The sequence below is a fragment of the Rufibacter ruber genome (genome assembly GCF_001647275.1).
GTDB lineage: Bacteria > Bacteroidota > Bacteroidia > Cytophagales > Hymenobacteraceae > Nibribacter > Nibribacter ruber_C.
The window spans coordinates 1-49528 of record NZ_LRMM01000035.1 but is presented as its reverse complement, the minus strand read 5'-3'; the positions used below and the strand labels follow the sequence as shown (position 1 = coordinate 49528).

42 protein-coding genes, 1 tRNA gene and 1 pseudogene are annotated in these 49528 nt (G+C 52.2%); 31 read left to right on the top strand and 13 right to left on the bottom strand.

Translation table 11 applies throughout. From position 1 onward, the window contains the following. Nucleotides 1-83: 83 nt before the first annotated feature. The 6 genes from A8O25_RS13895 to A8O25_RS13870 form a co-directional block, all read right to left on the bottom strand. Nucleotides 84-455 carry a lipoprotein TP_1001-related protein gene (locus tag A8O25_RS13895; protein WP_066835873.1) on the bottom strand — a complete coding sequence of 124 codons (372 nt, stop codon included), beginning with the start codon at nucleotides 453-455 and terminating at the stop codon, nucleotides 84-86. 907 nt (nucleotides 456-1362) lie between these two features. Next, nucleotides 1363-2013 carry a response regulator transcription factor gene (locus tag A8O25_RS13890; RefSeq protein ID WP_066835871.1) on the bottom strand — a complete coding sequence of 217 codons (651 nt, stop codon included), beginning with the start codon at nucleotides 2011-2013 and terminating at the stop codon, nucleotides 1363-1365. Between the two features lie 5 nt (nucleotides 2014-2018). Next, nucleotides 2019-2804 carry a sensor histidine kinase gene (locus A8O25_RS13885; RefSeq protein WP_082893641.1) on the bottom strand — a complete coding sequence of 262 codons (786 nt, stop codon included), beginning with the start codon at nucleotides 2802-2804 and terminating at the stop codon, nucleotides 2019-2021. 4 nt (nucleotides 2805-2808) lie between these two features. Further along, a complete protein-coding gene (locus A8O25_RS13880) occupies nucleotides 2809-3480 on the bottom strand; it encodes a hypothetical protein (RefSeq protein ID WP_066835864.1) in 672 nt (223 codons plus the stop codon). A gap of 53 nt (nucleotides 3481-3533) precedes the next feature. Then, on the bottom strand, nucleotides 3534-3950 hold the full coding sequence (locus tag A8O25_RS13875; RefSeq protein ID WP_066835863.1) for a hypothetical protein: 417 nt from the start codon (nucleotides 3948-3950) through the stop codon (nucleotides 3534-3536). 701 nt (nucleotides 3951-4651) lie between these two features. Then, nucleotides 4652-5425, bottom strand: coding sequence for a hypothetical protein (locus tag A8O25_RS13870; protein ID WP_153042753.1), 774 nt, complete (start codon nucleotides 5423-5425; stop codon nucleotides 4652-4654). Nucleotides 5426-5465: 40 nt separating this feature from the next. On the opposite strand from A8O25_RS13870, the gene A8O25_RS13865 reads away from it, so the two are divergent. Next, nucleotides 5466-6527, top strand: a complete 1062-nt coding sequence (locus A8O25_RS13865) for a hypothetical protein (RefSeq protein ID WP_153042752.1) — start codon at nucleotides 5466-5468, stop codon at nucleotides 6525-6527. Nucleotides 6528-6651: 124 nt separating this feature from the next. Here A8O25_RS13865 and A8O25_RS13860 read toward each other — a convergent pair whose 3' ends face one another. Continuing rightward, nucleotides 6652-7041, bottom strand: a complete 390-nt coding sequence (locus A8O25_RS13860) for a hypothetical protein (RefSeq protein WP_066835859.1) — start codon at nucleotides 7039-7041, stop codon at nucleotides 6652-6654. A gap of 671 nt (nucleotides 7042-7712) precedes the next feature. Between A8O25_RS13860 and A8O25_RS13855 the strand changes: the two genes are divergently transcribed. The 6 genes from A8O25_RS13855 to A8O25_RS13835 all read left to right on the top strand — a co-directional run bounded on the left by A8O25_RS13855 (nucleotide 7713) and on the right by A8O25_RS13835 (nucleotide 15064). Beyond that, nucleotides 7713-9080: a sigma-54-dependent transcriptional regulator gene (locus A8O25_RS13855; protein ID WP_066835889.1), complete on the top strand. Its 1368-nt coding sequence runs from the start codon at nucleotides 7713-7715 to the stop codon at nucleotides 9078-9080. Between the two features lie 1001 nt (nucleotides 9081-10081). Then, nucleotides 10082-10435, top strand: coding sequence for a DUF7674 family protein (locus A8O25_RS13850; RefSeq protein WP_066835857.1), 354 nt, complete (start codon nucleotides 10082-10084; stop codon nucleotides 10433-10435). Between the two features lie 27 nt (nucleotides 10436-10462). Next, nucleotides 10463-10543 (top strand): K(+)-transporting ATPase subunit F, encoded by an 81-nt coding sequence (gene kdpF, locus A8O25_RS24365; RefSeq protein ID WP_074987983.1) that lies wholly within the window; start codon nucleotides 10463-10465, stop codon nucleotides 10541-10543. Nucleotides 10544-10591: 48 nt separating this feature from the next. Beyond that, entirely contained in the window at nucleotides 10592-12307 is a 1716-nt protein-coding gene (kdpA, locus tag A8O25_RS13845) for a potassium-transporting ATPase subunit KdpA (protein ID WP_066835855.1), read from the top strand. Nucleotides 12308-12419: 112 nt separating this feature from the next. Further along, a complete protein-coding gene (kdpB, locus tag A8O25_RS13840) occupies nucleotides 12420-14477 on the top strand; it encodes a potassium-transporting ATPase subunit KdpB (protein ID WP_206598692.1) in 2058 nt (685 codons plus the stop codon). A 23-nt stretch (nucleotides 14478-14500) separates the two neighbouring features. Beyond that, entirely contained in the window at nucleotides 14501-15064 is a 564-nt protein-coding gene (locus tag A8O25_RS13835; protein WP_066835851.1) for a K(+)-transporting ATPase subunit C, read from the top strand. A 25-nt stretch (nucleotides 15065-15089) separates the two neighbouring features. On the opposite strand, the gene A8O25_RS23250 is transcribed toward A8O25_RS13835, so the two are convergent. Then, on the bottom strand, nucleotides 15090-15260 hold the full coding sequence (locus A8O25_RS23250; protein WP_161947750.1) for a hypothetical protein: 171 nt from the start codon (nucleotides 15258-15260) through the stop codon (nucleotides 15090-15092). Nucleotides 15261-15490: 230 nt separating this feature from the next. Between A8O25_RS23250 and A8O25_RS13830 the strand changes: the two genes are divergently transcribed. The 3 genes from A8O25_RS13830 to A8O25_RS13820 all read left to right on the top strand — a co-directional run bounded on the left by A8O25_RS13830 (nucleotide 15491) and on the right by A8O25_RS13820 (nucleotide 20308). Next, complete coding sequence (locus A8O25_RS13830; protein WP_241499030.1) at nucleotides 15491-16639, top strand: porin; 1149 nt, start codon at nucleotides 15491-15493, stop codon at nucleotides 16637-16639. 160 nt (nucleotides 16640-16799) lie between these two features. Continuing rightward, the gene (locus A8O25_RS13825) at nucleotides 16800-17936 is read left to right on the top strand and encodes a histidine kinase (protein WP_066835846.1); all 1137 of its coding nucleotides are present in this window, start codon (nucleotides 16800-16802) and stop codon (nucleotides 17934-17936) included. Between the two features lie 551 nt (nucleotides 17937-18487). Further along, nucleotides 18488-20308, top strand: coding sequence for a HAMP domain-containing histidine kinase (locus A8O25_RS13820; protein ID WP_066835844.1), 1821 nt, complete (start codon nucleotides 18488-18490; stop codon nucleotides 20306-20308). On the opposite strand, the gene A8O25_RS22705 is transcribed toward A8O25_RS13820, so the two are convergent. Both A8O25_RS22705 and A8O25_RS13810 read right to left on the bottom strand, forming a co-directional pair. Next, nucleotides 20292-20744, bottom strand: coding sequence for a TlpA family protein disulfide reductase (locus A8O25_RS22705; protein ID WP_241499029.1), 453 nt, complete (start codon nucleotides 20742-20744; stop codon nucleotides 20292-20294). The genes A8O25_RS13820 and A8O25_RS22705 overlap by 17 nt on opposite strands. Nucleotides 20745-21247: 503 nt before the next feature. After that, nucleotides 21248-21321: transfer RNA gene (locus tag A8O25_RS13810), tRNA-Met, on the bottom strand. 131 nt (nucleotides 21322-21452) lie between these two features. Between A8O25_RS13810 and A8O25_RS13805 the strand changes: the two genes are divergently transcribed. The 9 genes and pseudogenes from A8O25_RS13805 to bshB1 all read left to right on the top strand — a co-directional run bounded on the left by A8O25_RS13805 (nucleotide 21453) and on the right by bshB1 (nucleotide 30245). Continuing rightward, on the top strand, nucleotides 21453-21848 hold the full coding sequence (locus A8O25_RS13805; RefSeq protein ID WP_066835843.1) for an START-like domain-containing protein: 396 nt from the start codon (nucleotides 21453-21455) through the stop codon (nucleotides 21846-21848). 98 nt (nucleotides 21849-21946) lie between these two features. Beyond that, a complete protein-coding gene (locus A8O25_RS13800) occupies nucleotides 21947-23362 on the top strand; it encodes an LptF/LptG family permease (RefSeq protein ID WP_066835842.1) in 1416 nt (471 codons plus the stop codon). A 113-nt stretch (nucleotides 23363-23475) separates the two neighbouring features. Continuing rightward, nucleotides 23476-23751 (top strand): 30S ribosomal protein S15, encoded by a 276-nt coding sequence (rpsO, locus tag A8O25_RS13795; RefSeq protein WP_066835841.1) that lies wholly within the window; start codon nucleotides 23476-23478, stop codon nucleotides 23749-23751. A 137-nt stretch (nucleotides 23752-23888) separates the two neighbouring features. Then, on the top strand, nucleotides 23889-26039 hold the full coding sequence (gene pnp / locus A8O25_RS13790; RefSeq protein ID WP_066835840.1) for a polyribonucleotide nucleotidyltransferase: 2151 nt from the start codon (nucleotides 23889-23891) through the stop codon (nucleotides 26037-26039). Nucleotides 26040-26238: 199 nt separating this feature from the next. Further along, a complete protein-coding gene (locus tag A8O25_RS13785; RefSeq protein ID WP_048920485.1) occupies nucleotides 26239-27102 on the top strand; it encodes a sigma-70 family RNA polymerase sigma factor in 864 nt (287 codons plus the stop codon). Nucleotides 27103-27125: 23 nt separating this feature from the next. Further along, nucleotides 27126-27401 carry a hypothetical protein gene (locus tag A8O25_RS22990; protein WP_153042751.1) on the top strand — a complete coding sequence of 92 codons (276 nt, stop codon included), beginning with the start codon at nucleotides 27126-27128 and terminating at the stop codon, nucleotides 27399-27401. 3 nt (nucleotides 27402-27404) lie between these two features. Beyond that, a complete protein-coding gene (gene trxB, locus A8O25_RS13780; RefSeq protein ID WP_066835839.1) occupies nucleotides 27405-28349 on the top strand; it encodes a thioredoxin-disulfide reductase in 945 nt (314 codons plus the stop codon). Nucleotides 28350-28513: 164 nt separating this feature from the next. Further along, on the top strand, nucleotides 28514-29509 hold the full coding sequence (locus A8O25_RS13775) for a peptidoglycan DD-metalloendopeptidase family protein (protein WP_241499028.1): 996 nt from the start codon (nucleotides 28514-28516) through the stop codon (nucleotides 29507-29509). An 8-nt stretch (nucleotides 29510-29517) separates the two neighbouring features. After that, nucleotides 29518-30245 (top strand): annotated as a pseudogene (gene bshB1 / locus A8O25_RS13770) (bacillithiol biosynthesis deacetylase BshB1). 529 nt (nucleotides 30246-30774) lie between these two features. Here bshB1 and accC read toward each other — a convergent pair. Next, nucleotides 30775-32280, bottom strand: coding sequence for an acetyl-CoA carboxylase biotin carboxylase subunit (gene accC / locus A8O25_RS13765; protein ID WP_066835877.1), 1506 nt, complete (start codon nucleotides 32278-32280; stop codon nucleotides 30775-30777). A gap of 211 nt (nucleotides 32281-32491) precedes the next feature. On the opposite strand from accC, the gene A8O25_RS13760 reads away from it, so the two are divergent. Together A8O25_RS13760 and A8O25_RS13755 are read left to right on the top strand one after the other, a co-directional pair. Continuing rightward, nucleotides 32492-33730 carry an aminotransferase class I/II-fold pyridoxal phosphate-dependent enzyme gene (locus A8O25_RS13760; protein ID WP_066835837.1) on the top strand — a complete coding sequence of 413 codons (1239 nt, stop codon included), beginning with the start codon at nucleotides 32492-32494 and terminating at the stop codon, nucleotides 33728-33730. Nucleotides 33731-33841: 111 nt separating this feature from the next. Further along, nucleotides 33842-34033, top strand: coding sequence for a histone H1 (locus A8O25_RS13755; RefSeq protein WP_066835836.1), 192 nt, complete (start codon nucleotides 33842-33844; stop codon nucleotides 34031-34033). A 202-nt stretch (nucleotides 34034-34235) separates the two neighbouring features. Here A8O25_RS13755 and tyrS read toward each other — a convergent pair whose 3' ends face one another. Continuing rightward, nucleotides 34236-35540, bottom strand: coding sequence for a tyrosine--tRNA ligase (tyrS, locus tag A8O25_RS13750; protein WP_066835835.1), 1305 nt, complete (start codon nucleotides 35538-35540; stop codon nucleotides 34236-34238). Nucleotides 35541-35765: 225 nt separating this feature from the next. Then, nucleotides 35766-37055: a MutS-related protein gene (locus A8O25_RS13745; RefSeq protein ID WP_066835833.1), complete on the bottom strand. Its 1290-nt coding sequence runs from the start codon at nucleotides 37053-37055 to the stop codon at nucleotides 35766-35768. A 226-nt stretch (nucleotides 37056-37281) separates the two neighbouring features. Here A8O25_RS13745 and holA point away from each other — a divergent pair, with 226 nt between their 5' ends. The 10 genes from holA (at nucleotide 37282) to trmB (ending at nucleotide 49093) form a co-directional block, all read left to right on the top strand. Then, nucleotides 37282-38334, top strand: coding sequence for a DNA polymerase III subunit delta (holA, locus tag A8O25_RS13740; RefSeq protein ID WP_066835831.1), 1053 nt, complete (start codon nucleotides 37282-37284; stop codon nucleotides 38332-38334). Nucleotides 38335-38427: 93 nt separating this feature from the next. Then, a complete protein-coding gene (locus A8O25_RS13735; protein WP_074987982.1) occupies nucleotides 38428-38793 on the top strand; it encodes a DUF4844 domain-containing protein in 366 nt (121 codons plus the stop codon). Between the two features lie 280 nt (nucleotides 38794-39073). Continuing rightward, a complete protein-coding gene (locus tag A8O25_RS13730; RefSeq protein ID WP_066835829.1) occupies nucleotides 39074-42115 on the top strand; it encodes a tetratricopeptide repeat protein in 3042 nt (1013 codons plus the stop codon). Next, the gene (locus A8O25_RS13725) at nucleotides 42112-43788 is read left to right on the top strand and encodes a TonB-dependent receptor (protein WP_066835827.1); all 1677 of its coding nucleotides are present in this window, start codon (nucleotides 42112-42114) and stop codon (nucleotides 43786-43788) included. Before A8O25_RS13730 ends, A8O25_RS13725 begins: the two co-directional genes overlap by 4 nt. A 156-nt stretch (nucleotides 43789-43944) precedes the next feature. Next, a complete protein-coding gene (locus A8O25_RS13720) occupies nucleotides 43945-45162 on the top strand; it encodes an HU domain-containing protein (protein ID WP_066835826.1) in 1218 nt (405 codons plus the stop codon). Nucleotide 45163: 1 nt separating this feature from the next. Beyond that, nucleotides 45164-45868, top strand: coding sequence for a MotA/TolQ/ExbB proton channel family protein (locus tag A8O25_RS13715; protein ID WP_066835824.1), 705 nt, complete (start codon nucleotides 45164-45166; stop codon nucleotides 45866-45868). Beyond that, on the top strand, nucleotides 45868-46269 hold the full coding sequence (locus A8O25_RS13710; RefSeq protein ID WP_066835822.1) for an ExbD/TolR family protein: 402 nt from the start codon (nucleotides 45868-45870) through the stop codon (nucleotides 46267-46269). Before A8O25_RS13715 ends, A8O25_RS13710 begins: the two co-directional genes overlap by 1 nt. 8 nt (nucleotides 46270-46277) lie before the next feature. After that, the gene (locus tag A8O25_RS13705) at nucleotides 46278-47129 is read left to right on the top strand and encodes a hypothetical protein (protein ID WP_153042750.1); all 852 of its coding nucleotides are present in this window, start codon (nucleotides 46278-46280) and stop codon (nucleotides 47127-47129) included. A gap of 11 nt (nucleotides 47130-47140) precedes the next feature. Then, nucleotides 47141-48433, top strand: coding sequence for a bifunctional folylpolyglutamate synthase/dihydrofolate synthase (locus tag A8O25_RS13700; protein WP_066835818.1), 1293 nt, complete (start codon nucleotides 47141-47143; stop codon nucleotides 48431-48433). Nucleotides 48434-48436: 3 nt separating this feature from the next. Continuing rightward, a complete protein-coding gene (gene trmB, locus A8O25_RS13695) occupies nucleotides 48437-49093 on the top strand; it encodes a tRNA (guanosine(46)-N7)-methyltransferase TrmB (protein WP_066835816.1) in 657 nt (218 codons plus the stop codon). Nucleotides 49094-49528 lie beyond the last annotated feature (435 nt).

The window sequence follows — 49528 nt, the reverse complement described above, 5'->3', positions numbered from 1 at the left end:
TTTCGGCCTGTTTTGGGAAAACCAGGCCGAAAACGCATGTAAGGAGCAACAATTGGTTCGCTGTTTGGTTCCTGCCCTTTCTTTCAACCCAATTGATTATGCGATCTGGATGAGGCCATAACCCCTTCTAAGGGCAGGAGGCACAGCTGCTGCGGTGAAATACCGCGGTTGGTCCAGAGGCAATCCGTCTTTCCCAGAAATACCTTGTGCAGGGGTTCCCCCGTGTTGATAAAAGCCCGCACATATTTGCCTGAGCCCGTGTACAGCACCAGATAGTCTCCTTTTTCCACTTCAACCTCTGGTAACGAAGGGAAAGGAAAGTAAGCGCTGTGCGCAGAGGAAACGTGAAATGCCAAATTTTTCAGGTTCCCGGCTGTGAGCGCCTGCAGAAAAATGTATTCACTGTTGGGGTGTTGACCATCTCCTTCGTGTATTCTGATCAGGTTCAATTTCATGGGGTAGAGCTGTTAAACGGTAAGTCACGGGTTCTCACTGAAGGGGAATTCTGTTTTCGGGCTGTTTTTAAGAAAGTAAGCCGAAAACAGAACTGCCAAGCCCACACGTGCCAAGTGCTGTTCTTGTCTGTAGGTTTTTCTCTCTCCGGGGCGGGTTAAAAGAAGACGCCTGGGGCTGTGGCAGTACTTGTTAGATTTTGCAATATATGAGAGTCGGTGTCATATTCATTTCCAGTAATAAAGCTTAGGTAAAAGGCCCCTGGTGGTATCTTGGGTTGGTTTAGAAGACCCGCCTATTGCGAGAAGTCTCCTGGCCAACGGGAGGTGTAGTGTTAAATGTAATTTGAAGATAGAATCTGTGATTTGTTTGAGAGATAGTAGATACAACCAGGGGCCTGTAAGGACCGGATTTGCTGTTCAGGAGCAAATGCCAGGACTTGTTCAATATGGCAGCGTACCTAGTGCCAGATATTGACGGGAAGGGAGTTTATTTTCTTGGGGCCATTCAGGCAGAAATATTTTAATGGGTTTTAGTATAATTTCAACGCTGGTGCACTTTCAGCTTTCGGCTAAAAGAAAGAGGGTCATTCTTCACAGGAACTTTCAGAGAGAGAAGTTGCTGTGTCTGTTTGATGTGGTAAAGGTACCGCAAGCAGTGGCAACGAGCTATTAACTGAGGGTGTGAAAAATCACATAAGGTGTGTGTGAATTTTCCAGAGAGGGGGAAACGTACGCTTTGACAAGCTGTGATTGGGAGAGGAGAAGAGGTTTCTGTTTCCGGGCTGTTTTTTGAAAATCAGGCCGAAAACAGAGAGAAAAGGGGTTATAGCTTAGGGCACTTGCGCACTCGTTTCCACCACCGTTAGATGAACGTACTCTTTGCTAAGTTAGACGTTGAAGCAAAAAGTTAAACTACCTTGAAATAGCCTTTCTTGATGGCGTACATGGCCAGCCCCACCCTTGAGGCAACCTCCAGCTTTTTGAACAGCGTTTCCCGTAAAGCCTCTACCGCTCTGGGGGTTACGTTCAGGAGCGGTGCAAAGGATTTGTACGGGAGTTCAGTGCACGCCAGTTTCAGAAATCCTATTTCCCGTTCAGAGAGCTCCGGTTCAGACGGGGTATTTGAGGTAAGCCCCTGTTTCAGGATCTCAGTGACGCTGTTGGAGTAGTAGCTCCCGTTGCCCTCCAGCGCCTCCAGGGCCATGCGCAGCTCTGACGTATCTGCATTCTTCAGGACGTACCCATCTACGCCGCACTTGAGCATCCTGAGTACGGTCTCCTCCTCGTTGCTCATGGAGAGCGCCAGAATTTTCATGTCCGGGTAGTGCTCCTGGAGCCAGCGGGCGGTTTCAAAACCATCCATCACGGGCATGCTGATATCCAGCACTGCAATAGACGGCAGGTTGTCTGGGGAGAGCTTCTGAATGAAGTCTTTGCCGTTTTCGGCCTCCAGCGTTATGGAATAGCCACTGAATCCGTTGATGATTTCGGCCATTCCTTTCCGGAAGAGTTGGTGGTCATCTACCAGGGCCACTTTGGTGGTTTGGGGAGCGTGCATGCGTTCTATTCTAAAGGTAAGTCTATTTGTACCAGCGTGCCGGAGCCTGTTTGGCCCGTAATGGAAAAGGAAGCGCCAATCAGGCCCGCCCTGAAATTCATGTTCTGAAGCCCGGTGCCGTTGAGAGGCGGCTCAGGAGAACCCTCCGTGTTTTTTGCCAGACCTCTTCCATCATCCAGCACGCGCAAGGTCATTTGCCGGGGGGTGAATTCCAGCTGGGCCGAGATGCAAGAGGCGTCTGCGTGTTTGAGGCTGTTGTTCAGGGCTTCCTGGGCAATCCTGAAAAGGATGAGCTTCTTCTCGGGGAGCAGCCCGGCCTCCTGGCCAATTACGTCAAACGAAGTCTCAACGGCCCCCGTCTTTTTGATTAGATCTAGCTGGGTTTTAAGAAGGGTGGCCAACGGCTGCTGCGACGCATATTTGCTGTTGAGGCGCTTGGAGAGGTCCCGTAAATCACTGAGAGCCTGGTCTACCAGTTCTTTGCTGGTGGTGATTTTCTGCCGGTGGTGGTCCTGCAGGGCGTTCTCCAGCGAATTCATGTTGAGCCGGGCCAGGGAGAGGATCTGCCCCACGTTGTCATGGATTTCCTGCGCAATAGAATGGAAGGTCTGCTCCTGCATCTCCAGCTGCGCCTTCAGAATCTCTTTCTGGTAGGTTTCCGCTAAACCCTTTACCTCGTCCTGGTATTCCAGCCTTCTCTTCTGGTAATAGAAGACCATGAACGCAATAAACAAAGCCAGCAGCACAAACAGGGCGGTGCCTACGGCTACAATTAAAACTACATCGGGCATGCCGTTACAAAGGTATGGGGTACGGTTTTAGCGGGGTGGCCACCTTAGGGGGCTCTCTCTTCACCAGGAAAGATATCAAGAAAGTGAGATTCAATAAAATCCCGAGGAAGACATTGATCAAATAAATAGGACGTGCCCAACTATAGGACTGATGGATGAGGTAATACATGAGCCCGTCTACAAACACGTTGCCCAGGGAATAGAACAGCAGACCCGTACTGATCCAGAACATGGGTTCCCGTTCCAGCCTAGAGACTTTTACCCCAATAAAGACTTCTCTGTAGTAGAAGAGTACCCAGGCCACCACCAGCACATTCTTCAGGACACGGGCGTAAGAGTTGTATTCCAGAATTGTCTGCACCGTTAGGAAGAAGATCAACACCGCCACCACATACACGGGCAACGTGAGAAGAATAGCCCTGCGGATTCTTTTCCCGCTTAGGGCCACGTAGAAAACCCCGGAAAGAAACAGGTACTGCAGCGGGATGAGCAGATGATAGAGAAAGGAATTGTTGATTTTTTGAAACATCAGGTGCGCGGCATAGGCCTCTACCAACAGCGTGATGGCCAGGCAGAGACCCAAGATCTTCTGCGGGGTGTCCAGGTGCTTGAACCGGAGGCTCCATACCACAACGCTCAGGGCTAAGAAAGCAAAATAGATATAAACAGACCACATAAAAAACTGTCTGGCGCACGGTCAACAGACCCGTGCCGCCAGAGGAGAAGGGGTTAAAGAGTAGACAGGAACTCGTCATTGGAGCAGTTTGACATAGGAGGGCAGGCGCAGCAGTCATCTGCGTACACGGCCTCTTCTGAGGTGTCTGGGATACCGTCTGCCGTGATGGGTGCCATAAAGAGCTCATGCTCCCCGTTTTCTTTAATCCCGTAGTACACCCTGATAAAGTTGCTTTGCGGGCTCTCCTGAAGCATTTCCAGAATAGAGGCTACCGTGAAATTGGCTGCCCGCAGCATGGTGTTCTCCTGAGGCGGCTGTAAGGCGGCCAAGTAATCATAATAGCGGTCACATCTGGCCTTGAGTTCCGCTACCGGGACCTGCTGTCCCTCTGACTCATTATGGGTAGGCTGCGTGAACTGGCAAAGTGGGGACTGTGTCTCTGTGGCGCTGGCCGTTAATAATTTGGGCATGGGTTTAGATAGATTGGGATTAGTATGCTTTACAGAAGAAAAGAATCTATAGTATTCTTTCAGGTGGCGTTTTTTTAAGGAAAATAGAATAAAGAAATACAGTGAACAGCTTTGCGCCGAATGAAGTTGACAACCACCTTCCTTAGGGTTGTGTGAAGATAGGAAGCCGAATTATTTTTTTACATGATTTGTGAAAAATCACATACTAAACGTGAGGGCTTTGGCAGGTGAACGCAATACGTTAATTCGTTGCCGCACGTCCCCCTTCAAAGCCATGGGGCGGTGGGGATAGCCTGCAGAGAAATTCCCGTTTTCGGCCTATTTCCGGAAACAGCGAAAGGGAATCTGCTGAGAATATACCAAACCATCAATCGCAGACTGCCGGCACAACAGCTAATCAAAGGCCTTCTTTCCCGCTAGTGTTTTCCAGGGATGAAGAAAGAGAAGGTGTTGGGAAATACGCAGTTCATTAGAGGGAGAAGCTATCATGAGGGCGTGCTTAGAGCATGAAGCGGTTTAGCGTTTTCCCTTCCTCAAACGTGCTGGACTGTGTCTGGCCTTGTCATGGTGCCAACGTCTTTTGGGGCTACTTTCCCAAAAACCTACGTTTTCTTATCCTGAAGATATAAACAGACGCGTGATCTCCTGCAAAAATCAATATTCAACCCAACACTTATGCTGTCTTTCGGTACAAGCTTGTTCTAGCTACATGGCGCAAACTCCACGGTCAGCACATCGGCCTTTTTCCATTGCACCCAACCTTCTAGGGGTTCATAATCAGCTAGGTCGCCCTGGCAGTCTTTGGAGGACTTGATTTGGATGCTGTCGTTTTTGATGGCGGTTACCTCAAACACCTGGTTTTTGCTCTGGGGGGCGTGGGGCAGCAGGTTGCAGTCTTTGAGCCGGATGTTCTGATTTTTGAGATATTTTTCCCAGGTGGAGAAGGTGTACTTAACGTCGGCCTTGGCCACTTTCCGTTTCTCTTTGTTTAGGTAGATGATCAGGTACTCCGGGTCAGTGCTGGGGGCTTCGGCGTCAAAGTCAAACTGGGCGACATCTGCCTCGGGCACCAGGCCGCGGGCCACCACCTTCCGGGGCAGATCTGTGGTGTAGAAGGTGTTGTCTTCGTTATAGACCAAGTTGGTATAGGGGGCGTCATCCAGATAATAAATGTCCAGGCGGTCGTTGAGGTCCAGCTGAATGGAAACCACGCCTGCGCCGCGCATTTTATCCTCGGTGAACGAACTGAAGGTGTCGGTTTGGTACAGAAGCGGCTCTGTGGCGGCGCAGCTGGTCATGGGTTTTGAGGTGGTAGGAGGAGAGGTAGCGGCTGGTTGGTCTTGGGTGCTGGCTGCTTCCTGGGGGGCCTGGCTTGCCGTCTCCTGGCTTTCCTGGCTGGTGCAGGCAGCGGTGAACGTGAGGCCAGCCGCCACCAGGAATATCTTTACCGCCGGTTTGGAGTATATAGAGTTCATCAGGGGGAACTGCCTGTTTCTGAAACCATTGCTACCGCCTATGAAACGTCTTGTCATCTTGGGTTTGACTGTACTGTTTTTCATTCTGTTCTTAGATAAATGTACCAGCATGAATGTTCTTTCTACATTTAAAGAATCTGGACTGAAAGATTTACCCAATTTAAAGGATGGTGTCCGTTCAAAAAACTATGAAATCAAACGCATAAGCAAAGAAGCCTACGCCAACATCACCTATGATCCCGTGGGCAACTATTTTCTCATCATAGATAATTTTACCATCAGGAAACTAGACGCGGCCGGTAACGATGTCTTCCAGCTGGAAAACTCCCAGATGTACCTGCCGCGGTTCACCTCATACGTGTTTGACAGCACCGGGGTCTACGATTTCTCATCGCAGAAAATAGAGAAGCAGCTTTTTAACCGAGTCCTGAACCTGGATCAGAGCCTGGACAAGGAGGAGTGGCAGAAAACCTTTGATGACCTGTACCAACATGCCGATGTGGTTCTCTTTGGCGGCTACACTGATCTCTACCATGAAGATGACCCTATCTTTCTGCGGATAAACGGGGAATGGGTTCTTTTGATAACCACCCCGCAGGAAACGCGCCTGCAGGAGATAGAATACCGCGCTGGAATCCGGTTTGAGGGCTACCCCGCCAAGCACAACCACCTCTCCCTGCTCAAAGACACCCAAACGCAAGCGTATTCAGATTTTGAGGGCACCAGCGACCGCTACCTGCAGACATACCAAGATATTACTCTGAAGGAGAAACAGGTAGCGTATCTCACTAACCGGAACATCAAGATATTGTCTTATGAGAAGCAGCGCGTTTATTCAGAGTTAGCTTATACGCCCATTCCCATTGCCTGGACTTGCGAGGTGGGAAACAGTCTTACAATTGGTGGAGAGGAACTCAAATTCAGGTGCGGGGGAATCAAGAAGTTGGGCCTGTTCAATGACGTAGACACGTTTCTCTGCTGGTACTCGGTGCCCCGGGAATTTCTGCCGCGCACGCACGTCAGCTTCCTGAAATACAGCTTCCCCTCAAATGAACAAGCCAGTGAGAATAATGGGTTGTATCTGGTGCGGAAAGTGGGGTAGTTTAAAAGGAGGATAGGAATTTTAAGGAGATTTAGATTGTCTTTCTTTAAACTGTATTTATATATATATATCAAAGAGGTGACCAGAATAAAAGCGTCTAATTTAAGTTTTGAAATTAAGGAAATTAGCGTTTAAACAGTGGTATCCCTCTCTCATCATATTTAAGATGCCACGTGTTCTTGTGAGAGAGATAGGTGGTATTATCATCTACATCTAATAGTTTGGTTTGATGACTGCGGAAATTATTTTTAGAAAGGGAGCGGTAAAAGGTGTCATCAAACATATATAACTGCCGAAGCGGGTTGGGTGCCGTGTCATAGTCCCCGAATATATTTGTGTAAATGGAGGCAATTTTGCCGTTGCTGCGGTAATTTCTGGTTTCTATCTCAGAAAGGTTCCCCTGGGCGTCAAAGGTGAACTTCTTAGTATTTTCTTTGCGGTAATTGCCTGAAGAAAAGACCACATATTGGGTTAAGCTGTCTAATTGACCTTTACCACTGTAGAAATACCTCACAGAATCTATACGGTCTATGTCTTGTACCCACAGTACTTTATAATCTGGTTGGTTTGCCTTGTTAAGTTTTATTAGAGTTTCAGTTTCTCTTACAGTAAGTTCAGGGTGGCGGCTTAAGCTTGTCAGTCTAACGGTGTTGCCATGGTATACTATCGTATCATAAATGCCAGACTCATAGGGGTCGCATACACTTAATTGGCATCTGATCTTCCAGCCGCGCCGGGTTACCCTACCGCTATTATCATGTTGGAGAGTGTAAGAATGATAAATTTGGTCCTGACCATCTCCATTAGAAGATACCATAAAACTTCTTTCATAGCTGTCAATAATTGGGGAAGGGGCTACCTCCTCTTCCTTATCGCAACTGAACAGCATAAATGGAAGTAATCTGAACAGGTAGAGTTTTAATTTCATAAGACAGCGGATTAATCAATACTATATAAAGGGCAAGTTAAGAAATTAATATATAGAATTTTACTGCCATTTTGCCGAGACGCATCAAATAAACTTTTGAATTTCAAAGCTAATTGAAAACTATAAATAGATCTGAAATTGAACAGGAATCTTGGGGCCTATTTTTGTGCTCCTATTGATGTTGGGGTAAATAGTATTCTTCAACTTCTCCTTTTCTCCCTCCAACTCCTTAGCTTCGCAACCACAAACCCATGCTCATGGCAAAATACCCGGGAGAACTATTGCTGATTGACGATGAAGAGCGCCTGCGCCACGTGTTGGGGCGGGTGCTGGAACTGGAAGGCTACCACGTGCGGCAAGCGGCCACGGCCCACGCAGCGCTGGAAATGCTGCAACAGCACGCCCAAGATGTATGGGTGGTGCTCTCTGATGTGAAGCTCCCCGATGATCACGGCCTCAACGTACTCCAGAAAGTAAAGCAGAAGTACCCGCAAGCCGAGGTGATTCTCATGACCGCCTACGGCACCATCCAGGACGGGGTGACGGCCATGAAGATGGGCGCGTTTGACTACCTCACCAAAGGCGACTCAGACGACCAACTGCTGGTGGTGGTGGAACGGGCCATGGAGAAAGCCAGCTTGCAGCGGCGCATCCGGGAGCTGGAGAAACAGGTGGGCGTGAAGTACAGCCTGGATAGTATTTTGGGTACCTCGCCCGCGTTGCGGCAGGCCAAGGACTTGACGGCAAAAGTAGCACCTACAGATTCCACGGTATTGCTGGAAGGGGAGACGGGCACGGGCAAGGAACTCTTCGCACAGGCCATTCACCAGGCCAGCACGCGGCGCGGGAAACCGTTTCTTGCCCTCAACTGCAGTGCCTTCCCCAAAGATTTACTGGAGTCGGAGCTGTTCGGGTACAAAAAAGGGGCTTTCACGGGAGCCATGACTGACAAAAAAGGCCTGCTGGAGGAAGCCCACACCGGCACGCTGTTTCTGGACGAGGTAGGGGAGATGCCCGCCGAGCTGCAGGCCAAATTCCTGCGCGTGCTGGAAACGCAGACCTTCACCAAGCTCGGCGATACCAAACCCATTCAGGTGAACCTCCGGCTGGTAGCCGCCACCAACCGCGACATGGCCGCCGAGGCCGAGGCCGGTCACTTCCGTCCAGATTTGTACTACCGCCTCTCAGTGTTCAAGGTGCGGGTGCCCACCTTGCGCGAACGCAAAGAAGACATTCCCACGCTGGCCAAATATTTCCTGCAAGTTTTCGCCGCCAAGCTCAACCCCCGGCTGCAGCACCTCAGCCCCGAATTCATGCAGAAGCTGCAGGCCTATCCCTGGAAAGGCAACATCCGGGAGCTGAAAAATGTGCTGGAGCGCGCCGTTATCCTCGCCGAGGGCGATACCCTCACCCCCGATTTCCTGCCCGCAGAGTTCTGGCCGCTGAACACTGCCGCAGGAGCCGTGGAAAGCGACACCGCCCTGAGTACGGTGGAGAAAAACCACATCCGCAAGATTCTGGCGCAGACCAGCGGCAACAAAACCGAAACCGCCCGCCTGCTCCACATCGGCTTGACCACGCTGTACCGGAAGATTCAGGAATACGGTTTGGGAGACGTTCACTAAACCTCGCTTGGTGTATTTGGCGCTAGCATCTGTTGTAGTTTCCGTTTAGCGGCTGTTTTTCTGAATTCAGGGCAAAAACAGAAAAATGATTCGTCTTTGATTTCATCCACGCTTGCGGTACAAGTCTAATGCCGCTTTACCCACCCCTACCCCTCCCAGGAGGGGAGTTTCCGGCAACAGTAGCAGAAAAAGAAAAGTTGGCAGAAGGAAGCTATGTCTAGCTTTATTCACGGAGTTTGTTCCCTTTGAAGACATGTCTGGTAAGTTTACCAAAAAGCAAGCTCATCCGGATTTGCAATCCGGGAGCAAATGAGTCGGGGATTTGTAATCCCCGATTCGGTACTGTTTGAACTGCATCGGGGATTACAAATCCCGAACAGCCGAGGGAGTCTAGCTTTATTCACGCATTCCGTCCCCCTTTGAAGGGGGCAGGGGGATGATTACTCGTGCAGTTCTACTCATACAGGATTACGCATTCCCGAGAATCGGCTTTTCCTTTTACATAGCTGGAACAGACGGTTCTTCACCAGCTTTGGTCTCCCCCAACCCCCTTCAAAGGGGGACGGAATGCGTGCAAAAAGGTGTAGAGGCTCCTTTAAAAGGATGCTCAACGTTCTCCCTTCTCTAGCTGATAATTCCCCTCCTGGGAGGGGTAGGGGTGGGTTCCACTGCTTCCCATTACAACCTGAAATATAACTCAAACCGCCTGTCTTCTTTTCAAAACGCAAGGGCACCCTACCATTTTGGTAGGGTGCCCTTGCCGTTTTGCGGCTCCTTTTTGGACATCAGGCTAAAAATAGGATTGTAAATCAAGGACTTACAGGGAACACCTAAGCAACAGCTAGTTTTGGCACACGGCTTGGCAATAGGGGAGCAGAACCATTTAAAAATTTCTATGGACCCTTTACTGCTTATCTCTCTTTTGCTGGCCTCCGGGCTGCTGTGCTTCTGGCTCTTTTTCAGGGCGGTTGACTTTTTTGACCACGTGTAACGCGGCAGCCATGATTGAGCATTACCAAGTACTGGCCGAGCTGGAGCGGGAGTTCCCCGAGCTCACGCCGGAGCTGGAAGACACCGAGTGCAAACGCAACATGTACCGGCAGCTGTCGTGCTTCGCGCGGTTCACCAACCGGTTCATTGACCAACAGGACCTGGCGCAGGTGCGGCGGTGTTTCCAGCACGCTAACCACCTGTGGCAACACGGCGACCAGCGCGTGCAGGCGGCCCTGCAGAACAGCTACCTCTACGCGCTTCACCTGTACCAGAACTCCCAACTTTCCATGCAGCTCAGGATTCTGCTGGGGCCGGCCTTAACGCGTTGTGCCCAGCAGCTCACCTATGCCCAGCTGCCTTAACCATTTCTACTTATCTAATTCAACGCTATGATGCTCCTTCTTTTCCTTTTGAGCCTAGCCACCTTCGGCTATCTGTGCTACGTGCTCCTGCGGCCTGAAAAATTCTAAGCCGCCCGCTCTTCCCTTTTATCTACTGTAAAAAAGACAACTCAATTCATGTCAACTGAACTACTAGGCGTCCTGGTGACGTACCTGCTCACCCTGGCGCTGGCCATTCCGCTGGGGAAATACATTGCCCGCGTGTACCAGGGCCAGAAGACCCTGCTGGATTTTATGGTGCCGCTGGAGCGTTTGCTCTACCGTGTCTCGGGCATTGACCCCAACCGCGAAATGAACTGGAAACAGCATCTGCTGGCCCTGCTCACCATTAACCTGGTGTGGTTTGTACTGGCGTTTGTGATTCTGCTTACCCAGGGCAGCCTGCCGCTCAACCCCGACGGCAACCCTTCCATGCCCCCGGATCTGGCTTTCAACACCGCCATTTCCTTTCTGGTGAACTGTAACCTACAACACTATTCCGGCGAGACGGGCCTCACGTACTTTTCCCAACTGACCGTGATTACGTTCCTGCAGTTTGTGTCGGCGGCGACGGGCATGGCGGCTGTGGTGGTGGTGTTTAACGCCTTTAAGGAGAAAAGCTCCGAGAAACTGGGCAACTTCTTCCGTTACCTGGTCTTGAGCTGCACCCGCATTCTGCTGCCAATCTGTTTGGTCATTGCCGCTATTCTGGCCTTCAACGGCACGCCCACCAGTTTTGACGGCAAAGCCGAGATCGTGACGCTGCAAGGCGACTCGGTGCAGGTGTCCAGAGGTCCGGCGGCGGGCATGATTGCCATTAAACATTTGGGCACGAACGGCGGCGGCTGGTTCGGGGTGAATTCGGCGCACCCGCTGGAGAACCCCAATTACCTCACCAACATGACCGAATTGGTGGCGCAGGTGCTCATCCCCATCGCCATGGTCATCACCTTTGGCGTGTACATCCGGCGCAAGAAACTGGCCTGGACCATCTTCGGGGTTATGACGGTGGGCATGCTGCTGTTGTTGGTGCCCATGCTGTTGAGCGAAACGGGCGGCAGTCCTACTCTGGCCCAGCTGCACCTGCTGCAACCCACGGGTGCCATGGAAGGCAAGGAAGTACGCTTCGGACCGGCCATCTCGGCATACTGGAGCACGGTAACTACTATCATCTCCACGGGCTCGGTGAATTCCATGCATGACAGCACCATGCCGCTGAGCGGGGCCATGCAACTGCTGGGCATGTTCATCAACTGCTTCTACGGCGGCTGCGGAGTGGGCATTCTCAACTACTTCATCTTCCTCATCATTGCGGTGTTCATCTCGGGCCTGATGGTGGGGCGTACGCCCGAGTTTCTGGGCAAGAAGGTGGAGGCCCGCGAGATGAAAATCGCGACCATTATTGCGCTGTTGCATCCGCTGCTCATTCTGGCGGGCACCGCGCTGGCCTGCTTCACGCACACCACTTACCCCAACGCCGATTGGGCGGTGAAACCCTCGGCCTGGCTCAACAACCCGGGTTTCCACGGCTTCTCCGAGATGCTGTATGAGTTCACGTCCTCGGCGGCCAACAACGGTTCCGGCTTTGAGGGGCTGGGCGACAACAACGTGTTCTGGAACGTGAGCACGGGCTTTGTGCTGCTGCTGGGGCGCTTTCTGCCCATCATCGGGCCGGTGGCCATTGCGGGTCTGCTGGCGCGCAAACGCTACGTACCGGAGTCGGCGGGTACGCTGCGCACAGATACCGCCACCTTCGGGTTCATGACGCTTGCCGTCATTCTCATCATCGCCGCGCTGGCGTTCTTCCCCGCGCTGGTGCTGGGGCCGCTGGCCGAATACTTCACTATTTACTAAACCCTTCGGTGCCCCGGCGGAGGTTTGCGTTTAGCGGCTCTTTTTCCCAAAACAGGCCAAAAACGCAAACTCCCGGGCGGGCATCCTCTTCACTTATTCAATCCTAGAAAACATGTCTGTGCAAAAAAGACAAATGGGGCTGCTGGAAGGTCCGCTGGTACGCGAGGCGCTCAAGCAGTCGGTGATAAAACTGAATCCCCGCTACCTCATCAAGAACCCGGTGATGTTCACCGTGGAGATTGGCACCGTCATCATGCTGCTGGTGACGGTGGGCGTGGCCATGGGCAGCCAGAACCAGGGCACCTTGGGCTACAACTTTCTGGTGTTTCTCATTCTGCTGCTCACGCTTCTGTTCGCCAACTTCGCCGAGGCCATTGCCGAGGCGCGGGGCAAGGCCCAGGCCGAATCGCTGCGGAAAACGCGCCAGGACACGCCCGCCAAAAAACTCACCAAAAGAGGCGGAAACCAGTCTGAAGTCATTGAAACCGTCAGCTCTGCCGCGCTCCAGAAAGGCGATATTTTCCTGGCCGAACCCGGCGATATTATTCCCACGGACGGCGAAATCATTGAAGGTTTGGCTTCTATTGACGAGTCGGCCATCACGGGCGAATCTGCACCGGTGATACGCGAGGCGGGCGGCGATAAATCGTCGGTGACGGGTGGGACCAAGGTGCTCTCAGACCGCATTGTGGTGCGCGTGACTACCGCCCCCGGTGAGTCGTTCCTGGACAAGATGATTGCGCTGGTGGAAGGCGCGAGCCGCCAGAAAACCCCCAATGAGATTGCGCTTACCATTCTGCTGGCGGGCTTTACGCTGGTGTTCATCATTGTGTGCGTGACCCTGCAGCCCTTCGCGGAGTACGCCAACACGCCCATTACCATCGCCTCGCTCATAGCCCTGTTTGTATGCCTCATTCCCACCACCATCGGGGGCTTGCTCTCGGCCATCGGGATTGCGGGCATGGACCGGGCGCTGCGGGCGAACGTGATTACCAAATCGGGCAAGGCCGTGGAAACTGCCGGCGACATTGACACGCTGCTGCTGGACAAAACGGGCACCATCACCATCGGGAACCGGAAAGCCACCAGGTTCTGGCCCGCGCCGGGTGTGGAGGAGCGGGAGTTCGTGTCCAAAGCCGTGCTCAGTTCTATTTCTGATGATACGCCCGAGGGGAAATCCATTCTGGAGTTGGCCCAGCAGCAGCGCGTGGAAGTGCCCATGCCCGATTTAAGCCAGGTGCAGTTCATCAAGTTCTCCGCCGAAACCCGGTCCAGCGGCCTTGATTTGCCCAACGGTTTACGCATCAGGAAAGGTGCTTCTGACTCCATGCGCCGCCTCACCGAGAACGCGGGCAACACCTACCCCAAGGCCGTGGCCGAGAAAGTGAACGAGATTGCCGCCAACGGGGGCACGCCGCTGGTGGTCACCGAGAACGAGAAAGTGCAGGGCGTGATTCAGCTGGAGGACATCATCAAACCCGGCATTCAGGAACGTTTTGAGCGCCTTCGGAAGATGGGCGTGAAAACCGTGATGGTGACCGGCGACAACCCGCTCACCGCCAAATTCATTGCCGAGAAAGCGGGCGTAGATGATTTCATTGCCGAGGCCACGCCCGAAGACAAGCTCAACTACATCAAGAAAGAGCAGGCCGCGGGCAAACTGGTGGCCATGATGGGCGACGGCACCAATGACGCGCCGGCCCTGGCCCAGGCCGATGTGGGGGTGGCCATGAACTCGGGCACGCAGGCGGCCAAAGAGGCGGGCAACATGGTGGACCTGGACAACGACCCCACCAAGCTCATTGAGATTGTGGAAATTGGCAAACAGTTGCTCATCACCCGCGGCACGCTCACCACGTTCTCCATCGCCAATGACGTGGCCAAGTACTTCGCCATTGTGCCCGCGCTCTTCATTGTGGCCATTCCCGCCCTGCAAGGCCTGAACATCATGGGCCTCAACAGCCCCGAGAGCGCCATTCTGAGTGCGGTCATTTTCAACGCCATCATCATTCCGCTGCTCATTCCGCTGGCCTTGCGCGGCGTGGCCTACAAACCCATCGGGGCAAGTGCGCTGCTTCGCCGGAACCTGCTGCTCTACGGTGTGGGCGGCGTGGTGGCCCCGTTCATTGGTATTAAACTCATAGACGCCGTTTTAGGCCTCTTTTTCTAAAAACAGCTCAAAAACGTAATCACATGAAAACGTATTTAATCGCCTCTATTAAATTGACCTTGGTGCTGCTGGTGTTGCTGGCGGGCGTGTACCCCGTGCTGGTGGCGGGCATCGGCAAACTTTCGTCGGGCGGCGGAGGTGGGGAAACCGTTTCGCGCAACGGCCAAGTAATTGGCTTCGCCAACGTAGGGCAGGTGTTCACCCAGGACGGGTATTTCCAGGGAAGACCCTCCGCGGTGGACTACAACGCGGCCGGCTCGGGAGGCTCCAACAAAGGCCCCTCTAACCCCGATTACCTGACCACCGTGCAAGCGCGCATCGACACGTTTCTGGCCCACAACCCCGGCGTGACCCGCGCCCAGATTCCCGCCGAACTGGTGACCGCCTCCGGCTCCGGCCTAGACCCGCACCTTTCCCCCGAAGCCGCTTACTTGCAAGTTGCCCGCGTTGCCCAAGCCAGAAACCTTCCCGAGCAGAAAGTGCGGGCGCTGGTGCAGCAACACGTAGAAGCGCCGCTCTTAGGCATCTTAGGCCCTGAGAAAGTGAACGTCCTGCAACTCAACCTGGCCCTGGACGCTTTGAAGTAATTGAAGGCCGCTTTCTGTTTTTGGCTTATTTTTCAGAAAACAGGCCAGAAACGGAAAGGATGGCTTCATTCTTTCCGTCCCCCTTTGAAGGGGGTAGGGGGATGATGACTTTTGCTGAGAATAAGATTTCTGGCTTTTCACTATCTATGGCGCGGAAGTTACTTCCGTGACTAAGTGATACTGCTTCTAAAGCCAAGCCGCTCTTCCGGATTTGCAATTCGGAAGTAAGGAGAAAGGGGATTTGTAATCCCCGAGTACCTACGCAAGGCATCAGAAACGAGGCTGATTGTAAATATGGAACAGCAGAGGCAGTAAAAGGAAAGCAGCTCTAATTTGATGCGCCTTTTTCATCCCCCTACCCCCTTCAAAGGGGGACAATCTAAACACATATTCATTGAGGCACAACGATGCCTCTTATCCATCATCATGAAATTTAAAACTACCACCATGAGAACCAAGTTCTCCCTTTCCATTGCCCTTTATTTATGCCTGACGGTGCTTACGCAGGCGCAAACCGTTTCAGATTCAACCTCTGTGGCTGCCTCAACTTCGACCACTTCAGAGGACGGGTCGGCCAAACCCTGGCAACTGAGCGGTTTTGTGGATGTGTATTATGCCTATGACTTCAATCAACCGGAGAACCATCTGCGGCCGGGCTTTCTGTACAACCACAACCGGCACAATGAATTTAATGTGAACCTGGCTTTGCTGCGGGTAAACTACGCGCAGGACAAGGTGCGCGGGAACCTGGGGCTGATGGCGGGTACCTACGCCCAATACAACCTAGCCGCCGAGCAGGAGTTGCTGCGGCACGTGTACGAGGCCAACGTGGGCGTACAACTACTGCCCAAGGTTTGGCTGGATGCGGGTATTTTCCCTTCGCACATTGGGGCTGAGTCGGCTATCTCCCGCGATAACCTGACGCTCACCCGCTCCCTGAGTGCCGAGAACACGCCGTACTATGAAGCGGGCGCGAAAATCACGTTTGAGGTATCGGAGAAGTGGACGCTGACCGGGCTGGTGCTCAACGGCTGGCAGAACATCCGCGAGGCGGATGGAAACCAGAACAAGGCGCTGGGCACGCAGATTACGTTTAAACCGTCCAGCAAAGTGGTGCTGAACTCCAGCACGTTCTTCGGGAATGAGAAGCCGGACAAGGCCAAACAGCGGCGGTATTTCCATAACTTCTATGCCTCGGTCTCGCCCGCCGATAAGTGGGGCCTGATTGCTGCCTTCGACTTTGGGTTGGAGGAAAAAGCGGGCGATGAAGACGGCTACAACCGCTGGTGGAACCCTACTTTGGCCGTAAAATACCAGGTGTTGCCCCAGCTAGGCATCGCGGCCCGCAGCGAGTACTACCATGACAAGCACGGCGTAATCATCGGAACTGAAACTGCCAACGGTTTCCAGACGGCAGGCTATTCATTGAACCTGGATTTCGCACCCACTACGCAGGTGCTCTGGCGGGTGGAGGCGCGCGTGCTGGATTCCAAGGATGACATTTTTACCAAACAAAGCGGCAACCCTACAGATAAGAATACGGCGTTGACTACGTCTTTGTCTTTCGCTTTCTAGCGGTGGGGCGAGGGGAATTGCAACCGTGTGGACCCACCCCTGCCTCTCCCAAGAAAGGAATTTTCTCCTAGCTTCGGTTATTCTTACTCTTGGAAAGAATTCCCCTCCTCGGAGGGGTAGGGGTGGGTTTCACCACATTTCAACTTAAGTTTTCATATTCATGGTTTCAGGCGGAAACGCGGCGGACGGGAAGTTTCTGGAGTTGATCCGGCACGCGCGGCGGGGGAAGTTCAAAATCTACATCGGGCTGGCGGCGGGCGTGGGCAAGACGTACCGCATGTTGCAGGAGGCGCACGCGCTGCTGGCGCAGGGCGTGGACGTGGTGGTGGGGTACGTGGAAACGCACAACCGCAAAGAGACGGTGCAACAGTTGGAAGGGCTGCCGGTTATTCCGCGCAAAGCCGTTTTCTACAAGGGCCGCTCGCTGGAGGAGATGGACGTGCCCGCCATTCTGCAACGCCGCCCCGAGATGGTGGTGGTAGATGAGCTGGCCCATACCAACGTGCCGGGCTCGGCGCACGAGAAACGCTGGCAGGACGTGGTGCAACTGCTGGAGGCGGGTATTCACGTGATTAGCGCCGTGAACATTCAGCACCTGGAAAGCCTGAACCAGCAGGTAGAGAAAATCACGGGCGTGGAAGTGACCGAGCGCGTACCCGACAGCGTACTGCGCCTCGCCGATGAAGTGGTGAACATTGACCTGACCATTCCGGAGTTGCTGGAGCGGTTGCAATCGGGCAAAATCTACGAGCCGGCCAAGGTGGAGGCGGCGCTGAGAAACTTCTTCCAGAAAGACCACCTGCTGCAATTGCGGGAACTGGCGCTGCGCGAGGTAGCCAACCAGCTGGAACGCCAGATTGACACCGCCCACATCACCCCAGACCGACGGCACACGGAGAAACTGCTCACCTGCATAGGCACCAACGCCAAGGGCGCACGGGAAATCATAAGAAAATCGGCCCGCCTGGCCGATAGGTACCACGCCGAGTGGTATTTGCTCTACGTGCAGACCTCCCGCGAGACGAGCCTCAACATCAACCTGGCCACCCAGCGGCACCTCCTCAACAATTTACAGTTGGCCACCGAACTGGGGGCGCAGGTGCTCAAAGTGAAAGCCGAAGACGTGGCCGAGGAGGTGCTGCGCGAGGTGAACGAACGGCAAATCACGCTGGTGACGCTAGGCATTACCACAGGTTCTTTCTGGCACCGCTGGTGGCGCAAAAGCATCACCGGCGAAATAATTTCCCGCATTACCGCGGCCAACACCGAGACGGATATTTACTTGGTGAATTATTAAAGGGAATCTACGGCAAGCGGAAAAAGGCTACCTTTCCGTTTTTGGCCTGTTTTCAGAAAAAGAGCCGCTAAACGGAAATCGGTGCTTGGTTGATACATCTTGTTCTCTGGAAAAGGTCTTTGGGGACAAGCGGTAATGGCGAGCAATCACCGCTTGCTAAGCTTGCCCAATAGGTCATTTCAAGAGGAAGCTGTTTAGAGTTTTCATATTAAAGTAAATGGACAGAAGTAAGTACACCTTCTCTTCTCGTTGTTATCCTAAAAGGATCTTAGGGAACAGTGGGCGAACGGTAATAACGTCTGAATAAAGCTTTACTAGTTCGCCCACTGTTCCCTAAGATCTTTCCAAGATGACAAAAGGTATGTCTTAATTTGTCCTACTACTTAATGTGATTCTGGCTGGCTTGCGTTTTTGGCCTGTTTTTCAGAAAACAGGCAAAAACGGAAATCTGAACTCTTGATGCATAAACGGCGCACGTGCACCCGGAACTAGCAAAATAGAAAACGCCGAACAGCTTCCATGATACATAACGTTGCCCTCATACATTCTACATGAAACTTAAAACCAAAATCCTGCTGGGGTATCTGGTGGTGCTGGCCCTGCTGCTGGGCCTGGGCAGTTACAACCTCTACAACCTCAGCCGCCTGGACCGCGCCGCGCAGAATATCCTCAAGGACAACCTGTATTCGGTGCAGCTGGGGCAGGAGATGAACAACGCCCTGAGCCATCTGCTGGTCACGCAGCAACAGGCCGTTTTCCTGAAAGCCGACTCCGTTGAGATTGCCGAAAGCACCCGCGCCGACCTCCAGCGTTTTGAGGCCAGTTTGCAAAGAGAGAGCGAAAACATCACGGAGCCAGGCGAACGGGAAACCGTGATGTCTATGCGGCAGACCTTCGCTGAGCTGAAGCGCTTGCTGCACACCTCGGCCGGAGTGCCGTCTGAGGCCTATTTTGTGACCGTGATGCCCAAGTACCAGTTGCTGCAGGACAAAATCCACCAGATGGTGAGTCTGAACACCGATGCCCTCCAACTCAAAAACCAGCAGGCGCAGGAAACCTCGCAACGGGTGTGGCAGTACACTTTGGCCTTGTTGGCCTGTAGCGTTTTGTTTGCGCTGGTGTTCTGTTTCAGTGTGCCCGAGGCTCTGACCCAGCCCATCCAGCAGCTCATCACCTCGCTGGAATACGTGGCCCAGCGGAACTTCTCCCAGACCTTGCCCATCAAAGGCAATGACGAGTTCGGGGCAGTGTCCAAGGTCTTTAACCAGATGCTGGTGCGCCTGCGCGAATACGAAAAATCGACCCTGTCTGAACTCATCACCGAGAAGAACCGCATCCAGTCCATCATCACCAACCTGGACGAAGCCATCATTTTACTAGATGCCGAAGGGAAAATCATTCTCGCCAACCCCGTGGCCTGTCGGTTGCTGGGCCTGCCCCCCGAAAAACTTATCGGCGCGAAAACCCAGGAGGTGGCCGCGCAGAATGATTTATTTAAGGAGCTGCTAAAAGGAATAGAGGACGGAAGCAGTGCCTCGCCGGAGGCGGTACTTTCCATCACCGATATGGGCGAAGAGGCGTACTACCGCAAATCAGTGTTTCAGGTGCTGGCCTACAATGAGGTCTTGGGCAAGCAGGAATTTGCGGGTTACATTCTCTCGCTGCGCAACGTGAGCGATTTCAAGAAACTGGACCAGGTCAAGTCTAACTTTCTGGCTACCGTCTCACATGAACTTAAAACCCCGCTGGCCTCCATCAACTATTCCCTCAAGCTGTTGCAGAACCAGCGCATTGGCGAAATGAATGACGAGCAGCAGCACCTGGTCGCCACCATCAAAACCGAGAACCAGCGCCTCCAGAAGATGGTCACCGAGCTGCTGGACGTGGCCCGCCTGGAGAACGGCAACATCCAGCTCAACATTGCCACCGCCAACGTAGCCGATATTGTGCAGTTTGCCGCCAACACCATCCAGCTCCAGCTCCGTGAGAAGAACATCCACCTGGAGATTTCCCTGCCGCCGCACTTGCCACCAGTGAAAGCCGATGTGGAGAAAACCTCCTGGGTGCTACTGAACCTCCTGAGCAACGCCATCCGCTACTCGGCCCAAAACGAAACCATTGTTTTATCGGCCAGCGAAGGCAAAGGAGCGGTGGTGGTGCGGGTGAAAGATAACGGGCCCGGCATAGAACCGCAGAACCATGAACGTATCTTCCAGCGTTTTGTGCAAGTTCCGGGAAAAGAAGCCTATAAAGGTGGTTCAGGTTTAGGCCTTTCCATCTCCCGCGAGTTCATCCAGACGCAGGGCGGCCGCATCTGGGTGGAGAGTGCCGTGGGGCAGGGGAGTACGTTTGGGTTTACTTTGCTGGTGTAAGAGGGTTTGTAGTTTTCTTGGCCAGCTTCAGGAGAAAATTGCGCATTTCAGGTGTGTCATATTCGGCCATTCCGCTTTGTTGGGCCACTATCTTGCCTTCGGGAGAAATAATGTAAGTGGAGGGAATAGACGGGCTGTTGAATTCTTCGGGTATCTGGCTGATGGGCAGGTAAACAGGAAACGTGAAGCCTTTCCTGGCGATGAATTTCTTCACCTTATCCAGGCCTTTTCGGTCTACAGACAGCATCACGAAGGCTATCTCCTCAGAGCCGACTTTTTCGTAGAGGCTCTGAATGTTAGGCATCTCGGCAATGCAAGGTGGGCACCAGGTCGCCCAGATGTTAAGGAAGATGACTTTTCCGCGGAGCGACTCAAAAGAAACAACTCTGCCCTCTACATCTTTCATCTCGAAACCGGCTCCCGCCTTCGAAGCCAAGGTAGATGTAGAAGATGCCGAGCTGGAACTGTATTCTCTACGGAAGGCACCTCAGCGTTTTTGAGGCCGGTGGCCAAAAGAAGGCGCTGCACCTGACCAATTACTTCCGTATGCAGGCCGGTGGCGTACAGCACCCCGATAATTGCCAACGTATAGACCCATCCCGGGATAGTTCTGAAGGAAAATTTATGTCTGTTCATATTCGTAGTTTAAAGGTGTTTTTCGGAAAAGAGGCCCAAAGCGCAATGGATCTTCAGGCGGCATTGATCCAGTTTTCGTGCAGGCACGTGAGGTAGGTATTTCGGGTATGGATTTTAAAGTACCTGCAGAAATAAAGTATGAGGGGACAGGCCATGAGCAGCAAACCCAATAAAGGATTGATTGGACGGGAATAATTTTGAATTTAAGACCAGCGGGGTGAAAAGCAAAGCAGCTGCGCACCAGAACTTTTTGGCATTTGGGGAGAAAAAGAAAACCCGCTTCATGTGCATGAAGCGGGTTTGTAGCGGGGAGCAGAATCGAACTGCCGACCTCAGGGTTATGAATCCTGCGCTCTAACCATCTGAGCTACCCCGCCGAATTGTGGTGCAAATGTAGGAGAAAGATTTAAAAATGCACAAACTTTTTTCTATAAAATATTTTCCTTTATTTGAGAAAGTGAATGAACCCAACCCTTACCTATACCCTTAACTTTAGCTCTCGAAACGCATGAGTAAAATAAAGTTTGTACGTGAATACCCTTTAAACGCCTCAGCCAAAATGATGTACCCGTACCTGAGCACTGCGTCGGGGCTGGGGCAGTGGCTGTGTGACCAGGCCATTCAAATGAATGACCGCGTGTTCAACCTGCGGTGGGATAACCAGGACCACCTGGCTGAAATGACGAGCCAACGGACAAATAAATCTGTGCGGTTTACCTTTCAGAACACCAACAAGGGCATACCGCATGACAACAGCTACATAGATTTTTCAATAGAGACCAGTGAGCTGACGCAGGAGCAATTTCTACGCATCATAGACTATACAGACGTAGGCGACGTTGAACAGTTAACCGAACTCTGGGACAACCTGGTTCAGAATTTGCGGGAGTTAATAGGCGGTTAGGCAGCCATATCCGCCGCTTTTCGTAAATTTGGCCACCTCCCCAGGATTTTTCCGGCTTCAATGCAAGACCGGCGCGGGAAACAGTGGCGCACTGGTACATGAAAAAATTAGATAAACTTATACTCAAGTCCTTCTTAGGGCCTTTTTTCCTCACGTTTGCTGTTGTTGAATTCATTCTGCTGCTGCAGGTCATTTTGAAGTACCTGGATGACCTGGTGGGGAAAAACCTGGGCGCTGATGTCATTGCCGAGCTGCTGTTCTATTTCAGTCTGAACCTGGCCCCAATGGCCTTCCCGCTGGCCATTCTTCTTTCGTCACTCATGACGTTTGGGAATCTGGGGGAGCACCATGAGCTCACGGCCATCAAAACCTCAGGAATTTCTTTGGTGCGCGCCTTGCGCCCGGTGTTTTTCTTTGCGGTACTCTTAACCATTGCCGCCTTCAACTTCCATAATACCATTGTTCCCAAAGCCAACCTACGCGCGTACAGCCTCATGTGGGACATAAGACAGAAAAAACCGGCTCTGGATATCAAGGCAGGGTCATTTTACAACGGGCTGCCCAACCGCAGCATCAAGGTGGGGAAGAAGTTTGAAGATGGCCAGACCATGAAAGACATCATGATCTATGACCATAGCAACGGGCAGGGCAACGCGGTGGTGGTGCTGGCAGACTCTGGCAAGATGTACACTAAGTTCAATGACCAGTATCTGGTCTTGGAGCTGTTCAACGGGAAGACCTTTGCCGAGGACCGTTCTGGCAACAACAATTATTCACAGGGCAGCGGTTATTTCAGGCAGGCTTTTTCCCAGAATAAAATCATGGTGAACCTGTCCAGCTTCCAGATGACCCGCAGTGACGCCCAGTACTTCGCTGACAATAAGATGATGAAGAACATCAATCAGCTGGTGCAGATCACTGACTCGTTAGAGAAGCAGGTAGGGCAGGAGACCAAACTGCTGGAGCCTAACATCAGGCCATACTATACCTACTTTGCCGCCAGCATGGCCAAAGACACGGCAAATGTCAAAGGCTTTAAGCTGGGCAAAAAACTGGCAGCTGCCAGTTTGCAGGAGGTGCAGTCTGCCACCAACGCTGCGCGTAATGTGAAGAGCTTTACCAGTTCGTACGCCTCGCGCCTGGCTAGCATACAGCGCGACAAGAACAACTATGAGATAGAGATTTACCGCAAGTTTACCCAGTCTTTGGCCTGCTTTATCATGTTCCTGATTGGGGCGCCGCTGGGGGCCATTATCCGGAAAGGCGGCCTGGGCATGCCAGTCATCATTTCTATTGCGTTCTTCATCATCTACTACGTGATGAGTATCCTGGGCGAGAAGTGGGGCCGGGAAGGGGTGGCGCCGGTGTGGCTGGGCATGTGGGCAGCCAATATGATCCTGCTGCCCGTGGGGTTGTTCTTCCTGTACCAGGCGCGCAATGATTCCAACCTGTTGGAGTTTGACTTCTGGCGGAAAATCACTGCCCGTTTCAGAAGGCCCGCCACCGCCCAGTGAAAGAGAAAGAATAGATTAAAATAAATTGAAAGGTTTGAATATTCGGCATTGTTGTCTATCTTTGCGCCTTATATTCTGAACTGCGATAAAAAAGACAAGTACAGTTACACGCAATGAAATTAACTACTGAAGCAAAAAAAGAGATCTTCCAAAACAACGGTTTTGCAAAATCAGCTACTGACACCGGTTCTGCTGAGTCTCAAATCGCTCTGTTTACGGCTCGTATCAATCACCTGACAGACCACCTGAAGACCCACAAGAAAGATTTTTCTACCCGTTTGGGTCTGTTGAAACTGGTTGGTAAGAGAAGAAGATTGCTGAACTACCTGACCAAAACCGACATTGAGCGCTACCGTGCTATTATCGCTGAATTAGGCATTCGTAAATAACATCTATAAAGGATTAGGGAATTCATTAACGGGATTCCCTAATCTTTTTTATTGCCTTTGCTTTCCCTTCTTTTAAGCGCCCTTGGCTCTCTGCCTCTGGGTGCCTTTTACTTTGATTGCATCTTATATCAAGACCGATGTCATACAACGCTATAAATAAAACCATCCGCATGGCCAATGGCCGTGATATTACCATTGAAACCGGCAAGCTTGCCAAACAGGCTGACGGTTCTGTGGTAGTGAAATGCGGAAACGCCATGCTGTTGGCCACTGTGGTTTCTAACAAAGAAGCCCGCGAAGGGGTTGACTTCCTTCCTCTTTCAGTTGACTATCAGGAAAAATTTGCCTCTTCCGGTAAAATACCGGGCGGTTTCCTGAAAAGAGAAGCCCGCCTTTCTGACTATGAAGTATTGATCAGCCGCCTGGTTGACCGTATTCTGCGGCCTATGTTCCCAGATGACTACCATGCTGAGACGCAGGTGATCATCAACCTGATCTCGGCCGACTCTGAAATCCTGCCAGATGCGTTAGCCGCCCTGGCTGCTTCTGCCGCCATCTCGGTTTCTGATATTCCGTTTAACGGCCCTATCTCTGAAGTGCGCGTGGCCCGCATTGACGGCCAGTTCCAGATCAACCCCTTGTTGTCTGACCTGGGCCGTGCTGATATTGACCTGATAGTGGGTGGTTCTGCTGACAGCGTAGCCATGGTAGAAGGCGAAATGAGCGAAGTATCTGAAGAAGACATGCTGGAGGCCATTCGCGTAGCGCATGAGGCCATCAAAGGCCAGGTGCAGGCGCAGGTGGAGCTGGCCCAGGAAGTGGGTAATACCACCAAGCGTACCTACAGCCATGAGACAAATGACCTGGAGCTGAAAGAGCGTATCTTCAAAGCAGTGTATGAGAAAGCGTATGCCGTTGCTGCCTCTGGTAACAATGTAAAAGCTCAGCGCAAAGACGCCTTCAAAGCCATCAAAGAAGAATTTGTGGCTTCCCTTCCGGAAGATCATACCTATGATTCAGCCTTAATTGGAAAGTATTTCCATGATGCTGAGAAAGAGGCCGTTCGTGATGTGGTGCTGAAAGAGCGCCGCCGTCTGGATGGCCGGGCCCTGGATGAGATCAGACCTATCTGGTCAGAAGTGAATTACCTGCCTTCTGCGCACGGTTCAGCCATCTTCACCCGCGGTGAAACTCAGTCTTTGACCACCGTTACGCTGGGAACCAAATTAGATGAGCAGATGATTGACGGGGCCATGTTCTCTGGCTACAACAAATTCATGCTGCACTACAACTTCCCTCCGTTCTCTACCGGTGAGGCGAAGCCTATGCGCGGCACTGGCCGCAGGGAGGTTGGGCACGGGAACCTGGCCATGCGTTCTTTGAAGAAAGTATTGCCCCCGGAAGATGAAAACCCCTACACCATCCGGATTGTTTCTGATATTCTGGAGTCAAACGGTTCTTCTTCTATGGCTACCGTATGTGCCGGAACCTTGGCGTTGATGGATGCCGGTATCCAAATCAAAGCACCGGTTTCTGGTATTGCCATGGGCTTGATCATGGACGAGGAGACTGGCAACTTTGCGGTTCTTTCTGACATCTTGGGTGATGAAGACCACCTGGGTGACATGGACTTTAAAGTAACCGGTACCTCAAAAGGAATCACCGCTTGCCAGATGGACATCAAGGTGAAAGGCCTTTCGTTTGAAATCCTGGGTCAGGCACTGGCACAGGCTAAAAACGGACGTCTGCACATCTTGGGTGAGATGAACAAAACCATCGCGCAGCCTAACGCAGACTTTAAGCCACATACACCGCGTTCTCAGAACATCATCATTGACAAAGAATTCATTGGTGCGGTGATTGGGCCAGGCGGTAAAGTGATCCAGCAGATTCAGCGTGACTCTGGTGCCACTATCCAGATTGAGGAGAAGAATGACAAAGGCTATGTGAACGTGTTCGCCACCAGCCAGGAGTCAATGCAGCAGGCGGTTTCTAAAATCAAAGCCATTGTGGCCGTGCCAGAAGTGGGCGAGGTGTACACTGGTAAAGTGAAATCAATTCAGCCGTATGGCGCGTTTGTGGAGTTCATGGCCGGTAAAGACGGTTTGCTGCACATCTCTGAAGTGAAGTGGGAGCGTCTTGAAAGCATGGAAGGCGTGTTGGAACTGGGTGAGGAAATCCAGGTGAAACTGGTTGACATTGACCCTAAGACCGGTAAGTTCAAGCTTTCCCGCAAAGCCTTGTTGCCTAAGCCTGAGCGCAAAGAGGCGGCAACTGGCAACGAATAGCCTTTTATACATCTAAACCCAGCCAAACCCGTTTCATGAGAAAAGGACTGGCTGGGTTTTGAGGCTATTTTTGAAAAATAAGGCCAGAAACAGAAGGAGTTGGCGCGCGTTTTCATTAAATGAGAACTTTTGGAGCCGGGGAAGGTGTTATCCCACCAGACCTACTTACACAGATACACATAGTTAGACATACACTCCAATGAGACAGCTGAAAATAAGCAAGCAGATTACCAACCGTGAAAGCCAGTCCCTTGACAAGTATTTACAGGAGATTGGTAAGGTAGACCTGCTCACCCCAGACGAGGAGGTAACGCTTGCCCAGCGCATACGTGAAGGCGACCAGTTCGCCCTCGAAAAATTAACCAAGGCCAACCTGCGCTTCGTGGTGTCGGTGGCCAAGCAGTACCAGAACCAGGGGCTTTCCTTAGGTGACTTGATCAATGAAGGCAACCTGGGCTTGATCAAAGCTGCTAAGCGTTTTGACGAAACCCGTGGTTTTAAATTTATCTCTTACGCCGTTTGGTGGATTCGTCAGTCTATTCTGCAGGCCTTGGCCGAGCAGTCAAGAATTGTGCGTCTGCCGTTGAACCGCGTAGGTTCTTTGAACAAAATCTCCAAGTCTTTCTCTGAGCTGGAGCAGAAGTTTGAGCGCGAGCCGTCACCAGAAGAGATTGCCGAAGTATTGGAGTTGACCACCGCTGAAGTGGTAGACACCCTGAAAATCTCCGGCCGCCACGTGTCAGTAGATGCGCCTTTCGTGCAAGGCGAAGAAAACCGCCTGCTGGACGTGCTGGAAAACGAAGACGAAGAATCACCGGATACAGGCCTGATGAACGACTCCCTGCGCAAAGAAGTGCAGCGTGCCCTTTCTACCTTGACTAAGCGGGAAGCAGATGTGATTACCCTTTACTTCGGGTTGAACGGAGAGCATTCCCTGACCTTGGAAGAAATTGGTGAGAAATTCAACCTGACCCGTGAGCGCGTGCGCCAGATCAAAGAAAAAGCTATTCGCCGGTTACGTCATACGTCCCGCAGCAAAGCATTGAAACCGTATTTGGGTTAGTCTATACTTACCTTTAAAAAGCCTTGGTGAACCACCAGGGCTTTTTTGTTTTCGGCCTGTTTTGGCCAAAACAGGCGAAAACAGATAATATAAAACTAGCAGCTGGCCAGTTTTTCTGGTTGTACAGACATATTTATCAAAGCGCCAGAATCTTTTTACTTCAAACAGAAACAGACTCAAATCCTGTGGCAAACGCCGTGGCAGTGGTTGCCTGCGGGAAAGCACCTGCACCGGTCAGCCCTCATCCGCCCAGGTCAATGAATTTATTTGTAATATTGCACTCCCAAAATCTTACTTGATATATGGAAAATCAGAATGAGCGCGTGAAGTGTTTAATTATAGGTTCCGGCCCCGCCGGATACACGGCCGCCATTTATGCCTCCCGTGCCGGACTGAAGCCGGTGATGTACCAAGGCCTGCAACCCGGTGGTCAGCTGACCATTACCAATGATGTAGAGAACTACCCAGGATATCCGCAGGGCGTGAATGGCCCGCAAATGATGGAAGATTTCAAGCAGCAGGCTGAGCGCTTCGGGGCAGATATACGCTACGGCATTGCCACCAGCGTAGATTTCTCAGGCAAGCCGCACAAAGTAACCATAGATGAGCAGAAAACCATTGAAGCCGACACCGTGATCATTGCCACCGGGGCGTCTGCCAAATGGCTGGGGCTGGAGTCAGAGGCGCGCCTGAACGGGAGCGGGGTTTCGGCGTGCGCCGTATGTGACGGGTTCTTCTACCGCGGCCAGGAAGTGGCCATTGTAGGCGCCGGTGACACCGCCTGCGAAGAAGCCCATTACCTTTCTAACCTGTGCTCCAAAGTGTACATGATTGTACGCCGTGATGAGATGCGCGCCTCTACCATCATGCAGAACCGTGTTAAAAATACGCCCAACATTGAAATCCTCTGGAACAGCATCACAGATGAGATTCTGGGCGAGCATGGCGTGGAAGGGGTTCGCCTGAAAGACACCAACACCGGTGAAACCAGGGAGATTGCCGTGAAAGGGTTCTTTGTGGCCATAGGCCATGAGCCAAACTCAAAGATCTTCCAGCCTTACCTGGAGCATGACGCCAGCGGTTACCTGAAAACCATACCGGGTACCTCTAAAACCAATGTTGATGGCGTGTTCGCCTGCGGCGATGTGCAGGACAACGTGTACCGGCAGGCCGTGACCGCCGCCGGCACCGGCTGTATGGCCGCCCTGGACGCTGAACGGTACCTGGCCTCAATGGAGGTGCATTAAGAAATGTAGAAGAACAAGCCGCCATTCAACTGCCCAAGGCAATAAAATGACGGCTTGTTCAGTTTTAAAACCGAGTCTGGACCGCACCAGGCGTTGGTGATTAATCAGATTAAATGCTGCTGAAAAAAATAACTTTCTTTCTTCTGCTTTGCATCTGTACCCTGTTGGGGTTTACGGCACAGGCGCAGAAGAAGGCGAAAAAAGACCTGTTCAAAGTAAAAGCCCCCAAAATCAAATACGTGAAGCCTGACACCACCGTGCTGATCAAGCACGAGGAGATTCAGGACGGGGACCCAAAGAGCCGTGGCGCCTTCAGCCCAATTAAAAAGCTCTCTATTGTAAGCGAAGACACCAGCTCCCTTGACCTGGGGGAGCAAAGCATTGTGGAGATGTCTGAGGAGATACAGATGGATGACAGTGTATGGGTGAAGATTGCCGGCTACTACGCCATCTGGGACACGCACAACATTAACCCGTACCGCAAAGACGGGCGCCAGATCAAAGACACCATTGACCTCAAGCTCTTTGATGAAAACCACCCGTACAAGATGCCACTGGTGAAAACCCCCATTACCTCAGATTTCGGGTTCAGGGGCTACCGCTGGCATTACGGCACTGACCTGGACCTGGATACCGGCGACTCAGTGAAAGCCGCGTTTGACGGTGTTATCAGAATCTCCAAATGGGACGGCGGCGGCTACGGCAATTACTTGGTGGTGCGCCACGTAAACGGCCTGGAGACGCTGTACGGCCACCTGAGCAAACCGGTAGCCAAAGTTGGCCAGTATGTGAAAGCGGGGGAGCTGATTGGCTGGGGCGGAAGCACCGGACGCAGCTCGGGTCCGCACCTGCATTATGAGGTGCGCTATGAAGGCAACCCCATTGACCCGGAGGAACTGTACGACTTCCCAGACTATCTTCTGAAAGGGGAGAGCTTCCAGGTGACATCGGCGCTGTTCAATTATTACAACCGGGCAAAGAAAAAAGGTTCCTCATCAGCCAGCCGGGCAAGAAGGACCGTGTACCATACGGTGAGAAGCGGAGACGTGCTGGGCAGCATTGCCCGCAAGTATGGCGTGTCAGTTTCCCAGATCACCCGCCTGAACCGCATCACCACCAGAACTACCTTAAAATTAGGCCGAAGGCTGCGCATCAAATAACCTTGTCCATGAAACTTGACATTTTAGCATTTGCCTCGCACCCAGATGACGCAGAATTAGGTTGTGTAGGAACCCTGCTGGCGCACAAAGCCCAAGGCAAGAAGGTTGGCATTGTAGATTTAACGCGCGGCGAGCTGGGCACCCGGGGCACCCCCGAGACCCGCGCTCGGGAATCTGAGGCGTCTACCCAGATTTTGGGGCTGGATGCGCGGGAGAATCTGGGCTTAGCTGATGGATTTTTCCGGAACGACGAAGCCCACCAGCGCAAGGTAATTGCCGCCCTGCGGAAATACCGCCCGGAGATTGTGCTCATGAACGCCATTTATGACCGTCACCCAGACCACGGCCGCGGAAGCCAGCTGGTCTCAGAGTCCTGCTTCCTGGCGGCCTAAGGCAAATTAAAACCCAGGATGAGAACGGGCGGGAGCAGGAGGCCTGGCGACCCAAAGCCGTGTACCATTACATTCAGGACAGGCTCATTGCCCCAGATCTGGTGGTAGACATCACTGCGCACTGGGAGAAGAAGGTACAGGCGATCTACGCGTTCAACAGCCAGTTCCATACCCCAGACACCAAGAATTCAGATGAGCCGGCCACCTATATCTCCTCGCCTGACTTCATTAGGTTCATTGAAGCCAGAGCCATGGAGTTTGGGCATTCCATAGGCGTAACCTACGGTGAAGGCTTCACTAAAGAACGGAACCTGGGGGTGAGGAATTTGTTTGACCTGATCTAATGCTCACTGCCTTCATCCCAAGATCTCCTTCGCATCTTACCTGGTGCGGGGGAGTTCTGTTTTTGGCCTGTTTTGGCCAAAACAAGCCAAAAACGCAACTGCGGCATACCCGTCACCTGTAGGGACGGCAGGGTGAGGGAGCCGCGATTCAATTGGCAGTGGCTACAGTTACTGGTTCAGACACCCGCAGGTCTAAAGACACGGCGGGATCCTGTGCAGATTGTTGATGATTTTGAGATGCAGCCGTGAGACGAATGCCTCATGGCCAACTGTGCGGCGGGTGGCCAGACACCCCGTGAACCACCTGAAGAAATTAGGGAGTATGGAGACTCCAACCACTCCTTGGCGCTAGTCTGGTGAGCCGCGGCAGAGGATACTTGTATCAGTTACCCTGTTCTGAAAATACAGGTGCTCCAGATAGTCCTGCTTCTAATAAAAAGCCCTCACAGGTTTTCAAAACCTGTGAAGGCTAACGCTCATCTGTTTTTGGGCTGTTTTCAGAAAATGATGCTAAAAACAGAAAAGGTGTTTATTTCAACCTATTCCGTCTCCATTCAGAAACGCCCGAGGCGGGGGCTGCATTTGGGGTTGTGCCAGTGGTTGCTTTGGCCTGGCCGGCAAAGATAGCCGCGAGAACGGCGGCCAGTTCCTCTTCCTCCTGCGAGGGCGTTGCTTTCAGGACTGAAGGGTCTTTGAAATAGCGCTCAATGAATTTGGTGTCAAAGTTCCCGCTCCGGAAGGCCTCATGCTCCATGACAAACTTCCCGAAGGGCAGCGTTGTCTCAATGCCGGTGATCTGGTACTCGTCAATGGCTCTGATCATTTTCTCTATGGCCTCCTGCCGGTCTTTGCCAAAAGTCACCAGCTTGGCAATCATGGGGTCATAATAGATGGGGATCTCCATGCCTTCCTCAAACCCGTCATCTACGCGCACCCCCAACCCCTGCGGGCGCTTATAGGTGGTGAGGGTTCCAATGTCAGGGAGGAAGTTGTTGGCAGGGTCTTCAGCGTACACCCTTAGCTCCAGGGCGTGGCCGTAAATGGCCAGGTCTTCTTGCGAGAAGGAGAGAGGCTCGCCCTGGGCAATCTTGATTTGCTCCTTCACCAGGTCAAGCCCGGTGATCTGCTCCGTTACCGGGTGCTCCACCTGCAGGCGGGTATTCATCTCCAGAAAGTAGAAGTTCAGGTTTTCATCTAGCAGAAACTCTACGGTACCGGCCCCTTTGTACTGGCAGGCCTTGGCTACGTCTACCGCGCAACGGCCCATCTCAGCGCGCAACTCCGGGGTGAGAACAGCTGAAGGGGCTTCCTCCACCACTTTCTGGTGGCGGCGCTGGATAGAACACTCCCGCTCAAACAAGTGCACTATGTTGCCGTGGGTGTCGCCAAGTACCTGAATTTCAATATGGCGGGGCGAGCCAATGTATTTCTCTATAAAAACAGAGCCATCGCCGAAGGCGGAGGTGGCCTCGCTTACCGCCAGTTTCATCTGTTCTTCAAACTCTGCCACGTTCTCTACCACGCGCATGCCTTTTCCGCCGCCCCCGGCGCTGGCTTTGATCAGGATTGGGAACCCAATCTGGCTGGCTATGTTTTTGGCCTCCTCCACATCACTGATGGCGCCTTCTGTGCCGGGCACCATGGGTATGTTATACTGGGCCACAGCGGCTTTAGCGGCCAATTTGCTGCCCATGAGCTCAATAGCGTAGGGGGAGGGGCCAATAAAGGTGATGCCTGCGTCTTCTACCATCTGGGCAAAGCCCGCATTCTCAGACAGGAAGCCGTAACCGGGGTGTACAGCGTCTACGCCCAGTCTTTTGCAGGTCTCCAGAATTACCTCAGCCCGTAGATAAGACGCGCTGGAGGCCGGCGGACCCACGCACACGGCCTCATCTGCAAAGCGTACATGCAGGGCCTGGCGGTCAGCCTCAGAGTAAATGGCTACCGTTTTAATCCCCATTTCACGGGCGCTGCGCATCACCCTGAGGGCAATCTCGCCTCTGTTGGCAACCAGAATCTTATTTATTTTTTTCATGTGGCGGAGGTTCATCAATTGGTACTCCAAAGAAACAGTATTCAGGGCAAACATAAAAACTGGTTTAAAATAAGCTAGCTTCTAAAGGATTGGCTTTGTATTTGCAGGAGATCAATGTAAATTTGCGCGTCTGCCTGGTTTCTTTTTAAGAAATTTTTGTAGACTTTTAAAGTTCTGACCATCTTATTATTACCGCCTTAACCTTACTAAAGTGGATTTATTTGAAAAGTTTTTGGCCAACCGCGGACCGCTTGGCAGCCATTCTCATTATGCCCATGGTTACTTCACCTTCCCAAAACTGGAGGGGGAGATTGCGCCGCGTATGGTTTTCAGGGGAAAAGAAGTTTTAACGTGGAGTTTGAACAACTACCTGGGCCTGGCCAACCACCCCGAAGTTAGAAGAGTTGACGCTGAAGCAGCCGCCCAATGGGGCATGGCTACGCCCATGGGGGCACGCATCATGTCTGGGAACACCAACTACCATGAGCAGTTGGAGAATGAGCTGGCAGCGTTTGTGCAGAAGCCTTCTGCCCTGTTGCTGAACTTTGGGTACCAAGGGGTAGTGTCTATCATTGATTCACTCGTAAGCCGCCATGATGTGATTGTGTATGACGCTGAGTCTCACGCCTGCATCATTGACGGGGTGCGCTTGCACCAGGGGAAGCGGTTTGTGTACACGCACAACAACATGGAAAGCCTGGAGAAGCAACTGCAGCGCGCCACTAAAATGACCCAGGAAACCGGCGGTGGAATTCTGGTGATCACAGAGGGCGTGTTTGGCATGAGCGGTAACCTGGGCAAGCTGAAAGAAGTGGTGGCCCTGAAAGAGAAATTCCAGTTCAGGCTGTTGGTAGATGACGCCCACGGTTTCGGGACTATGGGCGAAACGGGTGCCGGTACCGGCGAGCACCTCGGGATCCAGGACGGGATTGACGTGTATTTCTCTACGTTTGCCAAGTCAATGGCCAGCATTGGGGCATTTGTGGCCGGTGAGCAGTACGTGATTGACTACCTGCGCTACAACATGCGCTCGCAGATCTTTGCCAAATCCCTGCCTATGCCGCTGGTGATGGGTGCCCTCAAGCGTCTGGAACTGCTGCGTAACCAGCCAGAGTTGAAAGAAAACCTCTGGAAGGTGGTGCGCGCCCTGCAGTCTGGGCTGCGGGAGAAAGGCTTCAACATTGGCACCACGGAGTCTCCTGTGACTCCGGTGTTGCTCAACGGCCAGATTCCAGATGCCACCTCCCTTACGCTGGACCTGCGTGAGAACTACAGCATCTTCTGTTCAATTGTGGTGTATCCGGTGGTACCCAAAGATGTGATTATGTTGCGTTTGATCCCAACTGCATCTCATACCCTGGAAGATGTGGCTGAGACCATTGCCGCCTTTGAGGCCGTGGCCGCCAAATTGGATAAAGGACTTTATACTAAAACTACGGTAGAAGTCTAGAAACGGCATTTACTAATAAAATAATACAAACGCACTTTTTTTTGCACCTTATTTTATAATTCCTATATTAGAGCCATTAAACGAAATGTTAAACCTTTAAAACAAGCTCTAATGAACAATTTTTCTAAGATTAAGGATCTGGTTCTCTCTCTGGAAGGTGACTTTGAGAAATTCTATGACAAAGGGAACTCAGCAGCCGGAACTCGTGTGAGAAAAGGCATGCAAGATCTGAAAAACATGGCTCAGGACATCCGTAAGGAGGTTCAGGACATGAAAAACAGCCAGGACGCTGACAAAAAATAAGTTGCTTGTATAAAGATGATACTGAAAAGGTGGGCTGTTGAGGCCCGCCTTTTTTATTGCCCCTGAAATAGCATTGCTCCAAGTTTACTCCTTTTCTGTTTTTGGGCTGTTTTTCAGAAAACAGCCCAAAAACAGAAATCCCCCGTGGTTTCTCAGCCATTGGCTTTAGAAACCACGGGGGATTCTTTAACGGTGTCTGACTCTATTCGGCTTTCACCAGGTAGTAGTTTTTCTTGCCTTTCTGCACGACCAGGTACTTGCCCTGCAGCAGATCAGTGGTCACCGCTTCCTCTGGCCGCGCCACCTTCTGGCGGTTGATGCTCACCCCGCCGTTCTGGATCATTTTCTTGGCCTCACCTTTAGAGGCGAAGATCTCAGCGTTGGTCAGTTCAGACAGGAAGTCTACGGCATTGGCGGTAGTGGCCAGGGCATCTTTAGAAACGGTGATCTGGGGCACGCCCTCAAACACGGCCAGCAAAGTATCTTCCTTCAAGTTACGAAGGGTTTCCAAATCGCCTTTCCCAAACAGGATCTCAGAAGCCTCTACCGCGCTTTCATACTCCTCAGCAGAGTGCACGGTGGTGGTGACTTCTTTGGCCAGGGCTTTCTGCAGTACGCGCAGGTGCGGCGCCTGCTGGTGTTCTTCAGTGATTCTGGCAATCTCATCCTGCGGAAGCAGGGTGTACACCTTAATCAATTTGGCGGCTTCTTCATCGGCCAGATTCAGCCAGAACTGGTAGAACTTGTACGGCGAGGTCATCTCTGGGTCCAGCCAGATGTTGCCGCCCTCAGATTTGCCAAATTTGGTTCCGTCTGCCTTGGTCACCAGCTTGCCCACCAGGGCAAACGCCTTGCCGCCGTCCATCCGTCTAATCAGTTCGGTGCCGGTGGTGATGTTGCCCCACTGGTCAGAGGCTCCCATCTGCAGCCGCACGTTCTTGTGCTTGTACAGGTGGTAGAAGTCGTAACCTTGCAGCAGTTGGTATGAGAACTCGGTGAAAGAAAGCCCCTCGGCGGCGTTGTCGCCCTCCTGGGCATTGATTCGGTTCTTCACCGAGTCTTTCTTCATCATGTAGTTCACCGTGAGGTGCTTGCCCACATCGCGCAGAAAACCCAGGAAGCTGAACTCCTTGAACCAGTCATAGTTGTTCACAATCTCAGCTGAGTTCTGGGCCCCGTCAAAGTGCAGGAACTTCTCCAGCTGCTTTCTGATGCCTTCCTGGTTCGCGCGCAGCACCTCTTCAGACAACAGGTTCCGCTCTGCGGATTTCCCCGAAGGGTCCCCAATCATACCCGTGGCCCCGCCCACCAGCGCTACGGGCTTGTGGCCGGCGCGCTGCAGGTGCACTAATAACATAATGGTGGCCAGGTTGCCTATGTGCAGGGAAGACGCGGTAGGGTCAAAACCGATATAGCCGGTGGTCATACCGGAAGCCAATTGTTCCTCAGTGCCCGGCATAAAATCGTGGAGCATTCCGCGCCAACGTAGTTCTTCAATCAAATTCATGAAATCATCTGTTTTACTGCGGCAAAGGTATCAAATTAGTTTTTAGTTGGTAGTTGTTCGTTCTTAGTTTCAAGAGAACCCATGTGCGTTTTGGGGCTGTTTTCCAGAAAAGAGGCCCAAAACGCAAAGTTGCACATGGCAGGACTTTAGGAATTTAAGAAGATTCTGTGCCGCTTACTGGGAAAGCGCGGTGCGGATTAATGTGAAGATGGGTAATCCAGTCAATTATTTCTTCAGTAACGCAGACAGCCCCACCTGCTCAAAGAGCACTTTGCCTATTTTCACATCAGTCCAGCCCTCTGCTAACTGATAGGTGAAAACAGGTTTTCCGTCAAGGAGAGCGCAGGGGATGTGGTATTTCTTGACATGCGGCGTCTGTATCTGCTGGTGCTCTTTCAGGTTCAGAAAATGGGTGGAGATAAAGAAAAGGCTGCCCTTAAGGGAACCTAGACCTTGTACGGTTTCCAGGAGAAGGGCTTGGGCGTCATCTGCGTTAGTGCCTTTGAAGATTTCATCAAAGACCACAAAGCAAGCCTTACCGGCTTGGGCTATCTTCACGGCTGTTTTCAGGGACAGGAGTTCATTCATGAAATGGCTATAGCCGCTTTCCAGGTTGTCTTTGCTGTTGATATTGATAGACAAGGCGGCATAAAAGGGAAGGGTGCACGCGGCAGCCGGAACCGCCATACCCAGCCGGGCCAGGTAGACGCAGATACTGATGGATTTGAGCAAAGTAGATTTACCGCTCATATTGGGCCCGGTGAGCAGGACCACGTTCTCAGATTTGGTCAGGGAAATGGAATTTTTGACCGGAGCTTTTAGAAGCGGGTGGTAAAAGTCTTTCAGATTAAAAACACCTTCCTGAAACTGAGGAAAAACAAATCCCTGCTTCTGAATCCCTTTGGCAACGGAGAAATACGCCTCAAACAGAAAGAGAAACTCCCAGGCGGCGGTCAGCAGGCCCGGGGCGAGGTGCTGTAGCTTTACTTCATACTCAAGGGCCTGGGCATTGGAAAATGTATTCTGTTTAATGAAGTTGCTGAACCTCTGCACTTCGGCCTGCTTAATAAAGGTATTAAAAGAGTGGAGGGCTGGCTGAAAGGAGCTGGGAAAGCTGTCTTTGCTTAACCGGCTGAAAAAGCGGGAATAAAGATGGTCAAACAGCAGTATCAATTGAACCACTTTTGACTTCTTCTGCCGGACTTCCTTTTCTTGGAAAAGTAACGTGAACTGCTTGCCTAGCAGACGTTGGGGTTCATGAGGGTCCTGCTGGAGCAGTTGGGTGCTGTAGGCGTGGGCTTCCCTGAAGTCAATGTTCTGGTAGTTGTAATGCTCCAGATGTGGCCAGTTGGCGAGAAATGCTTTTATGGTTTCCTGCCGCTCCAGCACGCCTGCCAGGGTGGCCGGGACATCAGAAAAGAGCTTCTGCAACCGTTTCCGGCTCAGGTCTGTGTTGGTGTAGTCAAAGAAGGGCAGAATACTTTGGGCACCATCTAAATCCTGAACAAGCTGCATAGCCAAACCAGAGGGATGAGGGGGAATACAAGTAGAAGTAAATAAATAACTGTAGGTGACTCTGACTTAGTATGCTGGGCGGTGATTTTCTGTTTATGGCCTGTTTTCTGAAGAACAGACCCAAAACGCATTTCTTTAATTTCTGCCGCCATCTGCTGGTTTCCTTTCTAATCAATGGTAACTTTGGGTGCCCAAACCCGCATTACCTTATCTCTTTGCACACCCCATGGCCCTGACCGCAGAAGACATCTTAAAGCAACTCAAGAACCGTGAATTCGCCCCGGTGTATTTTCTGCAGGGCGAAGAACCGTATTACATAGACCTCATCTCTGACTATATAGAGCAGCACGCGCTCAATGACATGGAGAAGGGCTTCAACCAGGTGGTCATGTACGGCAAAGACGTTGATGTGCCCACGGTGCTGCTGCAGGCCAAGCGGTTCCCCATGATGAGTGACCGCCAGGTGGTGATTGTGAAAGAGGCGCAGAACCTGGCCAACCTGGAGGCCGACCCTGAGAAAGACCCGGCCGCCCGGCAGCTGGATGCGTATTTGAACAATCCGCTGCCGTCTACCATTCTGGTGTTCTGCCACAAGCACAAAGTGCTGGACGGGCGCAAGCGGCTGGCCAAGCTGCTCACCAAAAATGCGGTGCTCCTCACTACCAAAAAACTGTACGAGAACCAGGTCCCTGCCTGGATCAGCCAGTTCATCAAGAGTAAAAACCTGCTGGCCACGCCGCAGGCGGTCATGATGCTGGGGGAGTATATTGGCGCTGATTTATCACGGCTGGCCAATGAGATTGAGAAACTGGCCATCAACCTGAAGCCGGGGCAGACCATTGATGAAGGGTTGGTGCAGGAGAATATTGGCATTAGCAAAGAATACAACATCTTTGAGCTGCAGAATGCCATAACGAGGCAGGACGTGCTCAAAGCCAACCGGATTTTGAATTACTTTGAGTCCAACCCCAAGGATAACCCTCTCATCCCGAATCTGGTGCTGCTGTTTTCCTTCTTCTCTAAGCTGCTGACCCTGCACTTGCTACCGCAGGTAAACGAGCAGACGGTGGCCAAGAGCCTGGGGAACCGTGGTTTCCTGGCCAAGGAATATATGCAGGCGCTCAGAAATTACCCCTATGGGCGGGTGCTTCAGATCATAGGGTTTATTCACCAGGCAGATTTGCAGAGCAAAGGGATTACCGGAGGGAGCATGGCAGATGCCGCTATTCTAAAGGAGTTGGTGTTCAAGGTGCTGCATCCTATACCGGGGAGCAGGTAAGGGCAACGCCACAAAATAACCTAATGTGCCCTCCTTTGTGACAAACTGGTATTTTCCCGCCTTTTTTCCTGTGTACTTTTAATTGAGAACAACATGACCATTCCAGAAAAGGCTATCAGCGACCTGGATCTTTTTAAATCTGCTTCAAAGTTTGATCAGGACACGGTGCGGACTTTTTATCCCGGACTTGCAGATCCTGAGGTTAAACCATTGCTGACAGACCTCATTAACCAGTCAGTTGATGATTTTAAAGAAGTGGCAGTGAGTGATCAGCCCACTGAGAAGCAGTTTCAGGAGAAAATCAGCATTGGCCTGTCAAGGTTTACCCCGCTTCAACTGGATACTGAAGACAGGGAAAGGGTCTGCGCCTACTATGAAGAACTCATGGACATGGTGGGGCTGGAGAGCTCAGGGGGCATCCTGAACAACTGGATGTACGGTTTTGACCCTGCTCCCTGACACAGGGGCAGCACTTGGGCCTGATGATCAGCAGAAAACCCTAGAGAAACCATCTTTGCCGTTTCTGTTTTCAGGCTGTTTTCAGGAAAACAGCCCGAAAACAGAAACAAATAGTAGAAGCGGCAGATGCTAAAGCAGCGGGTTGCAACGTTGTGCTAGCACGGATAGAAATGAATTTTAGCTGCCGCTTACCCACATTTTTTCTATTTTTGAAGGACGGGCAACCAGAAAGGCGCCAACCCAGGCTTCTTTCACGGCAAATGCCTAAATCCAATACACTATGAAACTACCTCACAAGTTTGCCTTGGCCACGGCCTTGCTGGGTGGAGCCCACGCTGCGCAGGCGCAGCAGCCTCTCACGTTTACGTCTGAGGAGCGGTTCTTTCAGGAAGGGCTGGAGTTGTTTGACCGCGAGAAATACGGTGCCGCCCAACAAGCCTTCGCCCAGTACATCCGCCTTATCAATGACCCCACCAAAACCGCAGATGCCCAATACTACTACGCGGTAAGCGGTTTACACCTGTTTCACCCAGACGCAGAGCAGCTGGTGCTGCAGTTTGCCGCCCGGTACCCGGCGCACCCCAAGGCAGCCGTAGCCTTCTTTGAGCTGGGTACGTCGTTCTTTGACAAGAAGAACTATGACAAAGCCATTCAGTACCTGGAGCAGGCGCCGGCAGACCGCTTAGATGAGGCCCAGCTGAAAGAGTCTGAGTTCAAGCTGGGTTACTCGTATTTCTCCAAGAAAAACTTCACCAAAGCCAAGCTGCTGTTTGACCGCAACAAGAAAGGCAACCACCGCTACTCCTATGCCTCCAGCTATTACGCCGGTTACCTCGCGTACCGCGAAGGCGACTACATTGGGGCCAAGCTGGACCTGAAAGTGGCTGAGCGGGATGATAATTACCGCACCATTGTGCCCTACATGCTCACGGAGGTTCTCTACAAAGAAGGCAACTTTGCTGAAGTGATCAGCTACGGCGAAAAGTCTTTGCAGATGACACCCAAAGTGCAGAACCCAGACGAGATAGAGCTGCTGGTAGGGGATGCTTACTTCCAGCGCAATGACTTCAAAACCGCCTCGCAGTATTTCAGGAACTACGCAGAGGGCAAGAAGACGCTGGACAAGACAGTGCAGTACAAGATGGGCTTCGCCGATTACAAGAACAACGACATCAAGGGCGCCATCAATAATCTAAAGGCTGTTGCGTTCCATTCAGATTCGCTGGGTCAGAATGCGTCTTACCACCTGGGGTTGAGCTACCTCAAAGACAACAACAAGCAGTTTGCCCTGGGCGCATTTGACCAGGCCCGCAAACTGAACATTGACAAGAATGTAAAAGAGGGCGCCACCGTCAAATATGCGCAGCTGAACTATGAGCTGGGTAATTTCTCTGAGGTGATCAGTTCCCTGTCTTCGTTCAGCAAAGATTTTCCCAACTCCAAATTTGCAGATGAGGCAGATGATATCCTGAGTGAGGCCTACCTCAACTCCAACAATTACCTGGAAGCCATAGCGCACATAGAGAAACTGCCGCGCCGCAGCCACCGCATCAATGAGACGTACCAGCGGGTAACGTACTACCAGGCGGTAAAACTGTACAATGACCAGCTGTTCCAGCAGGCGGTGCAGATGCTGGACAAGTCACTGGGCTTCCCGTATGACAAGGAGATACAGGCCGCCAGCAACTTCCTGAAAGGGGAGGCCTATTCTATTGGGCAGCGCTGGCCCCAGGCCATTGTCAGCTACGGGGCCGTGTTCCAGACCCCCAATTCCGGGCGCACAGAGTATTATGTGAAGTCGCGCTACGGTATAGGGTATGCGTACTACAATGACAAGCAGTATGAGAAGGCGCTGGTGCATTTCAAGGCGTACCTGAACGACAATACCATCAAGGCCGGCAACCCCAACTATGCAGATGCCATGATCCGGTTGGCAGACTGTTATTATGTGACCAAAGATTACAGCCAGGCCCTGAACTGGTATGACCAGGCACTGGCCGCCAAGTCCATTGACTCTGACTATGTGCTGTTCCAGCGCGGGGTGGTGTATAACCTGACCAACCGCCGGGATCAGGCCATCCAGAGTTTGCAGACGCTGCTGAAATCATACCCAAGATCCCGCTACGCAGATGACGCGGTGTACCAGAAAGGGATCATTGATTTTGAAAACTCCAACTACGCCCCGGCCATTGCCAGTTTCAGTGATTTGATTGACAACCGCTCTGGCAGCACGCTGGTGCCGCAAGCCCTGCAGAAACGCGGGGTGGCGTATATGAACCTGCGCAAGCCAACAGAGGCCATCGCAGATTTCAAACGGGTAATTGACCAGTACCCAACGCACCCCATCGCCAACAATGCAATTTACTCGCTGCAGGAGGCGCTGGGGTCTAACAACCAGACCGAGCAACTGGATACCTATCTGACCAAATTCAAAGCGGCTAACCCAGAAAGCGACGCCCTGGAAAGCGTTGAGTTTGAAGCGGCTAAATCCCTTTACTTTAATGAGAAGTACAAGCAGGCCATTCCTAAGTTTGAAGCTTTCCTGAAGACATACCCGGCAAGTGCCTCTGTGGCCAACGCCCGTTATTTCCTGGGAGACTCTTACTGGCGGGCTGGTGACAAGGCCAACGCCCTGCGCAGCCTGAAAGAGGTGGCCATTGAAGGAAAGTCTGAGTACCTGAGCCGGGCTCTGCAACGCGTGGCCGATATGGAGTTTGAGAACGGCAACTTCGGCGAAGCCGCCGCATTCTATTCCCGCCTGCGTGATGTGGCCGCTAACAAGAAGGAGCAGGCCAACGCGCTGATGGGCTTGATGAAGAGCTTCTACTTCACCAATGACTTCAACAACACCATTTTAATTGCAGATGAGCTCATTGCCCGCGGTAACTCCACGCTGAATGCCTATAACTCGGCATTGCTGTACAGAGGCAAAGCCAATTACGCGCTGAACCGCCTTGATCAGGCGGCCAAGGAGTTCAGCACTGCGGCCACCTCGGCCACTGATGTAAACGGGGCTGAGGCGCATTTCCTGTTGTCTGAGGTGTACTTCAGGCAGAAGAAATACAAAGAAGCGCTAGACAACGCCTTCGCCTTCAGCAACGCCTTTGCCGATTATGATTTCTGGCTGGGTAAAACCTTCCTGCTCATCTCTGACATCTATGTGGTGCAGAATGAGGCCTTTCAGGCGAAATCTACTTTGCAGTCAATTATAGAGGGAGCCACCAACCAGGAGATTGTGGAAGAGGCCAAAACCAAGCTGGCCGAACTGGAAAAAAATACCGTTACCGCTCCATCTTCCACTCCAAACGATTCAAAAAAATGAGAAATACAGCTAGACTAGCAGGCATCTCTGCGCTTTTCTTAGTGGGCTTGCTTCCGGCCGCCCAGGCGCAGCAAACCGGTTGGGGCGAAGGCAACAAACTGGAGAGCACTGAGATTGTGGTAGAGAAGAACCGTGTGATTGAACTGCCGGAGGCCAACCGGAACTTTGAGAAGTTCAGGATTGACCCGCCGCAGCTGCAGGACCGCAATGTGACCTACCGTTTCAATGAGTACCGCTTACCCGAGCATTTCATTAACCTGCCCATGCGCGTGCTGACCATACGCCAGGAGGAGCTTTCTAAACTGTACGGCAACTACGTGAAAGGCGGCTTTGGGAATTACGGGACCGTCTATGCCCGCGGCTATTTCCATAACAAGCGCAGTGACAAAGCCTCTTTTGGGGCAGAGGTGGGGCACCTGTCTTCGGCCAACGGGCCGGTAGAGAACTCCGGCGCGGCCAGCAGCTTCTTGCAGGCCCACGGCGACATGTACCAGGGCAACCTGACTTTTGGCGGCCGCCTGCGCTATGAGCGGGACATGCGCCACTTTTACGGCTATGACCAGTCACAGGAGATTACGCCTGACACCCTCAAGCAGATCTACAACCGTTTTGCGGTAGAGGGGCACTTCAACAACCTCATAGATGTGAAGTCGGGCTTGAAGTATGAGGGGAAAGTGGGGCTCCACTACACCGGAGATAACTATAACGCCAAAGAGACGCACCTCTTTGCCGGTGCCAAGACCAGCTACAACCTGAGCAAAGAATCAAATATCCTGGTAGACATTGACCTGGCGTACACCAACCTGGAGGGGCTGGAGAAGCATGGCCGCGGCTTCTTTAAGGTACGGCCCGCCTACACCCGCCAGTTAGATAAACTGGGACTGGTACTGGGGGCTACCATTGCCTACACCGGAGATACCATCAATGACGCCCGCAAATTCAATGTATACCCGGCGCTGGAGGCTACTTTCCAGGCTATTGAGAACAAACTGGTCCTGTTTGCCGGTGCCGGCGGGGATTTGCAGCGCACCACTCTGTACAGCCTCAGCCAGGAGAACCCGTTCCTGAACCACAACCAGTACATAGCTGACGTGAACAAGGGCTTGGAGTTCTACGGCGGGGTGAACGGGAGCATTGGCCGCTTTGTCTCCTTTACCGGTAGAGTGGCGCACCAGAGCTACCGCAACCTGTACTTCTACAACAACGCGTTTGGAAGAGATTCAGCCAAATTTGACCTGGTGTATGATGACGGCGTGACCAAGGTGCTCAACATTTTTGGGCAGCTGACCTTTAACCAGTCAGAAGATTTACGCATTGGAATCAAAGCTGAAAGCAACAGCTATTCAACCGCCTCGCTAGAAGAGCCTTATCACCGCCCAGAAATGGTGGTGACCGCTTTCGGGTCGTATAATCTTTACAATAAGATTCTCTTGAACACCGAACTTTACTATATTAGCAGTTCGTTTGGGCGGATCTTCCGGGAAGATGGGACTTCTGCGCTGCGCGAAACCGACTCGGTGATTGACCTCAATCTGAAGGCCGACTACCGTTTCTCGCCGCGTTTCTCTGTGTTCCTGATGGGTAACAACCTGCTGAGCAACAAATACCAGCGTCTGGTAAATTACCCAACCCAGGGAATATCTGTGCTGGGCGGAGCTACTTATTCATTTTAAGTAGAGACTTTTCTTTACGGCATAAGCCGCTGTTTTAGGCCTGTTTTTGCAAAACAGCCTAAAACAGGAAAAGTAAGCCGAAGAGACAAACAAGTACGGCTGAGGGCAGAGAGGGTTTAAATAAACTTTTATCTGCTGACAGTCATTGAAAAACATATGGTTCAAGGGCACATTAAATCTTTGCTTTACGCGTATGACTGCGTGATCATTCCAGACTTTGGGGGATTGATCACGCATTATGCGCACGCCAAAATCCATCCGGTAAAACACACCTTCACGCCGCCGTCAAAGCGTATTGCGTTCAATGAGCAGCTCCAGGTCAATGACGGTCTCCTGATTACCACGCTTGCCCACCGGCAGCAGTGGCCTCTGGCGCAGGCCCAGCAGGCGGTATCTGAGTTTGTGCGTGACCTGAAACAACAGCTCCAGACCCAGCACCGCTTTGAGCTGCAAGACGTGGGGGTGTTCAGGTACAACGCTGAGCGCAAACTGGTGTTTGAAAGCCTGGAGGAGGAGAATTTCCTGGAGCACAGCTTTGGGCTGCCAGAACTGGTGTCTAGGCCCATTCTTGGGAAAGAGACGCTGGTGCTGCGGGGTAAATACGCAGACCAAACCGCTGGCGGCACAGCCGAGGGCAAGAAACCGGTTTCGCGGTTGCGCCGCCTGTACCGCGTTGGGGCGAGCCTGGTGATAGGCGGGTTGTCTCTGTCTGCCGTTTACCTGTACACGTTACAGGCAGATGTGGCGTTAAGCTCATTAAACCCGTTTACGCTGCTCTCTGCGAGCGCCCCGGCTGTTCCTGCGGTTGATTCTAGCGCACAAATATCTGATTTAGACGCCTTTGATGCGCAGCAGTTAACGGAACAATATACCTCACAGCTGGCAGAACCCACCCTAGAGGAAGAGCTGGCCGCTGAAGATGTACTTTTGGCTGATTTTCCGAAAAGTAGCCCGGAAACAGAAACCCCAAAAGATGACTGGGCAGCTGCACCTCAAGCAAAGGTTGAAGTAGCTGCCGCCCCAGTGAAAGCAGAAAAGGCCGCGCCGGCCGTGGTTGCCCCGGTGGCCAAGGTGGAGAAAAAAGTTTCGGCGCCCGCCGAGGTGAAAGAAAATGCCGCTACCGGTTCTACAATTAAAACCCGGACGGGACGTTTCTACGTCATCATGGGCGTTTTTGCGCAGGACGGATACGCTGAAATGAACCAGAAGCGTCTGCAGAAAAAAGGCTACGAGGCCAAGATTGTGGTGACCGCCCATGACAGAAAGCGTCAGCGCGTCTCAGTTGCTGACTATAGCACCGCCGAAGAGGCGCAAGCTGCCCTGCCAGCGTTGCGCAGTAAAATAAGCCAAGAACTTTGGGTATTAAACTATTAACATGAACGCGTTCCTACTTCAGATTACTGCTCCTACTGCCGTTGACACCACTGCCGCCGCTGTTGGCGCAGAAGCCACCCAAGAATCAGTTTCGTTGCTGGATCTCGCCCTGAACGGCGGGTGGGCAATGATTCCGTTGGTGATTCTTTCGCTGGTAGCCATTTACATTTTTGTGGAGCGGTACCTTACTATTCAGAAAGCGGCTAAAAACCCCAATGATTTTGTAGGCAGACTGAAAGGACTGGTGCTGGCTGGAGACGTGCAGGGCGCCCGAATGCTATGTGCCCAGACCAATTCCCCCATTTCCCGCATGCTGGAGAAAGGGATTTCGCGCATTGGCCAGCCGCTGAAAAGCATTGAAGCCTCTATTGAGAACGTAGGAAAGATTGAGATTGCCCGCCTGGAGAAGAACCTGTCTGGTTTGGCTACCGTGGCCGGTGCCGCCCCCATGCTGGGCTTCCTGGGTACGGTAACGGGTATGATTTCCGCCTTTATCGCCATTGCCCAGGCAGAAGGGTCTGTGAGCCCGCAGCTGTTGTCTGGCGGTATCTATGAGGCCATGGTGACCACGGCCACTGGTTTGATCATTGGTCTGCCTGCCTATGTGGGCTACAACTTTCTGGTGTCAAAGATTGACAGCATTGTGCATGACATGGAGTACAGCTCTATTGAGTTCATTGATCTGTTACAAGAACCGCAAGCCTGATGAATTTACGCTCCAAAAATAAGGTCAACCCAGACTTCAACATGTCATCAATGACAGACATTATCTTTCTGTTGTTGATCTTCTTCATGTTGACCTCCAGCTTTGTGACGCCTACGGGCATGCCGGTGAGTCTGCCTTCCAGCGCCTCTACCAGCATTGTGATGGAGAAAACCAATGTGACCATCACCAAAGACCTGCAGTACTTCCTGAACGACCAGCCCACGTCGTTAGAAGCCTTGCCGGCCGCCCTGGAGCAGGCTCTGTCTGGAACTGAACAGGGGCAGGGGGTTGTTGTTCTGAACGTAGACAAATCTGTTCCCGTAGAATATTTTGTAAAGGTGGCCGGCATGGCAGCCAAGCTGAATGCCAAAATCAGTATTGCCGCTGAACAAGCTGAATAAACAAAACTATGTTAGCCGTAACCGCACAAGAGAAAAAGGACCAGCGAATCGCGATGGCGGTGAGCGTGGCCGTGCACGTGCTTTTGCTGCTGTTCCTGTTTTATATGCTGGCCTGGAAAGCCAATGACCCGCCGGTGTTGCCCGAAGGAGGAATTGAAATCTCCTACGGAACCACAGATGCCGGTAGCGGTGATGTCAACAGCAAAGCCACGCCTAATGACTCTCCCAACCCAGAAGACAGCAAACCCGCGGCAGAAGCCCCTGAAACCGTGCCAACCCCGGTGGCAGAAGCCAAACCCCAACCCACCATTGCCGCAGAACCTGCCAAAGTAGTGACTTCCCCGGTAGAGTCGCCGGTAAGTGTGAAGGAGGTGGAGAAACCAACGCCCGAGCCTCCCAAAGAGGAAGTGAAGAAAGTTGATTCCCGCGCTTTATTCCCCGGCAAATCGAAGGCCGGTGCCGGTAACGGAACCGCCGGAACCAGCAACAAGCCCACCGGCAACAACAACGGCGATGAAGGCGTGGTTGGCGACAAAGGCAAACCTGAAGGCCTTTACCCGGGAAAGAAAACCGGCAACGGCGGTAGCGGGGGCGGCTCCCTGAACATGCCCGGCTGGCGCTATGATATCACGCCCAAGACTGACCCGTATGAGAACGAAAGCGGACGGGTGGTTTTCAGCATTAAGATTAATGCCGAAGGGGAGTTGGTCAATATTGATGTGGTGGAAAGCAATGTGAGCCCACAAGTTGTGAACTGGTACAAAGGCCAGATTCAGAAAACCACCTTCAGCAGAATCAAAGGCGACAACCCCAGCTCAGGCGCCACCGGAACCATCACCTTTATCATCAGATCCAACTAACCGCTGGCCTCGTGACCTACGAACAAGCCTTAGAATACCTCTACCAGCAGTTGCCGATGTTTCACCGCATCGGCAACGCTGCTTTTAAGAAGAGCCTGGACAACATCATTGCCCTTACGAAAGCACTGGATAATCCTCAGCAGCACTTTAAGACGGTGCACGTGGCGGGCACCAACGGCAAAGGCAGCTCCTCTTCCATGCTGGCCGCCATTTTACAGGCGGCTGGTTATAAAACCGGCCTCTACACCTCGCCCCACCTGAAAGAGTTTACGGAACGCGTACGGGTGAACGGGGAGATGATCAGCAAAGAGAACGTGACGCGCTTCACAGAGCGGCACCAGCAGCTGTTTGAGCAGGTAAAACCTTCTTTCTTTGAGATGACGGTGGCATTGGCCTTTGATCATTTCGCAGCCGAGGAAGTGGACATTGCCATTATTGAAGTAGGACTGGGCGGAAGGCTAGACTCTACCAACATCATCACACCGCTGGTGTCCCTGATCACCAACATTGGCCTGGACCACCAGGCACTGCTGGGGAATACGTTAGAGGAGATAGCCGGCGAGAAAGCGGGCATCATCAAACCCGGTGTACCGGCCGTTGTGAGCTCCACCCAACCGTCAGTTTCAGCGGTTTTTGCGAAAAAGAGCCAGGAAACGCAAAGCCCGCTTTTGTTTGCTGATCAAATCTATGGAGTAGTGCCAAAGGGAACCGCAGGTATGTACTCCCTGTTTGATGTCTACCTAAAGGAACAGTTGTGGCTGGAGGGATTAGAGGTGTCTCTCTTAGGCAATTATCAGCAACAAAACCTGGCAGGGGTGCTGGCCACGGTGGTTGAATTAAGACACCAGGGCTATGCCATTTCAGATGAGCAGATCAGGGAGGGATTGCGCAACATTCAAGCGCTTACAGGGTTACAGGGTCGTTGGCAGGTGCTGGCTGAGAAGCCGCTGACCATCTGTGACACCGGCCATAACATAGACGGTCTTACCCAGGTGGTGAAACAGTTGTTGGCCTTGAAGCGGCGGCAGGTGCATTTTGTGTTTGGGGCCGTCAATGACAAGGACATTAGGAGTGTGCTCAGGCTGTTGCCGGTGGCTTACCGCTACTACTTCTGCCAGGCCCAGATCCCCAGGGCCCTGCCGGTGCAGGAGTTGTGGGAGGAGGCGCAGTTTGCCGGTCTCAAAGGCCACGCGTACCCCACCGTGGAAGACGCTATTCTGGCCGCCAAAGCCTTTGCCCAGGAAGATGAGGTAATTTTCATTGGCGGTAGTACCTTTGTGGTCGCGGAAATTCCCGAACTATAATACATGGGCAGAGGTAAACAAGAGAAATTTGCAGTCAACGCCACCCGGGCGAACATAGTAGAACCAGGCAAAGAAAATTACGAACAGCTGAGGGGCCGCTGGAACCAGGATTTCTTCCCTCAGGACCAGCCGCTGGTGCTGGAGGTAGGTTGCGGCAAAGGCGAATACACCGTGGGCATGGCCTCAAAATTCCCGGAGAAGAACTTTCTGGGCATTGACATCAAAGGCAACCGCATCTGGAAGGGCAGTACCCTGGCCCTGGAGGGGGAACTGACCAATGTGGGTTTCCTGCGCACTTTCATTGAAAATATTGACCAGCATTTTGGTGAGCAGGAGGTGTCTGAGATCTGGATTACGTTTCCTGACCCCCAGCCCCGTAAGCGCGACATCAAACGCCGCCTCACCTCGCCCCGCTTCCTGGAGATGTACCACCGCCTTCTTAAGCCAGGCGGAAAAATCCACCTCAAAACCGACAGCGAACTGTTGTTCGACTATACCCTGGAGGTTCTGGAAGAAAGTAAGGCACAAGGGTTGATCTTTACCAAAGACCTCTACCAGTCTGATCTGCAGGAGCACACCATGGGCATCTACACCACCTTTGAGAAAACGTATCTGGAGAAGGGTGTTCCTATTAAATACCTGCAGTACTCTGTGGGGTAACGGGTTGTTTTGGAGCTAGCCTTACTGTTCCGTTTCCGGGCTGTTTTCTGAAAAACAGCCCGGAAACGGAAACTCGCATCACATAGTCAGTAATTTTTTCTCCATGAGATTATTTGAATAAACCTTCTCTTTTGGACTTATTCCTGTCGCAACGCAAGCGTTCGCTTGCGCTAACGTTTCCGGTCTGCTTTTCTAAAAACAGCCCGGAAACGCAAGTTCCACAAAAGGAACCAGATGCACACATCCGCCAGGGAATTAGAAATTAACAGTAAACAGCTTCCTGAATTTTGCCATAACAAGCTTTCATAATGCTGATAATTCCTGCGGGCGTGATTTTGTTTGTATCGCTCCTATGGTCATTAGCAGCAAAAGCACGGCTTTATCTAAAATAAACCCCCTCTTCTGTTTTTGCTGTTTTCTGAAAAACAGGCCAAA

Excerpts from the sequence above, each read along its gene's own strand:
- A8O25_RS13895 (WP_066835873.1), bottom strand. The coding sequence starts at position 455 with ATGAAATTGAACCTGATCAGAATACACGAAGGAGATGGTCAACACCCC.
- A8O25_RS13890 (WP_066835871.1), bottom strand. The coding sequence starts at position 2,013 with ATGCACGCTCCCCAAACCACCAAAGTGGCCCTGGTAGATGACCACCAA.
- A8O25_RS13885 (WP_082893641.1), bottom strand. The coding sequence starts at position 2,804 with ATGCCCGATGTAGTTTTAATTGTAGCCGTAGGCACCGCCCTGTTTGTG.
- A8O25_RS13880 (WP_066835864.1), bottom strand. The coding sequence starts at position 3,480 with ATGTGGTCTGTTTATATCTATTTTGCTTTCTTAGCCCTGAGCGTTGTG.
- A8O25_RS13875 (WP_066835863.1), bottom strand. The coding sequence starts at position 3,950 with ATGCCCAAATTATTAACGGCCAGCGCCACAGAGACACAGTCCCCACTT.
- A8O25_RS13870 (WP_153042753.1), bottom strand. The coding sequence starts at position 5,425 with ATGAACTCTATATACTCCAAACCGGCGGTAAAGATATTCCTGGTGGCG.
- A8O25_RS13865 (WP_153042752.1), top strand. The coding sequence starts at position 5,466 with ATGAAACGTCTTGTCATCTTGGGTTTGACTGTACTGTTTTTCATTCTG.
- A8O25_RS13855 (WP_066835889.1), top strand. The coding sequence starts at position 7,713 with ATGGCAAAATACCCGGGAGAACTATTGCTGATTGACGATGAAGAGCGC.
- A8O25_RS13850 (WP_066835857.1), top strand. The coding sequence starts at position 10,082 with ATGATTGAGCATTACCAAGTACTGGCCGAGCTGGAGCGGGAGTTCCCC.
- kdpF (WP_074987983.1), top strand. The coding sequence starts at position 10,463 with ATGATGCTCCTTCTTTTCCTTTTGAGCCTAGCCACCTTCGGCTATCTG.
- kdpA (WP_066835855.1), top strand. The coding sequence starts at position 10,592 with ATGTCAACTGAACTACTAGGCGTCCTGGTGACGTACCTGCTCACCCTG.
- kdpB (WP_206598692.1), top strand. The coding sequence starts at position 12,420 with ATGTCTGTGCAAAAAAGACAAATGGGGCTGCTGGAAGGTCCGCTGGTA.
- A8O25_RS13835 (WP_066835851.1), top strand. The coding sequence starts at position 14,501 with ATGAAAACGTATTTAATCGCCTCTATTAAATTGACCTTGGTGCTGCTG.
- A8O25_RS13830 (WP_241499030.1), top strand. The coding sequence starts at position 15,491 with ATGAAATTTAAAACTACCACCATGAGAACCAAGTTCTCCCTTTCCATT.
- A8O25_RS13825 (WP_066835846.1), top strand. The coding sequence starts at position 16,800 with ATGGTTTCAGGCGGAAACGCGGCGGACGGGAAGTTTCTGGAGTTGATC.
- A8O25_RS13820 (WP_066835844.1), top strand. The coding sequence starts at position 18,488 with ATGAAACTTAAAACCAAAATCCTGCTGGGGTATCTGGTGGTGCTGGCC.
- A8O25_RS13805 (WP_066835843.1), top strand. The coding sequence starts at position 21,453 with ATGAGTAAAATAAAGTTTGTACGTGAATACCCTTTAAACGCCTCAGCC.
- A8O25_RS13800 (WP_066835842.1), top strand. The coding sequence starts at position 21,947 with ATGAAAAAATTAGATAAACTTATACTCAAGTCCTTCTTAGGGCCTTTT.
- rpsO (WP_066835841.1), top strand. The coding sequence starts at position 23,476 with ATGAAATTAACTACTGAAGCAAAAAAAGAGATCTTCCAAAACAACGGT.
- pnp (WP_066835840.1), top strand. The coding sequence starts at position 23,889 with ATGTCATACAACGCTATAAATAAAACCATCCGCATGGCCAATGGCCGT.
- A8O25_RS13785 (WP_048920485.1), top strand. The coding sequence starts at position 26,239 with ATGAGACAGCTGAAAATAAGCAAGCAGATTACCAACCGTGAAAGCCAG.
- trxB (WP_066835839.1), top strand. The coding sequence starts at position 27,405 with ATGGAAAATCAGAATGAGCGCGTGAAGTGTTTAATTATAGGTTCCGGC.
- accC (WP_066835877.1), bottom strand. The coding sequence starts at position 32,280 with ATGAAAAAAATAAATAAGATTCTGGTTGCCAACAGAGGCGAGATTGCC.
- A8O25_RS13755 (WP_066835836.1), top strand. The coding sequence starts at position 33,842 with ATGAACAATTTTTCTAAGATTAAGGATCTGGTTCTCTCTCTGGAAGGT.
- tyrS (WP_066835835.1), bottom strand. The coding sequence starts at position 35,540 with ATGAATTTGATTGAAGAACTACGTTGGCGCGGAATGCTCCACGATTTT.
- A8O25_RS13745 (WP_066835833.1), bottom strand. The coding sequence starts at position 37,055 with ATGCAGCTTGTTCAGGATTTAGATGGTGCCCAAAGTATTCTGCCCTTC.
- holA (WP_066835831.1), top strand. The coding sequence starts at position 37,282 with ATGGCCCTGACCGCAGAAGACATCTTAAAGCAACTCAAGAACCGTGAA.
- A8O25_RS13735 (WP_074987982.1), top strand. The coding sequence starts at position 38,428 with ATGACCATTCCAGAAAAGGCTATCAGCGACCTGGATCTTTTTAAATCT.
- A8O25_RS13730 (WP_066835829.1), top strand. The coding sequence starts at position 39,074 with ATGAAACTACCTCACAAGTTTGCCTTGGCCACGGCCTTGCTGGGTGGA.
- A8O25_RS13725 (WP_066835827.1), top strand. The coding sequence starts at position 42,112 with ATGAGAAATACAGCTAGACTAGCAGGCATCTCTGCGCTTTTCTTAGTG.
- A8O25_RS13720 (WP_066835826.1), top strand. The coding sequence starts at position 43,945 with ATGGTTCAAGGGCACATTAAATCTTTGCTTTACGCGTATGACTGCGTG.
- A8O25_RS13715 (WP_066835824.1), top strand. The coding sequence starts at position 45,164 with ATGAACGCGTTCCTACTTCAGATTACTGCTCCTACTGCCGTTGACACC.
- A8O25_RS13710 (WP_066835822.1), top strand. The coding sequence starts at position 45,868 with ATGAATTTACGCTCCAAAAATAAGGTCAACCCAGACTTCAACATGTCA.
- A8O25_RS13705 (WP_153042750.1), top strand. The coding sequence starts at position 46,278 with ATGTTAGCCGTAACCGCACAAGAGAAAAAGGACCAGCGAATCGCGATG.
- trmB (WP_066835816.1), top strand. The coding sequence starts at position 48,437 with ATGGGCAGAGGTAAACAAGAGAAATTTGCAGTCAACGCCACCCGGGCG.